This is a genomic window from Corallococcus carmarthensis (assembly GCF_003611695.1).
Classification (GTDB): Bacteria; Myxococcota; Myxococcia; order Myxococcales; family Myxococcaceae; genus Corallococcus; species Corallococcus carmarthensis.
Window position 1 is genome coordinate 1 of record NZ_RAWE01000062.1, and the last position, 46,079, is coordinate 46,079.

Consider the following 46,079-nt stretch of genomic DNA (forward strand, 5'->3'; position numbering starts at 1 on the left):
CTCGAAGCGTCCGCAGCCCCGGCGTCCGTGCGCTTCCAGGGGCTGTGGCTCTTCTCGCCCCGGGCGGACCTGAGCATCCTGGTGCTGCCCACGCTGCTGCTGCTCGCGTCCGTGTGGCTCGCGAGCCTCACCGGCGAGGGCTCCCAGGGGTTCGCCCAGGCCATTGGCCGGTGGACGTCGCAGTACGTCTTCCTCAATGGCACGCACGTCATCCTGACCTTCCTGCTGGTGGGCACCCGGCGCGAGCTGCTGCACACCACGCCCAACCAATCCCGGCTGCTCGTGGGCGGCGCGTCGGCGGTGTTCGCGGTCACCTTCGGGCTGCTCTGGTACGCGGACGCATACGCCCCGCTCCTCGCGCTGCTGTTGGGCGCGGGCATCCACGTGCTCGCCGCGCACCACACGCTGTCGCAGGTGAAGGGGCTCTGGGCGCTGCACGGGCTCCGGGCCCGCGCCGGGGGCGCCCCGCCGCTGTCCGAGTCCGAGCGCACGCTCCAGCGCCAGTTCGTCCCCATCGCGCTGGCGCTGATGATGATCCGCTCACTGGCCCTGCCCGTCACCAACGCCCTGGGCTCCCGGCCGATGATCAACATCGGCCAGGCGGAGTCCGGCTCGCTGCCCTACGGCCTCATCTGGGTGCTGCTCGCCGTCTGGGGCGTCTTCGCCGCGAAGCTGGTGCTCGCGCTGCGCGGGCCTCCGGGCCAGAGCGGCCCCCGGCGCGTGTACGTCCTGGCGCACGTGGCGGTGGTGGCGGTGTACCTCGTGTGGCCGCTGTGGGGCGCCATCCTGAGCGCGGGCATCCATGGCCTGGAGTACTTCTTCCTCACCGGCCGGATGCTCCAGCCCACGCCCTCGGAAGCCACGGCCCGCCTGCGAGGCCCGCGCGTGTGGGCGGCGATGCTGGCCCTCATGGCGCCCATCCTCCTGGTGGGCGTGGCCAACAGCCCCTTCGTGACGCTGGTGGACGGGGCGACGCAGGGCGCGGCCACGGCCTTCTTCCTGAGGCAGCAGCCGCTGTGGTCGCTGGGCGTCCTCGCCACCAACGCGGTGGTGCTGGCCCACTACTTCGCGGACGCGTTCCTCTACCGCTTCCGCATCCCCAAGGTGCGCGAGGTGACGCTCCCCCGCCTGGGCCTGGGCTGAAGGGGCCCGGCCGCCCGCCCTCCAAGCCCGTTCAAGCCACACCTTTCCCTGGAGCGCCCGGGAGGGTAAGCACCAGGGCGTGAAGAACCTGGCCGTCGAGAACCTCCCGCCGTCGTCCCCAGAACCTGACACGGCCCCGCCCCCCGATGTCTCCGTCGAGGACGTGCGCCGCGCCACGGCGCTGCTCAACACGCTCGCCAAACACCGCGTGCTCTTGCACCGCCTCCCAGACGAGGACCACCACGCCCTGCTGGCCTCCGCCAGCCGGCTCGTCTACCCGGACAAGGCCTCGAAGAACCGGCTCCAGAGCGCGCTCAAGAAGGAGCGCAAGGACGCGCAGCGCGCCAACGACCGCGCCGTGCGCTCCAGCACGGAGATCCGCATGCTGCGCAAGGCGCCGGTGCTCAGCCTGCCCGCGCTGCCCGCGCCGCCGCCGGAAGCGACCCCGGAACGCCTGCTGGAGGTGCCGCGCAAGTGCTACGTGTGCAAGGCGGAGTACCGCAAGCTCCACTTCTTCTACGACGCCATGTGCATCCCGTGCGGGGACCTGAACTACGCCCGGCGCACGCAGCGCGCGGACCTCACCGGCCAGGTGGCGCTCATCACCGGCGCGCGGGTGAAGATTGGCTTCCAGGCGTCGCTGATGCTGCTGCGCTCGGGCGCGACCGTCATCGCCACCACGCGCTTCCCCCAGGACGCGGTGCACCGCTACGCGCGCGAGCCGGACTTCGCGGACTGGGCCCACCGGCTCCAGGTGCACGGCCTGGACCTGCGGCACGCGCCCAGCGTGGAGCTGTTCGCGCGCCACATCGAACAGACGCACGAGCGGCTGGACATCCTCATCAACAACGCCGCGCAGACCGTGCGCCGGCCACCGGGCTTCTACCAGCACCTGCTGGAGGGCGAGCTGCGCGACGCCGGCACCCTGGAGCCCAAGCTGCGCGCACTGCTCTCCGGCCATGAGGCCTGCATCGCCGCGCTCCGTCCCGCGCTGGGCCCGGGCGAGATGGGCAACACGTCACTGCCCGTGGCGACCTGGCGCAGCGGCGACCCGGCATTGGGCATCCACTCCTCCGCGGCGCTGTCCCTGATGCCCTACGCCATGGAGCAGGAGGGCGACACGCGCGCCCTCTTCCCGGAAGGCCGGCTGGACGCGGACCTCCAGCAGGTGGACCTGCGGGCCACGAACTCCTGGCGCCTGCGGCTGGGGGAGGTGCGCACCGCGGAGATGCTGGAGGTGCACCTGGTGAACGCCGTGGCGCCCTTCATCCTGTGCGGGAAGTTGAGGCCGCTGATGCGGAAGGACCGCTCGCGGCCGGGCCACATCGTCAACGTGTCCGCGATGGAGGGCAGCTTCTCCCGCGGGACGAAGACGGACAAGCACCCGCACACCAACATGGCCAAGGCCGCGTTGAACATGATGACGCTGACGTCCGCGCCGGACTACGCGCGCGACAACATCTTCATGAACGCGGCGGATACCGGCTGGGTCACCGACGAGGACCCCGCGCATCATGCCGAGCGCAAGGTGCAGGAGCTGGACTTCCAGCCCCCACTGGACATCCTGGACGGGGCCGCGCGCATCGTGGACCCCGTCATCACCGCCGTGAACACCGGCGAGTACGTCTGGGGCAACTTCTTCAAGGACTACCGCCCCACGAACTGGTGAGCCCCGGCCCTCAGCGCAACGCGCCCCAGTTGTAGGTCGCGTTGCTCCCGCCGGTCAGCACGCGCCAGTACGTGCCGTAGTACCCATACGTGTCCTTGATGGCCTTGTAGCTGCTGGACACGTTCCAGTCGTTGGGGCTCGTCGTGCCCAGGTTGTAGACGAGCGAGTCGCCCCAGATGGAGTAGATGGCCCACGGGCGCGAATCCAACTCAGACACCGTGCCGTAGCGGCTGTCGCCCCAGCGCACCGGCAGCTTGTCCGTCTCCGCCACCATGCGCGGTTTGTTGTAGCCCGCGAGCCCCGTGTAGAACTGGGCCGGGAAGTAGGGATTGCCGTGGTAGATGTCCACGGCCACCACGTCCACGCGGTCGTTGCCCGGGTAGTAGTTCCACGGGTCGCCGCCATACGTCCCGTCCCACTCGTACGGCGACCAGACGAAGAGGAGGTTCTTCAGGCCGCGCGTCTTGACCATGTAGTCGTGCGCGATGTTCCAGAGCTGCTTGTACTGGGCGGGGTCCTGGTTCGCCCACCAGAACGGCGACGCGCTCCCCTTCTTGTTCATCTCGTGGAAGGGGCGGAACAGCACCGGCACGCCCTGCTGCTGGAGGTACACCAGCTTGTCCGCCGCGAAGGACAGGTCGCCCAGCAGCGCCTGGTACTCGGCCGTGTTGGCCTGCCAGTTGATGACCCGGCCCATCCACGCGGAATCCATCCAGGACTGCCGGAAGGTGTTGGGCCAGCTCTTCACCGACGCGCCCGGGTAGGACTGGTGGAAGCTGAACCCGACGATGCCTTCGCCGTAGATGAAGCGGTCACGCGCGAAGCCCACCGCGTAGTCCACGTACGGCTCCGCATAGGTGTTGCGGTAGTTGCCCGGCCCGAAGTCGAACTCCACGAAGCCCGGGCGGCGGCCGGAGATGTCCCCTACCTTCACCCAGTACTCACCGGCGTAGGACTCCTTCTGGGCCTCGCAGTGCTGGCCCATGATGGTCTGCTTCGTCCCGCCGTTGCGGCTGTTGTTCTCCAGGTCCGTCAGCAGGTTGTAGACCTTCTGCGCCTGCGCCGTGGGGCCCGGCGTGCTCAGCGTCCGGGACACCTGCGCCTGGGCCGTGCCGGCGCCCAGGCACAGCGCCAGCGCCGTCAGGACAAAGGAAAGGAATGGCTTCGGGGGAACGTGCGTCACGGAAGGGACCTCCAGGGGCTGCCCGGGAAGCGGCCAGGGTGCCACCCATCCAGCTGGAATTACACGAATTTCAGCTTAGGCGAATCTGTCCACCGGCGTGCGGGCGGGTTCGCAAGGGCCTGGATTCACTGCCAAAGGGCCGGGCCGGTGGTATCAAGCACGCCACCATGTCCGAAAAGCCTTCGCCCCTGTTCAACGCGGTCCCCGTGGAGATGGACTTCCCGGCCGAGGAGCGCCGCATCCTGGCCTTCTGGAAGGAGCGCGGCATCTTCGAGAAATCGCTCAAGGCGAACGAAGGCAAGCCCAGCTTCGTCTTCTACGAAGGCCCGCCCACCGCGAACGGCCTGCCCCACAACGGCCACGTCCTCACGCGCGTCATCAAGGACCTGTTCCCGCGCTACCAGACCATGCGGGGCCACTACGTGCCGCGCAAGGCGGGCTGGGACACGCACGGCCTGCCGGTGGAGGTGGAGGTGGAGAAGGAGCTCCGCATCCACGGCAAGGCGGAGATTGAAAAGTACGGCGTGGAGCCCTTCACGGAGCGCTGCATCGAGTCCGTGTTCCGCTACACGGGGGAATGGGAGCGGCTGACCCAGCGCATCGGCTTCTGGGTGGACCTCAACGAGGCCTACGTCACCTATCACCGGGGCTTCGTGCAGAGCGTGTGGTGGGCGCTCTCCGAGCTCTACAAGAAGGGCCTGCTGTACCAGGGCCACAAGGTGGTGTGGTGGTGGCCGCGCGGCGGCACCGCGCTGTCCGCCGCGGAAGTGGGCCTGGGCTACAAGACGGTGGACGACCCCAGCGTCTACGTGGCCTTCCCGCTGCGCGACGCTCCGGACACGTCGCTGCTCATCTGGACGACGACGCCCTGGACGCTGCCGTCCAACATGTACGCGGCCGTCAACCCGGCCGTGGACTACGTCACCGTGGACGCGGGGGACCGCAAGCTCATCCTCGCCGCCGCGCTGCGCGAGGACCTGGCCAAGAAGCTGAAGAAGGACCTGCCCGTGCTGGCCACGCAGAAGGGCAGCGACCTGGTCGGCAAGCGCTACACGCCGCCCTTCGACACGTACTTCGCCAAGGACACGGACGCCACGCTGCCGCTCAAGGATGGCGGACAGGACACGGTGGGCTGGCGCGTGATTCCGGCGGACTTCGTCACGCTGGACAGCGGCACGGGCATCGTCCACACGGCCCCTGCCTTCGGCGAGGACGACTACAAGGCCTACCGCAAGGACGCCACGCGCTTCGCGAACCCGGAAGCGCTGGAGATGCGCTGCGCGGTGAAGCCAGACGGCACGTTCTCCGAAGAGGTGCCGCTCGTCGTGGGCCGCTTCGTGAAGGACGCGGACAAGGACCTGCAGCGCAACCTGAAGGAGCGCGGGCTGCTCATCCACACGGAGCAGTACCGCCACGAGTACCCCTTCTGCTGGCGCGCGGACGAGGACCCCCTCATCCAGTACGCCCGCCCCGCCTGGTACATCCGCACCACCTCCGTCATCGAGCAGGCCAAGGCGAACAACCAGCAGGTCAACTGGGTCCCGGAGAACATCAAGGATGGCCGCTTCGGCGACTTCCTCGACAACAACGTGGACTGGGCCCTGTCGCGCGAGCGCTACTGGGGCACGCCGCTGCCCTTGTGGATCCACTCCGAAACGGGTGAGACGGAGGCCGTGGCCTCCATCGCGGAGCTGCGCCAGAAGCCGGGCAACAACGTGGCCGCCGTGGAGGCGGAGCTGAAGGCGTTCCTCGCCGGCAAGCCGCACGAGTCCAACGCGGAGCACCTGCTGGTCCACAAGCCGTGGATCGACAAGGTCACGTACGAGAAGGCCGGCTCCGGCGGGAAGTTCCAGCGCGTCCCGGAAGTGGTGGACGTGTGGTTCGACTCCGGCTGCATGCCCTTCGCGCAGTGGGGCTTCCCGCACGCGGAAGGCAGCCAGGAGACCTTCAACCGCGCGTTCCCGGCGGACTTCATCTCGGAAGCCATCGACCAGACGCGCGGCTGGTTCTACTCGCTGCTCATGGTCAGCACGCTCCTCTTCGACGAGGAGACGCAGAAGCGCATGGGCCTGACGCCCAAGCGTGAGTGGCCCATGCCGTACAAGAGCTGCATCGTGCTGGGGCACGTCTCCGACAAGGAGGGCAAGAAGGAGTCCAAGTCCAAGGGCAACTACACCCCGCCGGAGATCATCCTGGACGAGGTGCGCATGGACTTCGCGGTGCTCACCGCCACGGAGGCCGGCGTCCCCGCTGAAGCCGGCGTGGCGCTCATCGCGCGCGAGGACCTGGAGGGCCTGGACACGCAGGAGGGCGCGAAGGTGCAGCTCTTCCGCCCGGACCGGCCGGACGCGCCCGTCACCGTGACGGTGAAGGTGCACAAGAAGCTCAAGCGCCGCGTGGTGCTGCTGGCGCCGCAGGAGCTTCAGCAACTGGACGTGAAGCCCTCCGCGCGCGGCGTGGACGTGATGCCGGTGGAGGTGCCCCGGCTGGCGGCCACCGAGCGCGTGGTGCTCAAGGACCCCGCCACCAAGGCGCCGGGCGCGGACGCGTTCCGGTGGTTCTTCTACGCGGCCAGCCCCACCTGGTCCAACACGCGCCACTCGCTGGCGAACGTGCGGCTGTTGCAGAAGGACTTCCAGGTCAAGCTGCGCAACGTCTACTCGTTCTTCACCATCTACGCGAACATCGACGGATTCAACCCGGCGAAGGGCAACGAGGGCGCCACGGAGGCCCCGTGGCTGGCCATCCGCAAGAGCCAGGGCTGGCGCGAGGTGAAGGCGCGCCCGGTGCTGGACCGGTGGATCCTCTCCGAGGTGCAGCTCACCCTGCGCGACGTGGCCAAGGCGCTGGACACGTATCAGGTGTACGACGCGGCCCAGCGGATGGTGGCGCTGGTGGACGCGCTGTCCAACTGGTACCTGCGCCGCAGCCGCGAGCGCTTCTGGGCGCCGGGCTTCGAACAGGACAAGCAGGACGCGTACTTCACGCTCTACGAGGCCCTGACGACCATCACGGCGCTGTCCGCGCCCTTCATCCCGTTCTTCGCGGATGACATGTGGGGCAACCTGGTGGGCAAGCCGTGGGCCCGGACGCAGCCGGAGAGCGTGCACCTGGCGCGCTTCCCGGACGTGGACGCGAGCCTCATCGACGAGGGGCTGGCCGCGGAGATGGGCGCCGTGCGCGAGCTGGTGTCGCTGGGCCTCAAGGTCCGCACGGACAACCGGCTCAAGGTGCGCCAGCCGCTGTCGCGCGCGGACGTCATCCTGTCCCGCCGCGAGCTGTCGGAGCGCGTGGCGGTGTACCAGGCGCTCATCTCCGACGAGCTGAACGTGCACACCGTGAAGCTGGTGGAGCCGGGCAGCCCGGAGGCGGACGTGGTGCGCTACCGCGTGCGTCCCAACCTGCGCGCCATGGGCAGCCGGCTGGGCCCCAAGCTCGCGCCGGTGCGCAAGGCGTTCGACTCGGGGGATGGCCGCGCGCTGCACCAGGAGCTGCTCCAGACGGGCAAGGTGGCCCTGAACGTGGGCGGCGAGGACATGGTCTTCCCCGCCGAGGAGCTGGAGACGCTGGTGGAGGCGCAGCCGGGCTACGCCGCCGCGGGCGGAGGCGTGGGCGTGGTGGTGATGCACACGCAGCTCACCGAGGCCCTGGTGGACGAAGGCCTGGTGCGCGAGCTGCTGGCGCGCGTGCAGGGTGAGCGCAAGGACATGAACCTGGGCTACACCGACCGCATCCGCCTGTGGGTGGACGGCGATGACCGCGTGAAGCGCGTCGTCGAAGCGGCCCGCGACGAGATTGCCCGCGAGACGCTGGCCTCCGAAATCCACGTGGGCCCCCAGGGCCTCACCGGCTCCGAGGAAGAGGCCAGCCTCAACGGCCTGCCCGCGAAGCTCCGCGTCGAGCGCGTCTGAATCCCCGGACCTCCGGAGAGCAGTGAAAGACAGCTCCGGGTAATGCCATACCCGGGGCCGTAAATGCAGACATCCGGTGTGGCGTGAAGTGGACCGGGAGGGCGTGGGCGCCTCCCGGATCACTCCTGGCTTGCCGCGTCAGGGGGTGCGTGTTACGCGACAGGCGCACCCCCTGATTTCGCAAATCATTCTCAACATGCCCATCCTGCTCCGCAGCCGTCCGCGCCACCTCGTTCCGGGGGCGCTGCTTGGCGCCTCGTTCGCCCTCCTCGCCTCCCCTGCCCTGGCGCAAGAGCCCGTCGCGCCCCAGGAGGCCCCGGCTCCGGAGTCCCCGGCCCCCGCGGGAGCCTCGAAGGATGACGAGCTCTACGTCCTGCCGACGGTGACGGTGGACAGCGAGCGCGCCAATGGCCCGGTGAAGGGCTACACCGCGCGCCGCAGCGCCAGCGGCACGAAGACGGACACCGCGCTGGGTGAGACGCCGCAGTCGGTGTCGGTGGTGGGCCGGGCGCAGATGGACGCGCAGCAGGCGCAGTCGGTGACGGAGGCCACGCGCTACACGCCGGGCGTGCGCTCGGACACGTTCGGCGCGGATCCGCGCAACGACTGGTTCCTGATTCGCGGCTTCTCGTCGCAGGAGGGCGGCTACTTCCTGGACGGGCTCCAGCTCTACTCCAGCAGCTTCGCCACCTGGCGCCTGGAGACCTTCGGCCTGGAGCGCGTGGAGGCCATCCGCGGCCCGGCCTCCGTGCTGTACGGCGGCACGTCTCCGGGCGGCCTGCTCAACATGGTGGGCAAGCGCCCGCCCGTCGAAGGCTCGGTGCGGCACGTGGAGGTAGGTGGCAACACGTTCGCCAACGGCTACGTGGGCGTGGACCTGGGCGGCGCCATCGACTCGGGCAACCACTGGCGCTACCGGGTGACGGCGCTGGCGCGCGGCGGCGGCACGCAGGTGGAGGAGACGGACAACAACCGGCTGTTCATCGCGCCGGCCCTCACCTGGGCGCCGTCGGAGAACACGTCGCTGACGTTGCACGGCAGCTTCCTGGCGGACCGCACGCAGGGGCAGAACTTCCTGCCCTACGTGGGCACCGTGGTGGACGCGCCCCATGGCCGCATCCCCACCGGCCTCTTCACCAGCGACAAGAGCCTGGACCACTTCCAGCGCAACCAGTCCTGGGCGGGCTACGAGTTCTCCCACCGCTTCAACGACACCTTCACGCTGCGGCAGAACCTGCGCTACGCGCACCTGGACCTGGACTTCCAGACGCTCTACGGCGTGGGCTACGCGGGTGAGCCGGCGGACGCGCAGCTCTCGCGCGGCAACTTCGTCACCCGCCCCAGCGCGAACCTCTTCACGGTGGACACGCAGGGCGAGGCGCGCTTCAGCACCGGCCCCGTGCGCCACACGGTGCTGGCGGGCGTGGACTTCAAGAACTACGTGCTGGACGACGAACAGGGCTACGAGGCGGGCGCGCCGCTGGACCTGCTCGACCCGGTGCGCGGCGACTACACGCCCACGGAGTCGCGCTACACGCTGAACCAGTCCACGCAGAACCAGCTGGGCGTCTACCTCCAGGACCAGCTGCGCTTCAACGACCGGCTGAGCCTGGTGCTGAGCGGACGCCATGACTGGGTGGGCATGGACGTGGACAACGAGCTGGCGCCCACGTCCAGCTACGACGGCAGCGAGAGCGCCTTCAGCGGCCGCGCGGGCCTGCTCTACCGGTTCGACGTGGGCGTCGCGCCGTACGTGAGCTTCTCGCGGTCGTTCAACCCGGTGGCCGGGACGAAGTCGGACGGCTCGGTGTTCGAGCCAGAGATGGGTCAGCAGCTTGAAGCGGGCGTGAAGTACCAGCCGGATGCGTTCCCCGTGCTGGTGGGCCTGTCGCTGTTCGAGCTGAAGCGCCAGAACTTCGTGACCACGGACGGCGCCTTCAACCAGCTGCAGATTGGCGAGGTCCGCTCGCGCGGCTTCGAGGTGGAGGCCAACGCCACGCTGATGCGCGGGCTGAGCCTGATTGGCTCCGCGTCGCTGTACTCGCTGGAGATCACGGAAGGGGCGGACCTGGAGCTGGGCAAGCGCCCGGTGGGCGTGCCGGAGGTGCTGGCGTCGCTGTGGCTGGACTACACCTTCCAGGACGGCGCGCTGCGCGGCTTCGGCGTGGCGGCGGGAGTGCGCGGCGTGGGCAGTTCCTACGCGGACCGCGAGAACACGCTGGAGGTCCCGGGCTTCACGCTGGTGGACGCGAGCGTGCACTACGAGCGCGGCCCGTGGCGCGCGGCCATCAACGCCTCCAACCTGGCGGACAAGACCTACGTGTCCTCGTGCAGCTCCGCGACGGCCTGCTTCTACGGCGAGCGCCGCCGCGCGTCCGCCACCGTCGGCTACACCTGGTAGCCGTCGCGCGGGGTTGAAGGGCCCTTCCGGAGCAGTACCGCCAGAAGGGCCTGGCACCAATTCACGCTGACGCATCGATGGGGCCCTTGCCTGGCACGTCTCCGCCAGGGAGGGCCCCATGTCGTTCCCGGAGGCCGAGCCTCGGAACCTCCCAGGGCTCCACGGCCATGCGCTGACGGAGACTCCCTCCGGAGCACCAGTCCCTCGGACATGGAGCCTGTCCAAGTGGCTGAGAAGGTGAGAGCCCAGCAGGGTCTCTCCGTCGGCGGCGCACCGCACGAACCTGTCCGACTGTCGGACCAGTTTGGAGGACCGTGCCAGGGAAGGGCCCCCGGTCCAGCCGCGCGCCGCACGAACCTGTCCGACTGTCGGACCAGTTTGGAAAACCGTGTCTGGGAGGGCCTCTGCTCCAGCCGAGCCGTGGAAACCTGTCCGACTGTCGGACCGGATTGGAGGACCGTGTCGGGCGGGAGGTGGACGGAAAGAGCGTCAGGAGTCCAGCGCATCTCACGCGCATGTCAGCCCCCGCCGTTACGCTTTGACCAAGGGCCCTTCGGGCGCATCACCACCGGCCACGGGCTCCGTCGCCTTCCGCCTGCGCAGGCCCCACGCCAGCCCGCCACAACCCAGTGACATCGCGCACAGCAGCGCTTCCGCCAGGAACACGGGCGGCAGGCCACGCGCCAGCGCCGTGAACAGGTTCGCGTCCTGCGTCACCACGTCGCCCACCACCACCGCGCCGAACAGCACCGCGGCCGCCGCGCACAGCACGCTGCCCACGCGCCGCGATGAACCGCTCGGCACCAGCGCGATGACGACCGCGAGCGCCCACGCACCCAGGAACAGGCCGAACTCCCAGTCACCCCGCCGCGCCAGCGCCCACGGCAGCACCCGGTTCGCGGCGCAGTACACGGCCGTCCCGAACGCGAGCCCGGCGGACACGCCCACCGTCAGCCGCTCCAGCACGCGGTTGCCCTGGCGCGTGCGCAGCGGGTCGCGGCGCTCCAGCCAGATGAGGTTGCCGGTGACAATCACCGCGCACATCGCCAGCGCGAGCAGCGCGTAGAGCGGCTTCATCAGCGCCTCCGCGAACCGGCCGGCGTGCAGGTCGAAGAGGAGCCGCTCGAAGCTGAAGTTCGGGGTGCGGGACTCCACGCTCGACCCGAACGTCTCCCCGCTCACGCTGTCCACGTGCGCGAAGTGGTCCGGCCCCAGCGGGGACAACTGGAAGTACACGCCCGCCCAGCCGCGCGCATCGCCGTAGTCGTGAAGCTCCACGTACCGGGGCGTCCCCTCCGCGCCGGGCACCGACGCGCGAGCACGGTCCACCACCGCGTCCAGCGACAGCATGGGCGCATCCTTCCCCGACGCCTCCCGCACCGGCACGCTGTAGCCGCGCAGCCGCGTCACCCGGTCCGCCTGCCCCCGGTACACCGCGCTCCCGAAGCCCTGCGCCGCCAGCCCCGCCAGACACAACACCGCTCCCGTCCACGCCAGCATCGCGGTGAACGGCAAGCCGAAGACGCCCAGCACCTTGTGCGCGTCCGACGCGGAGAACCGCGGCTTCGCCGTGGGCCGGAAGCGCCACCACTGCGCGCGCAGGTCCTTCAGGTGGATCCACAGACCGCTGACCAGCGCCACCAGCAGCGCCACCGACACCACGCCCGTGAACTCCATCCCCCAGGGCACCCGGTAGAAGAAGTGCATCCAGTACAGCTCACTGGCCAGGCGGCTGCGCTCCGGCAGCGTGGTGCCGGTGAGCGGGTCCAGCCACACCACCCGCATCCCCGTGGGCTCGAAGAGGTACGCGGTGATGAACCGCGTCTCCTCGTGCGTGAGCAGTCCCACGTGAGCGCCACGCGGCAGCGGCCCCTGCTCGCGCACCCGCTCCAGCATCACGTCGAAGGACGGCGGCGACTCCGAGGGCGGCGCGACGTGGAGCGCGGGCTCCTGCCACACCTCCAGCTCCTCGCGGAACATCGCGAAGACGCCACAGAAGAAGATGACGAACAGGAACAGGCTGGCGGCGACGCCCGCCCACGCATGCAGGTCGAACTGGATGCGGAACGTCCGGGGCGACAGCTTCATCGCGGCCCCCGGAGGATCAGCGCGACGGCCACCGGCACCACCACCGCCAGGCACACGCCCCACGCCACCCGGCCATCCCGGGCCAGCGGCAGCGTGCACGCGAGCCCCACCCACACAGGCAGCACCCCGTGGAAGCCCAGCGCGAAGGCCCACGGCCCCGACACCGGCAGGAACGCCATCAGCGCCGCGCCCACCGCGAACGCGGCCAGCGGCGCACCCGCCACCGCCGCCAGTGTCCGCGCCACGGAGTGGTTCGCTGACTTGTCACCGCGTCCCGCGCTCATCGCCCCACGCCCATCAGCGCCACTGGCACCAGCCCCATCACGCCACTGACCCACGCGAAGGTGCGCGCACGCGAAGGCCGGGGGGCGAGCACCAGCACCAACACCGAGGCCGCCGTCATCGCCAGCACCGCCAGCACCAGCAGCCCCGCCACCGGCCCGAAGCCACCCACGCAGCACCCCAGCGACGCGAGCCCCGGCACCGCAGCGCCCCAGCGCCACCGGGCACCGCCGCCCAGCCACGACACCGCCGACACGCAGAAGCACAGCGCGGCAAGGCTCAGCATCGCGACCACCGCGTGGCCCCGTCTCTTGGTTCAAAGTTGATAATGATTTGCATCCTCACGAGGGACCCCAGACCTGTCAAGGCAGGCGGAGGCCCCCCGTGCTCCCGGTGCGAGCGTCGGCGCACGAACACCGTGCGTGCACCGCGCTTCCAGGAAATACCGCGCTCCGGATGATGGCGGGATGAACGAAGCCACGCCCCTGAAGGGGAGCTGTCACTGCGGTGCGATGCGGTTCGAGGTATCCGCGCCGCCGAAGGAGCTCACCCGCTGCAACTGCACGTTCTGCTCCAAGCGCGGCGTGCTCTGGGCCTACTACCCGACGGAGCAGGTGAAGTTCACGAGCCGCGAGCAGGCGGGCGTGTACGACCGCAACGCGCCCGTCGTGCACCACCACTGCCAGCGGTGCGGCTGCGGGACGTGGTCGGACATTCCCGTCTGGGAGAACAACGCGCCCGTGCCCGGCCAGTTCAAGGTGGGCCTCAACGCGCGCCTGTTCGACGGCTTCAACCTGGACGCGGTGCGCGTCACGTTCGTGGACGGCCGCAACCTCTGGTAGCCGTCAGAAGCGCGGGACCGGGGCGAGCCCCTCCGGGAAGTCGGTGGACACGGAAAGGTCCTTCCACTTCTGGTCCTCCGCCTTGAGCGCGTCCAGCTTCTCCTGCGACAGCACGAACGCGTCGCTGCCCAGCAACAGGTGCAGCGGCGGCGACGCCATCGCTGCCACCTGGAGCAGCACCTGGGCCGCGCGGTCCGGGTCCCCCGGCTCCTTCCCCGTGCGGGAGCGCAAGGCCTGGGCCACCACGCCCACGGTGGGCGCGTACTCCGGCCGGAAGTCCGGGATGGTCATGGACGCCCCGGCCCAGTCCGTGCGGAAACCGCTCGGCTCCAGCACCGTCACCTTCACGCCGAAGGGCGCCACCTCCTTGGCCAGCACCTCGGACAAGCCCCCCACCGCCCACTTCGCGGCCTGGTACGCGCCCAGCCCCGGCGTGGCCAGGCGCCCGCCCACGGAGGACACCTGGATGATGTGTCCGGAGCGCTGCTCGCGGAGCACCGGCAGCGCCGCGCGCGTCACGTTCATCACTCCGAACAGGTTGGTGTCCAGCTGCGCGCGGAAGTCCTCGTCCGTCATTTGCTCGATGGGCGCGAGGCTGCCGTACCCCGCGTTGTTCACCACGACGTCCAGGCGGCCGAAGGCCTCCACCGCGGTCCGGACCGCGGCCCTGGCCTGCTCCGGGTTCGTCACGTCCAGGGCCACCGCGCGGACGCGGTCCCCGTAGCGCTCCACCAGCGAGGACAGCTGCTCCGGCTTTCGCGCCGTGGCCACCAGCCGGTGCCCGGCCGCCAGCACGGCCTCCGCGAAGCTGCGTCCCAGGCCTCGGGAAGAGCCGGTGATGAGCCAGACGCGGGACTTTTCAGGGGAGCCACTCACGGCGGGAATCCTTTCAACTAACTGGTTGGTTACATGGATATAAAGGGGGTCCTCCCAGGGTGCAACCCGGAATGGGCTGGGGCATGGTGGGCCGGCATGGCTGGAGACGCACAGAAGACCCGGCAGCGCTTGCTGGAAGCGGCCGCGGCGGAGTTCTCGGAGAAGGGCATCGCGGGCGCGCGCGTGGACCGCATCGCGGCGGCGGCGGGCTGCAACAAGGCGCTCATCTATTCGTACTTCGGCAGCAAGGAGCAGCTGTTCGACGCCGTGTTCGAAGCGCACGTGGCGGAGGTGGCGCGCGAGACGCCCATCGACGCGGCTGACCTGCCGGCCTACGCGGGGCGGCTGTTCGACGGCTTCCAGACCCGGCCGCAGGTGCTGCGCCTGGCCACCTGGTACGAATTGGAGCACGGCCCCTCGGTGGACATCCCGGAGGCCGTCGCGCGCAGCAACCAGCACAAGGCCGCCGCCATCGCGAAGGCCCAGAAGGAAGGGCTGGTGTCGAAGCACTTCGCGGCGGACGAGCTGCTGGCGCTGGTGCTGGCGCTGTCCAAGACGTGGGCCTCCCCGCTGTCCTACTGCGCCACGGCCACCCCACCCTCGCCCGCGGAGATCCGCCGGCGGCGCCGCTCCGTAGTGGAGGCCGTCCGGCTCCTGGCGACGCCCGTCAGCCCCACTTCGTGAGAGGCGTCAGGGAGCGGGCTTGACCATGACCTTCCGCCTCCCCTCGAACGCTGGCTACAACATCCTGGAAGGAAAGGTCCGCCGGGCCATGTCCCTGGACGGCGAGCCCTGCCTCCTGCTGGATCTGCGCAGCACCGGGTCCAGCTTCCGCAGGGACAATCACGACTTCATGGAGGTGGTGGAGGACTTCGACCTCCGGCTGCCGCAGGTCGTGGTGCTCCGCGCCCACTTCGACGCCCTGCTGCGGGCGCTCCGGCAATGGCAGGCCACCCAGGAGGCATTCAGCCTGGACCTGGACCAGGGCCGGGACGTCACCTGCACCGTCGAGGTCCGTCCCCGCTCCGATGCGGCCAGCGACCGGTGGAAGCCGGACTTCACCCTCGTCTACGGCAGCGTGAAGGCGCGCATCGAGGTCAACTTCGGGGTGGACGCGTCGTGCCTGCTGGAGTGGACCGAAGGCCTGGAGCAGGCCGTGGCCATTCCCCACTGAGGGCCCACCGGCCGCCGGAGGCCATCCGCCTCCAGCGGCCGGCACGGCGCCGGCGCGTCAGTTCGCGGTGAACGTCGTGTCGTTGCGGTACAGCAACGTCTGGGACCAGTCCGCCGTGAAGACGAGCGTGTCCACGCGGTAGGTGCCCGCGCCCAGCGACGTGGAGAGGGTGAACGCGGACGTGTAGCTGCGCGTCTGGCCCGCGGTGAAGACCTGCGCCGTGTACGGCTTGTCCGTCACCAGCGCGGTGGTGGCTGCGTTGCGGATCTCATACTTCACCACCACCGTGCGCGCCGTGGAGGACGTCACGGTGCCCGTCACGTTGAAGGACTGGCCGCGCGTCACCGTCGCCGGGCTCACCGTCGCCTTCGTGGCGGAGACCTGCGCCGGCTGCGGGTTCAGGCCCGCGTAGAAGCTCTTGAAGGCCGCCGCGGCGTTGGGGAACTCGGTGACGAAGGTGTTGCCGCCGCTGGCGTCCGCGCTGGACAGCTGGTGGTGGCCGTCCGACGCCTGGATGTCGAAGTACGAGTGGTAGCCCACGTTGTTCGCCGGGTTGAAGATGAACGCCAGCATCTGCTGCACGTAGTACGTGTCATCCCCGCCGCCGTTGGTGGCCGCGTCGTTGACGCCCCACTCGGGCACGGACAGCCGCTTGTTGTGGGACTGGGCGAAGCTCTTGAACTTCGTCAGCGCCGGACCGAACTGCGAGTTCCACACCGACTGCCACCGCGTGAGCGCGCACGAACCCGTGCAGCCCGCCGGAATCGGATAGGCGCCGTTCCAGCCCTGGTCGTACATGTCCAAGCCGATGTAGTCGACGTACGCGTCGCCCGGGTACGTGGCGCTCAGGTCCGCGGCGGAGATGTCGTAGTTCGGGTTCCAGTCGAACTCGAAGCCCGCGTTCGGCTGCTGCGTGCGCATGGCCGTCACGATGCGGCGGAAGCACGCGGCGAAGTTCGCCTGCTGGCCGTTGCCGGAATACCAGGGCATCCAGCTGCCGCTGAACTCCCAGCCCAGCCGGATGATGGTGCCCTGGAGCTCGTAGGCCACCAGGTTCGTCGCCAGGTTCTTGAAGCGCGGGTCATACGCACCCGCCGCGCACGACGCGAGGTTGCCCTGCCCGCTGGGGAACATCGCCACCGAGTAGTTGAAGCGCCGGCCCGCCTTGGCCTTCACCCACGTGCGCCACGCGCCCAGCTGCCAGCCCGGGTTCTCGATGTTGCCCCAGGAGTCCTTCGCCTGGTGCCCCTGGCCCATCTTCACGTCGAAGCCCAGCCAGGTGGAGTACGCGTTCACCGCGTTGGGCCGCGAGTACACCTCGCCCCGGTACACGCCCGTCAGCGGATCCGCCGAGGCGGTCAGCCCGGCACACAGCGTGGACGCCATGGCCAGCGAGGAGGTGACGGAGACGAACAAGCGCTTGAGGCGCGGATGCATGAGGGAGGCTCCCGGAGGGGGAAAGAAGCTATTTCCGACTCTCCTGGATTTACCATTTACGTGTCAATGTAGACACCGCCCGGTTCACTGTCCGTGGGAGCGCGCCGATACGCGCCGGGCCCCACGCCCCAGCGGCGCTTGAAGGCCTTGCTGAAGGCGGGCGCGCTTTCGTAGCCGGCGCGCTCGGCGATGGTGTCCAGGCTGTCGGTGGATTCACGCAGCCAGCGCGCGGCGCGGATCATCCGCCAGTGGGCCAGGTAGTGCAGCGGCGTCTCGCCCACCAGCGAATGGAAGCGCGCGGCGAACCCGGAGCGCGACACGCCCACGGAGTGCGCCAGCCGCTCCACCGTCCAGGGCGTGCCGGGCTGTTCGTGCATCAGCGAGAGCGCGTTCCCGATGGCGGGATCCGCCAGCGCCTTCCATCCCGCCTGCTTCGCGCCCCCGAGCACCGTCTGGGCCCGCAGCGCGTGGACGAGCAGCACGTCCGCCAACCGGCCCAGCACCAGCGCGCTCCCTGGTCCCGGCATGGCGGTCTCCGCGGTGATGAGCTGCACGGTGGCGGCGAGCGAGGGCGTCCCCTGCCCCTCCTGCGTGGACAGGCGGATGAGGGAGGGGAAGGCGCGCAGCAACGGATGCGCCGGGTCCACGCCGAACTGGAAGCAGCCGGTGATCAGCGTGGTGAGCGGCCCCGTGCCGCCCAGCCGCGTGCCGGAGGGACGCAGCGCCTGGGACGGGACGAAGTCGCTCGCGACGGGGTTGCGGCGGCTGCCGTCATCCAGCACGTGCGCGGGCGCGCGGGGCAGCAACACCACGTCGCCCGCGGACAGGAACACCGGCTTCGCCGTGCCCTCCACCTGGAGGCGCAGGCTCCCTCGCGCCACCACGTAGAACGACGCGTTGGCCTTGCGGGGCATGCGTACGGCCCAGGGCGCGCCCAGCTCGATGCGGCCGAAGAGCAGCGTCTTGAACCGCAGCGTCTCCAGCACGTCGGAGACCACGTCGGTCTTTTCGTCCGGCGGCATTGGACTGGAAGACAGTTCTTTTGGACGCAGTGACATGGAGCGTCCATAACGGGCGGCCTATTCCTGGTCCATCACCTCTTGCAGGAGGCCACGCATGGACCGCACTTCCCCTGACCTGACCCGGCTGATGGACGCGCACCTCGCGCTCATCGCCACGGACGTCGAACGCTGGCTCGCCCTCTTCACCGAGGATGCCGTCGTCGAGTTCCCCTACGCCTCCTCGCTTGGCGGGCCCGCGCGGATGGAAGGCATCGCGGCCATCCGCGCCTGGTTCGCGCCCATCACCAAGCACTTCCAGGGGCTCACCTTCACGAACGCCCGGCGCTACCCGGGCGTGGATGCGACTACGGGCTGGCTGGAGGTGCACGGCGCCGCGACGCTGCAACCCGGCAACATCCCCTACGAACAGGACTACGTGATGCGGCTCCAGGTGCGCGACGGCCGCATCGTGCACTACCGCGAATACTGGAACCCGCTGGCCGCGCCCCGGGGCACCTTCGAGAGCTTCACCCGGGAGCAGGCATGACGCGCGTCCTCGTCATCGGAGCCGCCGGCAACACGGGACGTCCCATCGCGGAGGGGCTCACGGCGGAGGGCTTCACGGTGCGCACCGCCACGCGCGACACGCGACCGCCCGTCGCCGCCGCCGAACACGTGCGCTTCGACTGGGCGGACCCGTCCACGCATGGGGCCGCGCTGGAAGGCGTGGACCGGATGTACGTCCTCGCGCCCGGGCTGGTGGAGGACCCGTCCACCCTCATGATTCCCGTTCTCGAGCGCGCACTGGCCCGCGGCGTGCGGCGGGTCGTCCTGCTCTCCGCGTCCGCCGTTCCGGAGGGGGGCCCCGGGCTGGGACAGGTGCACCACTTCCTGCGCGCGCACGCGCCGGAGTGGAGCGTGCTCCAGCCCTCGTGGTTCATGCAGAACTTCACCAACCCCGGGCACCATCACGACGCCGGCCTCCGGCGCGACGGCACGCTGGTGACGGCCACCGGCCAGGGACGGGTGGGTTTCGTGGACGCGGGGGACATCGCGGCGGTGGGCGTCCGGGCGCTCGCGGATGACGTGTCCCATGACACCGGTCACGTCATCACCGGGCCCCAGGCGCTGAGCTACGACGACGTCGCGGCCATCCTGTCCCGGGTGTCGGGCCGCGCCATCCGGCACGTGCACGCGACACCAGAGGAGGCCCAGCGGCACCTCCAGGCCTCCGGCATGCCGGAGACCTACGCGCGGTTGCTCACGATGCTCGACGGGCTCATTCGCGACGGGGCCGAGGACCGCGTGACGGACACCGTGCTCCGGGTCACCGGACGCGCGCCTCGCGACTTCGAATCATTCGCCCGGGCGCATACGAACGTCTGGCGTTGAGTCCGTGGCCGAGCGCACGGCGCTCGTGCCCGCGACGGCAACGACGATGAGGGCCGTGAACGCCACGAAGGCACCGACGATCATCATCGGCAGCTTCACCCAGAAGGGCGTGCGGTCCCACGGGCGTCCCGTCAGGAGGCCCGTGAGGCCCGCGATGAGATAGGCGGCGCCCAGGAAGAACGTGGGCATCGCCAGGAGCTGGGGCAATACACCGTTGCCTCCCATGCCCAGCCAGACCAGCACCCCGATGATGACGGCGCCCAGCAGCACCAGGCCCGTGCCCTTCGCCAGGGTCCGCAGCGCTCGGCGCCGCACGGCGCCCGGCGTGAGCGGTTCGCCGGTGCTGCCCGTCTCGGTGGACAGCCGCTGCACCCCGGACAGGAGCTGACCTTCGAGGCCAGACTTGCTCGGGGAGGACTTCGTCTCGGGGCTCATGGCCCGCGAATCTAGCGGTGCGCGGTCTCCGTTCGCCATCGCACGCGCCCCTCCTGGGCCCCGGTGGGGATGTCCGCTGGCGGGCAACCGCCCTTCCCTCCAGGCGGGTTGAGGGCCCGTGCCCCCGGTCGCACGTTGGAGCCCCCACTCCTCCGGGCCTGCCCGGCGGCCCTCCTCATGAGCACGCCCCCACCTTCCGATCCGGACGCCTCGCGCGAGGCGACGTCCCCGCTCCCCCCGGAGGATGACGCGTCCGAGGCGGCGTCCGTGGACACCGGGGACGCGCCGCCCCCCCGCCGCCACATCCGCTGGGGATGGCTCCTGCTGCTCGCGGGCCTGGTCATCGCGGCCATCGTCGCCGCGCGGCTCCACCGTCCCCACCCCTCCGGAGCCACGGCGGCCGGTGGCCATGGCGGCGCGGATGGAGGCACGGGCGCGCGCGGCCCGAAGCCCGTGGTGACGGCCCAGGCGACGACGCGCGACGTGCCCGTGTCGCTCGTGGGTCTGGGCGCGGTGACCCCCACCGCGTCCGTGGCCGTGCACTCCCGGGTGGATGGACAGCTCATGCGCGTGGCCTTCCAGGAGGGCCAGCTCGTCGGCGAAGGCGACCTCCTGGCGGAGCTTGATCCGCGCCCCTACCAGAGCCAGCTGGAGCAGGCCCGTGGCCAGCTCATCCGCGACGAGGCGCTCCTGGAGAACGCCCGGCTGGACCTGCGCCGCTACACCATCCTCGTGGAGCAGGACTCCGTCGCGCGCCAGCAGCTGGACACCCAGCGCGCCCTGGTGCGCCAGTACGAAGGCATCGTGAAGGCAGACAAGGGCGCGGTCTCCGCCGCCGAGGTCAACCTCCTCTACACGCGCATCACCTCGCCCGTCCCCGGCCGCGTCGGTCTGCGGCTCGTCGACCCCGGCAACATCGTCCATGCCGCGGACACGAACGGCATCGTCATCGTCAACACGCTGCAACCCATCACGGTCATCTTCTCCATCCCGGAGGACCGCGTGCCGGACATCCTGGCGAAGCTGGACGCGCACCAGCCCCTCGTCGTCCAGGCCTATGACCGTAGCGCCCAGCGCCTGCTGTCCACCGGCACGTTGCTCACCGTGGACAACCAGATCGACCCCAACACCGGCACCGTGCGGCTCAAGGCGACGTTCCCCAACCGCGACTCGCGGCTGTTCCCCCAGCAGTTCGTCAACGCGCGGCTCATCATCGACACCCTGCGCGCTGCCACGGTCGTGCCCACCGCCGCGCTCCAGCACGGCGTCCAGGGGACGTTCGTCTACGTCGCGCAGCCCAACGACACCGTCAGCCAGCGCGCGGTGATGACCGGTCCGCCGGACGGCGACGACACCGTCATCACCCAGGGCCTGCGGCCGGGGGAGGCCGTGGTGGTGGAGGGCGCGGACAGCCTCACCCACGGAGCCGCCATCCGGCGCCAGCACGCGCTGGGCACGGGCCCCGGAGTGGGTGGCAGCGGAGCCGCGGGGACCGACGGCGGCCCGGGTGCCACGGACGGTGGGCGCTGAATGTCCGAACCCTTCATCCTGCGGCCCATCGCCACGTCCCTGCTGATGCTGGCCCTGCTGCTGGGGGGCGTGCTGTCGTACCGCCTGCTGCCCGTGTCCGCGCTGCCGGAGGTGGACTACCCCACCATCCAGGTCCTCACCTTCCAGCCGGGCGCGAGCCCGGACGTGGTGGCCTCCGGGGTCACCGCGCCCCTGGAGCGGCAGTTCGGGCAGATGCCCGGCCTCAACCAGATGACGTCGTCCAGCTCCAGCGGCGCGTCCGTCATCACGCTCCAGTTCACGCTCGAGATGAGCCTGGACATCGCGGAGCAGCAGGTCCAGGCCGCCATCAACGCCGCCAACAACCTGCTGCCCACGGACCTGCCCAACCCGCCCATCTACAACAAGGTCAACCCCGCGGACACGCCGGTCATCACCCTGGCCCTCACCTCCGACACCGTGCCGCTCACCCAGGTGGAGGACCTGGCGGACACGCGCATCGCGCAGAAGCTCTCCCAGTTGACGGGCGTCGGACTCGTGAGCATCAGCGGCGGCCAGCGCCCCGCCGTCCGCATCCAGGCCAACGGGCTCGCGCTGGCCGCGCATGGCCTGACGCTGGAGGACGTGCGCACCGCCGTCGCCGCCGCCAACGTGAACAGCCCCAAGGGCGGCTTCGACGGTCCCCGCCAGGCCTACACCCTCGACACCAACGACCAGCGCCTGTCGAGCGAGGAGTACGCCCCGCTGATCATCGCCTACCGCGACGGCGCCCCGCTGCGGCTGTCCGACGTGGCGCACGTCTTCGACGGCGCGGAGAACGTGCGGCAGGCCGCCTGGGCCGGCACCACGCCCGCCGTCATCCTCAACGTGCAGCGCCAGCCGGGCGCCAACGTCATCGCCGTCGTGGACAGCGTCCGCAAGCTGCTGCCCCAGTTGCAGTCCACCCTGCCCGCGACGGTGAAGGTGTCCGTGCTCAGCGACCGCACCACCACCATCCGCGCCTCCGTGCGCGACGTGCAGCACGACCTGATGTTCTCCATCGCGCTCGTCGTGCTCGTCATCTTCCTCTTCCTGCGCAACGCCTCCGCCACCTTCATCCCCAGCATCGCCGTGCCGCTGTCCCTGGTGGGCACCTTCGCCGCGATGTCGATGCTGGGCTTCTCCCTCAACAACCTGACCCTGATGGCGCTCACCATCGCCGCGGGCTTCGTCGTCGACGACGCCATCGTGATGATCGAGAACATCAGCCGCTACATCGAAGGCGGCATGCCGCCCATGGAGGCCGCGCTCAAGGGCTCCAAGCAGATCGGCTTCACCATCATCTCCCTCACGGTGTCGCTCATCGCCGTGCTCATCCCCCTGCTCTTCATGGGGGACGTGGTGGGGCGCTTGTTCCGCGAGTTCGCCATCACCCTGGCCGTGACCATCCTGCTGTCCGCGGTCGTGTCCCTGACCCTCACGCCCATGCTCTGCTCGCGGCTCTTGCACCGCCACCGGCCGGAAGAGGCCAACCGCTTCGAGCGCGTCGTGGGCGGCGCGTTCGACCGCGTGGTCGGCCACTACGACGTCGCGCTGACGTGGGTGCTGGGCCACCGCGCGCTGACGATGCTCATCGCCGCGGTGACGCTCGTGCTCACGGGCCTGCTGCTCTACACCATCCCCAAGGGCTTCTTCCCCGTCCAGGACACCGGCGTGCTCCAGGGCATCTCCCTGGCGCCCCAGTCCATCTCCTTCCCCGCCATGTCCGAACGGCAGCAGGCCCTGGCCCGGGTGGTGCTGGAGGACCCGGCCGTGGAGGGGCTGTCGTCGTTCATCGGCGTGGATGGCACCAACACCACGCCCAACAGCGGCCGGATGCTCATCACCCTCAAGCCGCTGGCGGACCGGGACGCCTCCGCCACGGAGGTCATCCGCCGCCTCCAGCCGGCGCTGGACGGCGTGCCCGGCATCTCCCTGTCCCTGTCACCCGTGCAGGACCTCACGCTGGACAGCCGCGTGAGCCGCACCCAGTACCAGTACAGCCTCGGCTCCCCGGACGACGCGGCGTTGGAGGCCTGGACCCAACGGCTCGTCACCCACCTGCGCGAGCAGCCCGAACTGACGGACGTCTCCAGCGACCTGCAGAACGGCGGCCTGCGGCTCAACATCACCCTGGACCGGGACACCGCCGCGCGGCTGGGCATCACGCCCCAGCAGATCGACGACGCCCTCTACGACGCCTTCGGCCAGCGCCAGGTGTCCACCATCTTCACCCAGCTCAACCAGTACCGCGTGGTGCTGGAGGTGCCGCCCTCGCTCCAGCGCGTGGACACCGCCCTGCGGTCCGTCTACCTGCGGTCCGCCACCGGCGGCGCCGTGCCCCTCGCGTCCATCGTCCACGTGACGCCGGGGACGGGGCCGCTCAGCGTCAACCGGCAGGACCAGTTCCCCGTCGCCAACGTCTCCTTCAACCCCGCGCCGGGCGTGTCCCTGTCCCAGGCGGTGAGCGCCTTCGACGGGGTGCGGGAGAAGCTCCAGATTCCCGCCTCCGTGCAGACCGCCTTCGAAGGCACCGCGCGCACGTTCCAGGACTCGCTCAAGCACGAGGGCTTCCTCGTGCTGGCGGCCGTGGTGGCCGTCTACCTGGTGCTGGGCGTGCTGTATGAATCCTACGTCCACCCGCTCACCATCCTGTCCACGCTGCCGTCCGCGGCCATGGGCGCGCTGCTGGCATTGAGGGTGTGCGGGCTGGAGCTGGGGATGATCGCCCTCATCGGCATCATCCTGCTCATCGGCATCGTGATGAAGAACGCCATCATGATGATCGACTTCGCGCTGGAGGCCGAACGCCTGGAGGGCAGGGCCCCCCGGGACGCCATCCACGAGGCGTGCCTCCTGCGCTTCCGCCCCATCCTGATGACCACGATGGCGTCCATGCTGGGCGCGGTGCCCCTGGCGCTCGGCGGGGGCATTGGCGCGGAGCTGCGCCAGCCCCTGGGCATCGCCATCATCGGCGGGTTGATGGTCAGCCAGCTGCTGACGCTCTTCACCACCCCGGTCATCTACCTGGGCTTCGCGAGCCTGTCGCGCAGGGTCCAGCACCTGCGGCGGCACCCCGTCCCCGCGACGCCGCGGAGCCCGGCATGAACCCCTCCGCGCTCTTCATCCGGCGCCCGGTGGCCACGTCGCTCCTGGCGCTGGGCATCGCGCTCGTGGGGGCGCTGGCCTTCAAGCTCCTCCCTGTCGCGCCGCTGCCCCAGGTGGAGTTCCCGACCATCAGCGTGCAGGCGGCCCTGCCGGGCGCGAGCCCGGAGATCATGGCCACGTCGGTCGCCACGCCGCTGGAGCGGCAGCTGGGCCGCATCGCGGGCATCACCCAGATGACGTCGTCCAGCAACCTGGGCGCCACCAGCATCGTCGTGCAGTTCGACCTGTCGCGGAACATCGACGGGGCGGCGCGCGACGTCCAGGCCGCCATCAACGCCGCCCGGGGCAACCTGCCGACGAACCTGCCCAACAACCCCTCCTACCGGAAGGTGAACCCCGCGGACGCGCCCATCATGCTGCTGGCGCTCACGTCGCCCCACCGGGGCCGCGGCGCGCTCTACGACCTGGGGTCCACCCTCCTCCAGCAGCAGGTGTCCCAGGTGACGGGCGTGGGCCAGGTGCTGGTGGGCGGGGGCGCGCTGCCCGCCGTGCGCGCGGAGGTGAACCCCACCGCGCTGGAGAAGTACGGGCTGGGCCTGGACGCGGTCCGCACCGCGCTGGGCGCGCAGAACGCCAACCGCCCCAAGGGCCAGCTGGAGGACGGGCCCCGGGCCTACGTGCTCACCGCGGATGATCAGATCGTCCGCGCGGAGCAGTACCGGCCGCTCGTCATCGCCTACTCCAACACCGGCGCCGTGCGGCTCCAGGACGTGGCCCGCGTCACCGACGACAACGTGGAGGACGTGCACAGCCTGGGGCTCGCCAACGGCAAGGAAGCCATCATCCTCATCATCTTCAAGGAGCCGGGGGCCAACGTCATCGACACGGTGGACGCGCTCCAGGCGCGGCTTCCCGAGTTCAAGGCCATCCTGCCAGCGGACGTGGACCTGACGGTGATGATGGACCGCACCACCACCATCCGCGCGTCGCTGCACGACGTGGAGAGGACGCTGCTGCTCTCCATCGGGCTGGTCATCCTGGTGGTGCTCGCCTTCCTGGGGAACCTGCGCGCCACGCTGATCCCCAGCGTCGCCGTGCCGCTGTCGCTGCTGGGCACCTTCGCGGTGATGAAGCTCCTGGGGTTCAGCCTGGACAACCTGTCCATGATGGCGCTGACCATCTCCACCGGCTTCGTGGTGGATGACGCCATCGTGGTGCTGGAGGACATCGAAAGGCACATCGAGGAGGGCCTGTCCCCCATGGAGGCGGCGCTGCGCGGCGCGCGCGAGGTCGGCTTCACCGTGCTGTCGATGAGCATCTCCCTCATCGCCGTCTTCATCCCCCTGCTGCTCATGCAGGGCATCGTGGGCCGGCTGTTCCGCGAGTTCGCCATCACGCTGTCGGTGGCCATCCTCATGTCGCTGGTGGTGTCGCTCACCGTGACGCCCACGATGTGCGCCCGGCTGCTCTTGCCCAAGAAGCCCCGGCGCCAGCGCTCCTCCTTCCAACCCTTCGCGCGGCTGAGCGCGGGCTATGCCCGCAGCCTGTCGTGGTCCCTGGGGCACCCGGGGGTGCTGCTGCTGCTCACCCTCGCCGCCATCGCGCTCAGCGGCTACCTGTTCGTCGTCATCCCCAAGGGGTTCTTCCCGCAGCAGGACACCGGCCGGCTCACCGCCAGCATCCAGGCGGAGCAGGACATCTCCTTCGCGGCGATGCGCCAGAAGTTCGCCACCTTCGTGCGCCTCATTGGCGAAGACCCGGCCGTCCAGGCCGTGGCGGGCTCCATTGGCGGCTCCGGCCCCAGCGGCTCCTCCAACGCGGGCACGCTGTTCATCACGCTCAAGCCGCTGGAGGAGCGCAAGCTGTCCGCGGACGCCGTCATCGGGCGGCTCCGGGGCAAGCTGCTGGCCGTGCCCGGCGCCACGGTGTACCTCCAGTCCGCGCAGGACCTGGTGATTGGCGGGCGGCAGGGCAATGCGCAGTACCAGTACACCCTGTCCTCGGACACGCTGCCGGTGCTGAACGCGTGGGCGCCGCGGGTGCTGGAGCGGTTGCAGCGGGTGCCCGGGATGCTGGACGTCAACAGCGACCAGCGCGACCACGGGCTCGAAACCAACATCGTCATCGACTACGACACGGCGGCCCGCTTCGGCCTCACGGCCCAGCAGATTGACGGCGTGCTGTACGACGCCTTCGGCCAGCGGCAGGTGTCCACCCTGTACACCAGCCGCAACCAGTACCACGTGGTGATGGTGGTGCAGGCGGACTTCTGGCAGCGGCCGGAGAGCCTGCGCCACATCTACATGACGAGCGCGGCAGGTCAGCAGGTGCCGCTGTCGGCGTTCGCCAGCTTCGCGGACGCGAGCACGCTCTTGTCCGTCAACCACCAGGGCCAGTTCCCGTCCGCGACGGTGTCCTTCAACCTGGGCCCGGGGACGTCACTGGGGCCCGTCGTCACGGAGATAGAGACAGCCGTGCGCGACATGGGCCTTCCGGCGGAGGTGCATGGCAGCTTCAGCGGCACCGCCCAGGCGTTCCAGGCCTCGCTGGCCTCCGAACCCATGCTCATCGCCGCGGCCCTGTTCGCCGTCTACATCGTGCTGGGCATCCTCTACGAAAGCCTCATCCACCCCATCACCATCCTGTCCACCCTGCCGTCCGCGGGCGTGGGCGCGCTGCTGGCCCTGCTGCTGTTCAAGCTGGACCTGTCCATCATCGCCCTCATCGGCATCATCCTGCTCATCGGCATCGTGAAGAAGAACGCCATCATGATGATCGACTTCGCGCTGGTGTCGGAGCGCGAGGGCCAGCTGGGTTCGCGCGACGCCATCTTCCACGCCGCGCGGCTGCGGTTGCGCCCCATCCTGATGACGACGATGGCGGCGCTCCTGGGCGCGCTGCCGCTGGCGCTGGGCACCGGGGTGGGCTCCGAGCTGCGCCGGCCGCTGGGCATCGCCATCGCGGGAGGGCTGTGCGTCAGCCAGCTGCTGACGCTCTACACCACCCCGGTCATCTACATGACCCTGGACCGCATGGGCCGGCGTGTCCGCGAGTGGCGCGCGCGCCGCTTCGCGCCCCGCAGGCCCGGCAGGGCCTGAGGCCAGGACCTGGAGCCGACGATGCGCCTTCGCTTCCATGCCGTTCCCCTGCTCGCCCTGGGTTTCCTGTCCGCGTGCGCGGTGGGCCCGGACTACCGGCGCCCCACGGCCGTGGTGCCCGCGCGTTTCAAGGAGGCCGCGGAGGGCTGGAAGCCCGCCGAGCCCAATGACAGACATGACCGGGGCCCCTGGTGGAAGCGCTTCGGGGACGCGGAGCTGGACGCGCTGGAGGAGAAGGTCGCGCGCGCCAACCAGACGGTGGCCAGCTACGAGGCCGCCTACCGCGGGGCCCGCGCCCTGGTGTCGGAGGCCCGCGCGTCGCTGTTCCCCACCCTGGGCGCCTCCGGGTCGGCGTCGCGGGCGAAGGGCGCCGGCCGCAGCACCAACACCCCGGGCGGCGTCAACGCGGGCACCAGCACGGTGGGCAACATCCTCGACCTGTCGCTGGACGCGTCCTGGGAGCCGGACCTCTGGGGCAGCGTGCGCCGCCAGGTCTCCGGGGCGAAGGCCTCCGCGCAGACCGCGGGCTCCGACCTGGACAACGCGAAGCTGGCCGCCCAGGGACTGCTCGCGCAGAACTACTTCCAGCTGCGCGCGCTGGACGCCGCGCAGCTGCTGCTGAACGACGCGGTCACTGGCTACGAGAAGTCCCTCCAGCTCACCCAGAACCGCTACGCCCAGGGCGTGGCGGCGAGGCCGGACGTGCTCCAGGCCCAGACGCAGCTGGCCCTGGCGAAGGCTTCCGCGACGGAGAATGAAATCGCGCGGGCCACCTACGAGCACGCCATCGCGGTCCTCGTGGGTGAGCCCGCGTCCACCTTCTCCGTGTCGCGCGCGCCGCTGACCGCGACGCCTCCGCCCCTGCCGCTGGAGTTCCCCTCCACGCTCCTGGAGCGCCGGCCGGACATCGCCGCGGCGGAGCGCCGGGCCGCCGCCGCGAACGAGCAGATCGGCGTGGCCATCGCCGCGTGGTTTCCCTCCCTCAACCTGAGCGCGTCCGGAGGCTTCGTCAGCTCCACGCTGGCGCAGTGGCTGACGGCCCCCCACCTGGTCTGGTCGCTGGGCCCGCAGCTGGTGGCGACCCTCTTCGACGGCGGGCTGCGCGCGGCGAGGACGGAGCAGGCCCGCGCCGCCTACGACCAGTCCGTCGCCAACTACCGGGCCACGGTGCTGGCCGCGTTCCAGGACGTGGAGGACAACCTCGTCTCGCTGCGCGTGCTGGAGCAGGAGGTCGGCATCCAGCAGGAGGCGGTCGTCTACGCGCGGCAGACGCTGGAGGTCGTGACGAACCAGTACAAGGCCGGCACGGTGACCTACCTGCAGGTCGTCACCGCACAGGCCACGCTCTACTCCGCCGAGCAGACCCTGGCGAGCATCGCCGGACGGCGGATGGTGGCCGCGGTGGGACTCATCAAGGCGCTGGGAGGAGACTGGAACACGCCCCCGCGCCCGGCCGACTGAACCTCCCAGCAGGCGGATGTCCGCAAGGGCAGGTCCCTCCATCTTCCTCCGAACAAACTCCGGAGGACACGATGAGCAAGGGTCAGCGCAAGAAGGGGAACGGGGCGGGGGTGAAGACGGAGGCGGTGAAGACCTACCGGGAAGGTGAGCGCTTCCCGGGCCGTGTCGGCAGGACGTGGGAGGACTCCGAGCCCGCCTTCCCCATGCCCCCCACCGCGCCCAGGGACGCGCCGAACATCCTCTACGTCATCCTGGATGACGTCGGCTATGGCTGGTGCGAACCCTTCGGCGGGAAGATCCGCACGCCCGCCATGATGAAGCTGGCGCAGCAGGGCTTGCGCTACACGCACTTCACCACCACGGCGCTCTGTTCCCCCACGCGCTCGTGCCTCATCACCGGCCGCAACCACCACTCCGTGGGCATGGCCAACATCACCGAGCTGGCCACCGGCTTCCCCGGGTACAACGGCCGTCAGCCGCAGGACAAGGCCGGCGTGCCCGCCATGCTCCACCAGCACGGCTACACCAGCTACTGCATCGGCAAGTGGCACAACACGCCGTCGGAGGAGACCTCCATCGCCGGACCCTATGACCGGTGGCCCACCGGGCCCGTCTTCGGGTTCGACCGCTTCTACGGCTTCCTCGGCGGGGACTGCGACCAGTGGAACCCGAAGCTCTTCCTGGACCGCGAGGCCGTGGATCCGCCGCGCACGCCGGAAGAGGGCTACCACCTGTCCGAGGACCTGGTGGACCGCGCCATCAGCTGGATCTCCCAGCACCACTCGGCGGACCCGGCGAAGCCGTGGCTGACGTGGTTGGCGCTGGGCTGCGCGCACGCCCCGCACCACGTCGCGCCCGAATGGGTGGACAAGTACAAGGGCCAGTTCGACATGGGCTGGGACGCGTACCGCGAACAGGTGCTGGCGCGGCAGAAGGAGCTGGGCATCTTCCCCCAGGACGCGAAGCTCGCCCCCATGCTGGAAGGCCTCCCGTCGTGGGACTCACTGTCGGCGGATGAGAAGCGCCTGTTCGCGCGCATGGCGGAGATCTACGCGGGCTTCGTCGAACACGCCGACGCACAGCTTGGCCGCTTGATGGAGTTCCTGGAGCGCACGGGGCAGCTCGACAACACGCTCGTCTTCGTCTTCATCGGGGACAACGGCTCCTCCGGCGAAGGCACGCTCACGGGCTTGTTCAACGAACAGTCCGTCGCGAACAACGTCCAGGAGACGGTGGCGCAGAACCTGGCGCGGATTGATCAGTTCGGCCAGCCGGGCTCCTACAACCACTACCCCGTGGGCTGGGCCATGGCGGGCAACGCGCCCTTCCAGCTGTGCAAGCAGTACACGCACTTCGGCGGCGTGCGGAACCCGCTCATCGTCCACTGGCCTCGCGGCATTGAAGCGAAGGGCGAGCTGCGCACGCAGTACCACCACGTCATCGACATCGTGCCCACCATCCTGGAGGCGATTGGCATTGAAGCGCCGCGCTTCATCAACACCGTGCAGCAGGAGCCCGTCGAGGGCTACGGGATGACGTACTCGTTCAACGACGCGCAGGCGCCGTCCAACCACGCCACCCAGTACTTCGAGATGCTGGGCAACCGCGGCCTGTACCACTACGGCTGGAAGGTCGTGACGTACCACGGGCGCAAGCCGTGGGAGAACGCGGCGAAGTGGAGCTTCGACGAGGACCACTGGGAGCTCTACAACCTGAGCGAGGACCCCACCGAGTCCAACGACCTGATGAAGGGACGCGACCGGGCCAACCTGGACGACCCGATGGTGAAGAAGTGCATCGAGCTCGTCAGCCTGTGGTGGGCGGAAGCCGGCCGCTACCAGGTGCTGCCGCTGGATGACCGGTTCCAGATCCGCGCGCTGGGACGACAGGGCCTCTACGCGCACCGCGAGCGGATGACCTTCTACGAGGGCACCGTGCGCATCCAGGAGTTCTCCGGGCCGGACACCAAGAACCGCTCCTGGGAGATGACCGCGGAGGTGGAGGTGCCCGCGGGCGAAGCGCAGGGCCCCATCGTCGCGCTCGGAGGCACGTCCGCGGGGTGGACGCTGTACCTCCAGAAGGGCGTGCCGGTGTTCTGCTACAACTTCCCCGGGCCTGAGTACACGTACCTCCGGGGCAAGGCGGCGCTCACGCCCGGCAAGCACCTGCTGCGCTACGCGTTCGAGAAGACCGGCCCCGAGCCCTACGGCGCGGGCGGCACCGGCCGCCTCTACGTCGACGGGAAGCTCGTGGCGGAGGGCGTGATTCCGAGGACCGTGCCCGTGGGGTACTCCATGGACGAGACCTTCGACCTGGGCTGCGACAAGGGCACGGCGGTGAGCCCCGAGTACGCGTCCAACGCCCGCTTCACCGGCCGTGTGCTGCGCGTGGACTTCGACCTCAAGCCGGACCTCCACCCGGACGCGCAGGACCCGGCGAAGAAGGCCGAGGGGCGCTTCCAGCACGAGATGCTGCGGCAGTAGGCGCACGTCGCATGACACGGCGCGTCCGCTCGGGGACACCGGGCGGACGCCCGCATGCAGGCCCCATCAGCCTCCCATTGCCCCGGGGCGGGCAATGCGCCTATGGGAGGGGCATGGCTGACGTGCCTCTTACCGCAGCGGAGTTCCCGCCCCCTTCCGTCGAGGAGTGGCGCCGGCTGGTGGACAAGGACCTCAAGGGCAAGCCCTTCACGGTGCTCCAGTCGCCCCTGGAAGGCGGCCTGTCCCTCCAGCCCCTCTACACGCCCCAGGACGCCCCGGCGCCCTCCGAACCGCCCGGCGTCGCGCCCTACGTGCGCGGCACCCAACCCCTGGGCCACACCGAGGGCGGCTGGCTCCTGTGCCAGGAGTACGCGGGCCCTGACGTGGCCGTGACCGCGGAGGCGCTCCGCGACGACCTGGAGCGCGGCACGCAGGGCGTGTGGCTGCTCCTGGACGCGCCGCACGGCCTGGAGGTGAAGGACGAGGCCACACTGGAGCGCCTGCTCGCGCATGTGCCCCTGGACCGCACGCCGGTGCACCTGGAGCCGACCGCGGACGTGCTCCGTCCCGCCTCCCTGCTGCTGGAACTGCTGGCGAAGAAGGCCGGCGCCGCGAAGCAGGCCCTGCGCGGCAGCCTGGGCATCGACCCCATCGCCGCGCTCGCGCGCCACGGCGCCTCGAAGGTGGACGTGGCCCGGACGCTGGCGGAGGCCGCGCCCATCGTCACGTCGCTGCTCAAGGACGCGCCGGGCCTGCGCTCGCTGCTCGTGTCGTCGCGCCCCTGGGCGGACGCGGGCGCCACGTCCGTGCATGAGCTGGCGTGGAGCATCGCCACCGGCGTGGAGTACCTGCGCGAGCTGGAGCGCGCGGGCGTGTCCCCCAGCGAGACCGCGCGGTCCATGCAGTTCGCGCTGTCCGTGGGCGGCCAGTTCTTCCCGGAGATTGCAAAGCTGCGCGCGGCGCGGCTGCTCTGGTCCAAGGTCGTCGCCGCTTCGGGCGGCGCGCCGGAGTCGCAGGCCATGGCGCTGCACGCGCGCACCGCCAGCGCCACCAAGACACGGCGCGACCCGTGGGTGAACATCCTGCGCGGCACCGCGGAGTCCTTCGCCGCCGTCGTGGCGGGCGCGGACAGCGTGAGCACCTCTCCCTTCGACGAGCCCCTGGGCACGCCGGACGAGCTGGGGCGGCGCCTCGCGCGCAACACGCAGCTCATCCTGCGCGACGAGTCCAGCCTCAACCGCGTCGCGGATCCCGCGGGCGGCAGCTACTACCTGGAGCAGCTCACCGGCGAGTTCGCCCGCGCGGCCTGGACGGAGCTCCAGCGCATCGAAGCGCTGGGCGGCATCTCCCGCGCCATCGCGCAGGGCGACGTGGCCCGCGTCCTCACGGAGACGCGCACCGCGCGCGACAAGGCCGTGCGCACGCGCAAGCTCCCCATCGTGGGCGTCAGCGAGTTCCCCCACCTCCACGAAGCCCCCGTACAGCGAGAAGCCCGCGCCGCCACACCCGCGCAGGGTGAAGGCATCATCGCGCCGCCTCGGCCCGTCCGCGTGGCGGAGGCCTTCGAGTCCCTGCGCGACGCGAGCGACCGCTACCACGCGGCGCACGGCGCCCGCCCGCGCGCCTTCATGGCGAACCTGGGCACCGTGGCGGAGCACACCGCGCGCTCCATGTGGATCGCCAACGTGCTCGCCGTGGGCGGCATCGAGGCCGACGAGCACCACGGCTTCGCGGACGTGAACGCCGCCGCGGAGCTGTTCGCGAAGGCGGGCACGACGCTCGCCATCCTCTCCGGCCCGGACGCGCTCTATCCGGAGGCCGTGCCCGTCTATGTCGCGGCCCTCAAGGCGAAGGGCGCCCGCACGGTCGCCGTCGCGGGCCGCCCCGGTGAACACGAGGCCGCCTTCCGCGCGGCCGGCGTGGACCTCTTCCTCTACGCGGGAGCGGACCTGTTCCAGCTCCTGAAGACGCTGCACACGCAACTGGGAGTGGCCTGATGCGCCCCACCGTTCCGGACTTCTCCCGCGTCGCCTTCGACGCCCCTGAAACCCAGACGCCCGCCCCCGTGCTGGAGCAGCAGCGCGCGCTCGCGAGCGAGGCCACGGCCTCCGCCGAACGCTGGGACACACCCGAGGGCATCCCGGTGAAGCCGCTCTACACCCGGGATGACCTGGAGGGCGTGGCGCACCTGGGCTCGCTGCCGGGCCTGCCGCCGTTCGTGCGCGGCCCTTACTCCACCATGTACGTGCAGCAGCCGTGGACGGTGCGCCAGTACGCGGGCTTCTCCACGGCGGAGGCGTCCAACGCCTTCTACCGCCGCAACCTCGCGGCCGGGCAGAAGGGCCTGTCCATCGCGTTCGACCTGGCCACGCACCGGGGCTACGACAGCGACCACCCGCGCGTCGCGGGCGACGTGGGCATGGCGGGCGTCGCCATCGACTCCATCAAGGACATGCGCATCCTGTTCGACCGCATCCCGCTCGACCAGATGAGCGTGTCGATGACGATGAACGGCGCCGTCCTCCCCGTGCTCGCGCTCTACGTGGTCGCGGCCGAGGAACAGGGCGTGAAGCCCGAGCAGCTCAGCGGGACCATCCAGAACGACATCCTCAAGGAGTTCATGGTCCGCAACACGTACATCTATCCGCCCGGTCCCTCGATGCGGATCATCGGGGACATCTTCAAGTTCACGGCGGAGCGGATGCCGCGCTTCAACAGCATCAGCATCAGCGGCTACCACATGCAGGAGGCCGGTGCGACGCAGGACCTGGAGCTGGGCTACACGCTCGCGGACGGAGTGGAGTACGTGCGCGCGGGCCTCGCCGCGGGCCTGGGCGTGGACGCGTTCGCCCCGCGCCTGTCGTTCTTCTGGGCCATTGGAATGAACTTCTTCATGGAGGTGGCCAAGATGCGCGCGGCCCGCCTCCTCTGGGCCCGCCTCATCAAGGGCTTCCAGCCCAAGAGCGACAAGAGCCTGGCGCTGCGCACGCATTGCCAGACGTCCGGCTGGAGCCTCACCGCGCAGGACGTCTACAACAACGTCGTGCGCACCTGCGTGGAGGCCATGGCCGCGACGCAGGGCCACACGCAGAGCCTGCACACCAACTCGCTGGACGAAGCCATCGCGCTGCCCACGGACTTCAGCGCGCGCATCGCCCGCAACACCCAGCTCTACCTCCAGCTGGAGAGCGGCACCACGCGCGTCATCGACCCGTGGGGCGGCAGCTACTACGTGGAGCGCCTCACCCACGAGCTGGCGCAGAAGGCCTGGGGCCACATCCAGGAAGTGGAGGCGCTGGGCGGCATGACCAAGGCCATTGAAGCGGGCCTGCCCAAGCTGCGCATCGAAGAGGCCGCCGCGCGCACGCAGGCGCGCATCGACTCCGGACGCCAGGCCATCATCGGCGTGAACAAGTATCCGCCGGAGCGCGCGGACAACATTGAAATCCTCAAGGTGGACAACTCCGCCGTGCGCGAGGCGCAGATTGCCCGCCTGCGCGAGCTGCGCGCGGAGCGCAACGCGGAAGAGGTCCGCCGCCGCCTGGACGCGCTCACCGAAGCGGGCCGGCGCAACGAGGGCAACCTGCTGGCGCTCGCCATCGACGCGGCGCGGGCGAAGGCCACCGTGGGCGAAATCAGCGACGCACTGGAGAAGGTCTTCGGGCGCTACGAGGCCACCGTGCGCGGGGTGACGGGCGTGTACTCAGCGGAAGCGGGACAGGCGCAGGGCATTGCCGAGGCGCGGGCGAAGGCGGATGACTTCCTGGCGCGCTTCGGCCGCCGGCCGCGCATCCTCATCGCGAAGATGGGCCAGGACGGCCACGACCGCGGGCAGAAGGTCATCGCCACCGCGTTCGCGGACCTGGGCTTCGATGTGGACATCGGGCCGCTGTTCCAGACGCCGGAGGAGTCCGCGCGCCAGGCGGTGGAGAACGACGTGCACGTGGTGGGTGCGTCCTCCCTGGCCGCGGGTCACCTCACGCTGGTGCCGCAGCTCAAGCACGCCCTCAAGGCCCTGGGCCGCGAGGACATCATGGTCGTGGTGGGCGGCGTCATCCCGCCGCAGGACTACGACGCGCTGCGCGCCGCGGGCGCCGCCGCCATCTTCGGCCCGGGCACCGTCATCGCGAAGGCCGCCATCGAGCTGCTCGACAAGCTGGCCGCCGAGCAGGAGGCGGCGTGAAGCTGCTGCCCGCGGACACCTACGTGGACGGCGTGCGCGCGGGCGACAGGGCGGTGCTCGCGCGCGCCATCACGCTGGTGGAGAGCGAGCACCCGCGCCACGCCGCGCTCGCGCAGGAGGTCCTCACCCGGCTGTTGCCCTACACCGGCAAGAGCCGCCGCGTGGGCATCAGCGGCGTGCCAGGCGTGGGCAAGAGCACCTTCATCGACGCGCTGGGCATGCACCTGGTGGGCAGCGGCCACAAGGTGGCGGTGCTCGCCATCGACCCGTCCAGCAGCGTGACGGGCGGCAGCATCCTGGGCGACAAGACGCGCATGTACCGGCTGGCGCGCGAGCTGTCCGCGTACATCCGCCCCAGCCCCTCCAGCGGCACGCTGGGCGGCGTCGCGCGCAAGACGCGGGAGACGCTGCTGCTCTGCGAGGCCGCGGGCTTCGACGTGGTGCTGGTGGAGACGGTGGGCGTGGGCCAGTCCGAGACGGTGGTCGCGGACCTGGTGGACTTCTACCTGGTGCTGATGCTCGCGGGCGCCGGTGACGAACTTCAGGGCATCAAGCGCGGCATCCTGGAAGTCGCGGACATGGTCGCCATCAACAAGGCGGACGGCGACAACCTGCCACGCGCCACGCGGGCCCGCGCGGAGTACCGCGCCGCCCTGCACCTGATGCGCCCCGGCGCGGAGCCAGTGGTCACCACGTGCAGCGCCATGGAGGGCACCGGCATCGACACGCTGTGGGCCTCCGTGGAGGAAGCCGTCGCGAAGCGCGAGGCCTCCGGCGAATTGCTGCACCGGCGCACCCAGCAGCAGGTGGGCTGGATGTGGGCCATGGTGCACGACGGCCTGCGAGCAGCCTTGCGGGCGCACCCCGAAGTGGCCGCCCTGGTGCCGGTGTTGGAGCAGGCCGTACGCGAAGGGCGCGCGACGCCCACCTCCGCCGCACTGCGTGTGTTGGGCGCGTTCCTGCCGCAATCGCAGGCCTGACAAGGCGCGTCGTCCAAAGGCCAACGCCTGTCTCAATCGCTTGCCGGGCCTGCACCGCACTCCTAGTGTACGCTCGTGCGACACCCCCAACCGACCACCGCTCCCCAGCCGTACCGGCCCCGCCACCACGTCCGCATCGTCACGGCCGCCAGCCTGTTTGACGGACACGACGCGGCCATCAACGTGATGCGCCGCCTGATGCAGTCCTCCGGCGCGGAGATCATCCACCTGGGCCACAACCGGTCCGTGGCGGAGATTGTCGACTGCGCCATCCAGGAGGACGCCCAGGGCATCGCCCTCACGTCCTACCAGGGCGGCCACGTCGAGTACTTCAAGTACATGATCGACCTGCTGCGCGAGCGCGGCGCGAACATCAAGGTCTTCGGCGGTGGCGGCGGCACCATCCTCCCCACGGAGATTGAAGAGCTGCACCAGTACGGTGTCGCGCGCATCTATTCCCCGGACGACGGCCGCGCCATGGGCCTGCAGGGGATGATCGACGACCTCATCTCCCAGTGTGACTTCGAGAAGCGCCCAGCCGACTACAAGGGCCTCTTGAAGCAGCCGCTGCCGCGCGAGCCGGACCGCATCGCGTCGCTCATCACCATCGCGGAGAACTTCGCGGAGGCCGGCGAGGAGCTGCGCACCGCGCTCCAGGCCGCCAGCGTGCAGGCCCCTCGGGTGCCCGTGCTGGGCATCACCGGCACGGGTGGCGCCGGCAAGTCCAGCCTGGTGGACGAGCTGGTGCGCCGCTTCCTGGCGGACTTCCCGGACAAGACGCTCGCGGTGCTCTCCGTGGATCCGTCCAAGCGCAAGTCCGGCGGCGCGCTCCTGGGCGACCGCATCCGCATGAACGCCATCGACAACCCGCGCGTCTACATGCGCTCGATGGCCACCCGCCAGAGCAACCTGGCCCTGTCCCGGCATGTCGCCCACTCCATCGAGGTCTGCAAGGCGGCGGGCTTCGACCTCATCGTGGTGGAGACCTCCGGCATCGGCCAGTCGGACACGGAAATCACCGAGCACTCGGACGTGGCGCTCTACGTGATGACCGCCGAGTACGGCGCGGCGACGCAGCTCGAGAAGATCGACATGCTCGACTTCGCGGACGTCATCGCCATCAACAAGTTCGACAAGCGCGGCTCGCTGGACGCGCTGCGCGACGTGCGCAAGCAGTGGAAGCGCAACCACAACGCCTTCACCCTGGCCGAGGACGCGGTGCCCGTGTACGGCACCATCGCGTCACAGTTCAACGACCCGGGCATGAACACGCTCTACCGGGCCATCATCGACGCGCTGGTGAAGAAGACGGGCGCGACGCTGGACAGCCGCTTCTCCCTCACGCCCGGCATGAGCGAGAAGAAGTGGATCATCCCCCCGGAGCGCACGCGCTACCTGGCGGAGATCGTCGAAGCCTGCGAGTCCTACGACGGCTTCGTGCGCGCCCAGGCCGCCATCGCCCGGCGCATGTACCAGCTGCACGGCACCATCCAGGCCCTGCGCCAGAACGTGGGCAAGAAGAAGCTGGAGATCGTCGAACCGAAGGACGCCACCGACGTGGTGCAGGTGACCGAGCGCGTGGAGGGCGAGCCCGCGTACCTGGGCGACCTGGTGGCGCTGTACCAGGACCTGGAGAGCCGCCTGCACGCGGACTGCCGGCGCCTGCTGGCCGAGTGGCCGGCGACGAAGAAGCGCTACGCCGCGTCCAAGTACCAGTTCCAGGTGCGCGACAAGGTCATCGAGCTGGACCTCATCAGCGAGACGCTCTCCCACCTGCGCGTGCCGAAGATTGCCCTGCCCAAGTATGAGGACTGGGGCGACATCCTGACGTGGCTGCTGCGGGAGAACGCGCCGGGCGCCTTCCCGTTCACCGCGGGCGTCTTCCCGCTCAAGCGCGAGGGCGAGGACCCCGCCCGCATGTTCGCGGGCGAGGGCGGCCCGGAGCGCACCAACAAGCGCTTCCACTACGTGTCGCGCGGCCTGCCGGCGAAGCGCCTGTCCACGGCGTTCGACTCGGTGACGCTGTACGGCGAGGACCCGGACCACCGGCCGGACATCTACGGCAAGGTGGGCAACTCGGGCGTGTCCATCGCGAACGTGGACGACGCGAAGAAGCTCTACTCCGGCTTCGACCTGGCGGATCCGTCCACGTCCGTGTCCATGACCATCAACGGCCCGGCGCCCATGCTGCTGGGCTTCTTCCTCAACGCCGCGGTGGATCAGCAGTGCGAGAAGTGGATCCGCGCGAACGGCAAGGTGGACGAGGTCGAGAAGCGCATCGACGCGCTCTACAAGGAGCGCGGCCTGCCGCGTCCGCGCTACCAGGGCGAGCTGCCCCAGGGCAACGACGGGCTGGGGCTGCTGCTGCTGGGCGTGTCGGGTGACGAGGTGCTGCCGGCGGACGTCTACGCGAAGATCCGCGCGTCCACGTTGCAGGCGGTGCGCGGCACGGTGCAGGCGGACATCCTCAAGGAGGACCAGGCGCAGAACACCTGCATCTTCTCCACGGAGTTCGCCCTGCGGGTGATGGGCGACATCCAGCAGTACTTCATCGACCAGAAGGTGCGGAACTTCTACTCGGTGTCGATTTCCGGGTACCACATCGCGGAAGCCGGGGCGAACCCCATCTCCCAGCTGGCCTTCACGCTGGCCAACGGCTTCACCTTCGTCGAGTACTACCTGTCGCGCGGGATGCACATCGACGACTTCGCGCCCAACCTGTCGTTCTTCTTCTCCAACGGCATGGACCCCGAATACGCGGTGCTGGGGCGCGTGGCCCGCCGCATCTGGGCCAAGGCCATCCGGGACAAGTACGGCGGCAACGACCGGTCGCAGAAGCTGAAGTATCACATCCAGACGTCCGGCCGTTCCCTGCACGCGCAGGAGATTGCCTTCAACGACATCCGCACCACGCTGCAGGCGTTGCTGGCGCTCAACGACAACTGCAATTCGTTGCACACGAACGCCTACGACGAGGCCATCACCACGCCCACGGAGGAGAGCGTGCGGCGGGCGCTGGCCATCCAGCTGGTCATCAACAAGGAGTTCGGCCTGTCGAAGAACGAGAACCCCAACCAGGGCTCGTTCATCATCGAGGAGCTGACGGACCTGGTGGAGGCGGCGGTGCTCAACGAGTTCCGTGCCATCTCCGAGCGCGGCGGCGTGCTGGGCGCGATGGAGCGCATGTACCAGCGCTCCAAGATCCAGGAGGAGTCGCTCTACTACGAGATGCAGAAGCACGACGGCACGCTGCCCATCATCGGCGTGAACACCTTCCTGGATCCGAAGGGTTCCCCCACCGTGACGCCGCCGGAAGTGATTCGCGCGACGAAGGATGAGAAGGACTACGCCATCACCGCGCGTGACGCCTTCTGGAAGCGCAACGCGAAGACGGCGCCCGAAGCGCTGGAGGCGGTGCGCCGCGCGGCCCTGGACAACGGCAACGTGTTCGGCGCGCTGATGGACGCGTGCAAGGTGTGCACGCTGGGCCAGCTGTCCCGCGCGCTGTACGAGGTAGGCGGGCAGTACCGGCGCAACATGTGAGGCTAACGCCGAGGTCCCGGGCAGGTGTCCCGGGACCGCGGCGCGGGTTCATCAGGGGGCCGTGGCCAGGGTGCCGCCGGGGTCCACTACGCCCAGGTCTTCGAACTGGAGGGTGTAGTGCCCTTCCACCCAAAGCGTCGGGACAATCGGGGCACTGGTCACGCTCACGAAGTGCGTGGCCTGCGATGCCCTGAAGGTTGTCCTCGTGCGGTCACCCGGCGCGCTGGTGAACTCGCCGCCCGGTACGGCGTTCCGGACCTCGCATTGCTTCTTGCCGTCGATGGTGCAGGTCACCCGGTAGTAGTGGCCGGCCAGGACGCCCAGGGAGAAGACATCCGTGTCCCCGAGCATTTCAATCTTCGCCTGCACGGATGCCGTGCCCATCGCGAGCGCGGTGGCGGTCTCCACGGTGTTCCCGTGGTCCTCCGCTCCCATGTCCTTCAAGCCACAGGTGTACGGCTGGGTGGAGCTGTTGTCCTTCTGATCCTTGATGGATGCGTAGAACACGCCCCCCGGAGCCTTGAAGGCCGTGGCTGCATGGGTCTCCTCGAAGGTGGCGTTGTCCGTGATGCCGTAGCGCTGCCCGCGAGCGTTGAGGATGGAGAGCTCCCAGTACGGCGTGGGGAAGACGCAGTCGAGCGCGTAGACGTTGCCCGCCACGGTCTGGAAGGAGAGCAGGTCCCGCTCGCCCCAGTGCTCACCGGACCCCACCAGGACCTGCTCCAAGGGAGTCCAGGGCGTCGCCGTGGCGAACAGGTCGCCGTGGTCATCCGGCCCCATGTCCACGAAGCGGAAGGAGAAGGGCGCCACGGGGACCTCGGAGTACATGGAGAACCACAAGACCTCTACCGTATGGACGGAGCCCCCCGTGAGCCCGGACCAATGCCACGCATGGGGGGTGTAGCTGACGCCCTGGTTCGGGATGCCGTAGTCGAGCGACTTCCCTGCCCCGTCCCGCATCTCCAGGATGTAGCCATCGCTACCGGCCTCGACGATGAGGTCGTAGTGGCGCCCGGCCTGGGCCACGAAGGCGAACCGGAGCGGCGCCTCCACGCCTTCCCACGGGACGCTGTGGACCTCCGTCGCGGACGGCGTCAGCAGCGTATGGCCCTCCGGGATGACGACCGTCGAACCCGCGTCCGTACCGGCATCCGGGTCGGAGCCGGCATCGGTCCCGGCGTCCACGCCGGGTCCCGCGTCAGGCGTGGGGTTGGAGTTGGAATCGCAAGCGCCCAGCGCGAACAGACAGGCGCCGAGCATGAAGGCAGACAGAGGACGTTTCAGGATGGGCTCCCCCTCGAAGAGGAGGCCCACCCTATGCGACGTCTGACATTCCGCCAATCCACTCTCAGTACGGGCTCGACGTGGGGCGGATGATGATTTCACTCACATCCACGTCCGCGGGCTGGCTGATGGCGTAGCTGATGGCGCGGGCGATGGCGTCCGCCGGAATGGCGTCCTTGCGGAACTCGCGCATGTACTCACGCGACGCCGGGTCGCTGATGCTCTCCGCCAGCTCCGACGTGGTGACTCCCGGCGAAATCACCGTCACGCGGATGTCCGCGCCCACCTCCTGGCGCAGCCCTTCGGAGATGGCCATCACCGCGAACTTCGTGGCGCAGTACACCGCCGCCGTCGGGCTCACCGCGTGCCCGCCAATGGAAGACAGGTTGATGAACTGCCCCGCCTTCTGGCGCTTCATCACCGGCAGCCCCGCCGCGATGCCGTGCAGCACGCCCCGGATGTTCACATCGATCATCCGGTTCCACTCGTCCAGCTTCAGCTCCTCCAGCTTGGACAGCGGCATCACGCCCGCGTTGTTGATGAGCACGTCCAGCCGCCCGTACTCCTTCAGCGTGAAGGCCACGAACGCGTCCACGTCCTCGCGCTTCGTCACGTCCAATGCCCGGAAGCGCGCTTCTCCGCCCTTGGCCCGGAGTTCGCCCGTCAGCGTCTCCAGCCGGTCCGTCCGGCGCGCGCCCAGCACCACCTTCGCGCCCTGCCCGGCGAGCAGGCGGGCCGTCGCCTCGCCAATGCCACTGCTCGCTCCGGTGATGGCCACCACCTTGCCCTGGATGTCCGTCGTCATCGTCCTGTCCTCGTTCGAAGGCCCGGCGCGGAAGGGCGCCGGGGATGACTTCACCCTCTCAAGGAGCGTGGGGACGGCGGTATCCGGATGCTCGCGGACTCTTGCCCATTCCTGCACGAGCACCCGTTGCCGGGCAGGGTTAGAACTGGCGTGCATGCCGACCGCCCGCCCCGACTCCGCCCTCAGCCCGCACCTGTCCGAGCTGGCGACCCTCCTGGAGCGCCACACCCCCACGGACGGCATCCACGCCACCGCCATCCCCCGCGTGGTGCTCATCCGCGCCTCCCGGCCCACCACGCCACTGCACGCGCTGCACGAACCGGCGCTGTGCATCGTGGCGCGGGGCCGCAAGCAGGTGCTCCTGGGTGACGAGCTGTATGTCTATGGCCCGGACCAGTGCCTCGTCGCGTCGGTGGACCTGCCCGTCACGGGGCAGGTGGTGGAGGCCTCGCCCGCCGCGCCCTACCTGTGCTTCCGGTTGGATCTGGAGCCCGGGCAGTTGGGCAGCCTGATGATGGAGGCGGAGCTGGAAGCGGCCGGCCCCACGGACATGGTCCGGGGCCTGGCCCTGGGGCCCGTGGGCGCGCCGCTGCTGGACGCGACGGCGCGGCTGGTGCGGCTCCTGGACACGCCTCGCGACATCCCCGTGCTGGCGCCGCTCATCATCCGCGAAATCCTCTACCGCCTGCTGTCCGGCGAGAACTCCGAACGGCTGCGGCGCATCGCCGTGGCGGACAGCCGACGGGACTCCGTCACCCGCGCCATCCACTGGCTCAAGGAACACTACGCCGCGCCGCTGCGCATCGAACGGCTGGCGCGCGCCGTCCACATGAGCCCGTCCGCGCTCCACCACCACTTCAAGTCCGTCACCGCGATGAGCCCGCTGCAGTACCAGAAGCAGCTGCGGCTGCAGGAGGCCCGCCGCCTGATGCTGGCGCAGGCCATGGACGCGGCGATGGCCGGCCACTCCGTGGGCTACGAGAGCCCGTCCCAGTTCAGCCGCGAGTACAGCCGGATGTTCGGTGCCCCACCCTCGCGTGACATCGCGAGGCTGCGCGAGTCCCTCGCTTCCGCCCCGGCGGCGGCGCGCTAGTCCCCCAGGGCCGATGGCGGACCCGGCACATCGTTTCCACGTTGTGCCCCCTTCCGGGCCCTGGCATCCGCCATCGCTCCGGAGGGCATGCCCCAAGGGAGGGTCGCGATGTCTTCTGGTGAAGGTGGTGACTGGGGGCTGAAGCACACGGCGACACGGCTCACTTCCGAGGAGCTGGAGCAGGTGGCCCGCGAGGAGCCGTTCCGGGACTCCGCCCTGCCCCCCACGGGAAGCGCCGTGAGGTTCCTGCGCGTGCACCTCATGCGCATCGCGGGGCACCTGGGCGAGCTGCACCTGCCGGACTTCAAGGAGGTGATGGGCCACGCGCTCCAGGCCGTGGACGGCCCCACGCCCCTGCTCTTCGTCGCCCAGCTGCGGGAGCGGCTCGCCTTCGAGCGGATCAGCTCAAGGCTCTACGCGGGCCTGCTGGTGAAGACGCATGCCCTGGGCAGCTACCCCGGAGGCCCCACGCCGGAGCGGCTGGTGGAGCTGCACAACCAGGAGCTGGACCACCTGAACCTCATCCGCGAGTGCATCTACCGGCTCGGGGTGGACGCGCCCCAGCTGACGGCGCACGGGGACGGCGCGGACTCGCGGACCCATGGGCTGCTCCGGGCCGTGGACGACCCGTGCGCCACGCTCCAGGACGCGCTGCGCGCGGTCCTCATCTCCGAAATCCTCAACAACGCCGGCTGGGCGATGCTCGTGGACCTGGCCCAGGAGCTGGGACCGCCCGACCTGGTGGGCGCCTTCCGCGACGTCATGCGCGAGGAGACGCTCCACCTGGAGGAGGTCACCGACTGGGTCGCCAACCTCCCGGACGATGTCCGCGTCACCGGCACGCGGGTCTCCGCCGGCTGACGTGATGCCGGAGGCGCGGGCCTCAGGCGTGCCGGCGCTGCCGCAGGGGCTCGGCCTCCCGGCGCAGCCGGGCCACGGAGAGGCTCAGGAACACCAGCATCCCCACCAGCAGCCCGCCGCCGAAAGCCATCCCCAGGAGCCACGGCTGGAACGAGCGCACCAGTCCTCCGGCAACCCCCTGGCTGAAGGCGCCGCCCCACCGCGTCAGCGCCGCGTCCCGGCAGGCCACGGCCTCGGCGCCCTGGCGTCCCTCGCACTCGGGAAAGACGGAGCCCAGCTCCTGGCGGGACTGCTCCACCAGGCGGGTCGCCATCCGGCCCGCGGTGGCGGACAGGCTCTGGCCCAGCGGCCCTTCCCCCTCCGGCCCCAGCTGACGCTCCAGCTCCGCGCTCAGCCCCTTCGCGACCTGCGAAGCCAGCGTCGAGGAGTAGGTCCCCATCATCCCCGAGCCCCCGATGCCCGCACCGCCCGAAGCGGTCCCCAAGGCTCCACCCTGCGTCTGGGCCACCGGTCCCCCCGGCGGCACGTCACCCGGCGCGGTGGGCGGCGTCTCCGGACGGGTGACGGCATCGAGCATCCCGCGCCCGACCTGCTCCGCCTCGTGGCGGACCACGGCGTCCTCCCTGGCCTGCTCCTCGGCGGTCATCCGCGTCTTCTGCTCCTGGATGGACTCCAGGGCGCCCTCGGTGCCCTGCTTCGCCATGTCGCGCGCGATGGCACCACAGCCTCCGCCCCCCATGAGCACGAGCATCGCCAGCCCGACGGCCTTCACGTCCCGCATCCCGGATCTCCCCCGGCGGTACTGCTCCGCCATGGGTTCAACCTAGGGACCGGCGGAGCGCCGCGTTGTGGCGGGAGGAGCTGCGCCCCCTGCCTGCCTGCCGACCACATGGGCCTGAGACACAAAGACGGCTGCCCGGACAGCAGGCGAGGCCACTTCAGCGCGACACGGGCCGCCTTCGGGCGACGCGCTCCCGCACGGTGGCGATGAAGCCCGGCTTGTCCGCGCTCCCCTTCACGCCGTCGAAGTCCAGCTCCAGGTTCTCGGCGACGACGCGGAGGTATTCCAGGCAGGGCTCGTCCGCGGGCGTCTTCCCTTCCGCGAACAGCGGATGGCAGTTGGGACAGTAGTTGACCACCCAGACGCGCTCGTCCCCTGGAATCTCCAGCGAGACGGGGCTGCCGTCGCTCAGGTCCTCTTCGTACGGTTCGATGCGCCAGACGCCCGTGGCGTCGTCGTCATCCATGAGCAGCTGCCGGTAGTTGAGGCTGGGGACGAACTCCCAGTCCCCCCAGTCGTAGCCAAAGACCTGCGTCTGCGTGCGCCGGGCGCGGCTCCGGGCAGCCTCGAAGGCGTCGGCATCCTCGGGCGCCTCGCCGGCGGCGAAGAAGAACAGGTCCAGGATGGCCTGGTCATTGCCAATGCCCTCCTCCTCGCACTCCTTGCCGGTCTTCTCACCGCACACGAACGACGAGGGAGGACCGCAGACGCTGCATCGGTAGTCGTGGACGCCCATGGCTTGAGACTATCAGTCCCGGCCGCCCCGCTCAGTCGTCGTCATCATCGTCGTCCCAGCCCCCGCCGCCACCGCCGCCCCAATCACTGTCGTCGGTGTAGGACCGGTCCGTGATGTTGAAGGTGCACGTCAGCTCGCCGCCGTCCTCGTAGCGGTAGACGAAGCGGCCCTAGGCCTAGTACCACTTAGTCGGTTGTTGAAGCTGCCGGTCGATCATGATCTACGGTCGTGATGGACCGGCGGACGCTGAAGCGACTCGATGAGGAGTTGCGCGAGTACCTCGACTCGATGGTGGAAGGAAT

The 46,079-nt window shown here is 70.0% G+C and carries 32 protein-coding genes; 20 read left to right on the forward strand and 12 right to left on the reverse strand.

Annotated features, from left to right (window positions below; all coding sequences use genetic code 11):
- Together D7X32_RS18515 and D7X32_RS18520 are read left to right on the forward strand one after the other, a co-directional pair.
- A partial coding sequence (locus D7X32_RS18515; protein WP_120603886.1) for a hypothetical protein occupies positions 1-1,143 on the forward strand: 1,143 nt, incomplete at its 5' end.
- 79 nt (positions 1,144-1,222) lie between these two features.
- Positions 1,223-2,812 (forward strand): SDR family NAD(P)-dependent oxidoreductase, encoded by a 1,590-nt coding sequence (locus D7X32_RS18520; RefSeq protein WP_120603887.1) that lies wholly within the window; start codon positions 1,223-1,225, stop codon positions 2,810-2,812.
- Positions 2,813-2,822: 10 nt separating this feature from the next.
- On the opposite strand, the gene D7X32_RS18525 is transcribed toward D7X32_RS18520, so the two are convergent.
- Positions 2,823-3,995 carry a glycoside hydrolase family 26 protein gene (locus D7X32_RS18525; RefSeq protein ID WP_120603888.1) on the reverse strand — a complete coding sequence of 391 codons (1,173 nt, stop codon included), beginning with the start codon at positions 3,993-3,995 and terminating at the stop codon, positions 2,823-2,825.
- A 167-nt stretch (positions 3,996-4,162) separates the two neighbouring features.
- On the opposite strand from D7X32_RS18525, the gene ileS reads away from it, so the two are divergent.
- Positions 4,163-7,906 (forward strand): isoleucine--tRNA ligase, encoded by a 3,744-nt coding sequence (ileS, locus tag D7X32_RS18530; RefSeq protein WP_120603889.1) that lies wholly within the window; start codon positions 4,163-4,165, stop codon positions 7,904-7,906.
- 196 nt (positions 7,907-8,102) lie between these two features.
- Complete coding sequence (locus D7X32_RS18535) at positions 8,103-10,307, forward strand: TonB-dependent siderophore receptor (RefSeq protein ID WP_120603890.1); 2,205 nt, start codon at positions 8,103-8,105, stop codon at positions 10,305-10,307.
- 531 nt (positions 10,308-10,838) lie between these two features.
- Here the strand turns inward: D7X32_RS18535 and D7X32_RS18540 are convergent.
- Genes D7X32_RS18540 through D7X32_RS18550 form a run of 3 tightly spaced genes read right to left on the reverse strand, consistent with a single transcriptional unit; the run spans position 10,839 to position 12,963 of the window.
- Positions 10,839-12,395 (reverse strand): PepSY-associated TM helix domain-containing protein, encoded by a 1,557-nt coding sequence (locus D7X32_RS18540; RefSeq protein WP_120603891.1) that lies wholly within the window; start codon positions 12,393-12,395, stop codon positions 10,839-10,841.
- The gene (locus tag D7X32_RS18545; protein WP_120603892.1) at positions 12,392-12,679 is read right to left on the reverse strand and encodes a hypothetical protein; all 288 of its coding nucleotides are present in this window, start codon (positions 12,677-12,679) and stop codon (positions 12,392-12,394) included. The genes D7X32_RS18540 and D7X32_RS18545 overlap by 4 nt, the downstream gene beginning before the upstream one ends.
- On the reverse strand, positions 12,676-12,963 hold the full coding sequence (locus D7X32_RS18550; RefSeq protein ID WP_120603893.1) for a hypothetical protein: 288 nt from the start codon (positions 12,961-12,963) through the stop codon (positions 12,676-12,678). The genes D7X32_RS18545 and D7X32_RS18550 overlap by 4 nt, the downstream gene beginning before the upstream one ends.
- A 181-nt stretch (positions 12,964-13,144) precedes the next feature.
- Between D7X32_RS18550 and D7X32_RS18555 the strand changes: the two genes are divergently transcribed.
- The gene (locus D7X32_RS18555; RefSeq protein ID WP_120603894.1) at positions 13,145-13,519 is read left to right on the forward strand and encodes a GFA family protein; all 375 of its coding nucleotides are present in this window, start codon (positions 13,145-13,147) and stop codon (positions 13,517-13,519) included.
- Between the two features lie 3 nt (positions 13,520-13,522).
- Here D7X32_RS18555 and D7X32_RS18560 read toward each other — a convergent pair whose 3' ends face one another.
- Positions 13,523-14,395, reverse strand: a complete 873-nt coding sequence (locus tag D7X32_RS18560) for an oxidoreductase (protein ID WP_120603895.1) — start codon at positions 14,393-14,395, stop codon at positions 13,523-13,525.
- A 96-nt stretch (positions 14,396-14,491) separates the two neighbouring features.
- Here D7X32_RS18560 and D7X32_RS18565 point away from each other — a divergent pair, with 96 nt between their 5' ends.
- Positions 14,492-15,079, forward strand: coding sequence for a TetR family transcriptional regulator (locus D7X32_RS18565; protein WP_120603896.1), 588 nt, complete (start codon positions 14,492-14,494; stop codon positions 15,077-15,079).
- A 25-nt stretch (positions 15,080-15,104) separates the two neighbouring features.
- Positions 15,105-15,569, forward strand: coding sequence for a hypothetical protein (locus D7X32_RS18570; RefSeq protein ID WP_120603897.1), 465 nt, complete (start codon positions 15,105-15,107; stop codon positions 15,567-15,569).
- A 57-nt stretch (positions 15,570-15,626) separates the two neighbouring features.
- Here D7X32_RS18570 and D7X32_RS18575 read toward each other — a convergent pair whose 3' ends face one another.
- Positions 15,627-17,006 carry a glycoside hydrolase family 26 protein gene (locus D7X32_RS18575; protein WP_120603898.1) on the reverse strand — a complete coding sequence of 460 codons (1,380 nt, stop codon included), beginning with the start codon at positions 17,004-17,006 and terminating at the stop codon, positions 15,627-15,629.
- A gap of 56 nt (positions 17,007-17,062) precedes the next feature.
- Positions 17,063-18,028: an AraC family transcriptional regulator gene (locus D7X32_RS18580; RefSeq protein ID WP_120603899.1), complete on the reverse strand. Its 966-nt coding sequence runs from the start codon at positions 18,026-18,028 to the stop codon at positions 17,063-17,065.
- A 94-nt stretch (positions 18,029-18,122) separates the two neighbouring features.
- Between D7X32_RS18580 and D7X32_RS18585 the strand changes: the two genes are divergently transcribed.
- Both D7X32_RS18585 and D7X32_RS18590 read left to right on the forward strand, forming a co-directional pair.
- A complete protein-coding gene (locus D7X32_RS18585) occupies positions 18,123-18,554 on the forward strand; it encodes a nuclear transport factor 2 family protein (RefSeq protein WP_120603900.1) in 432 nt (143 codons plus the stop codon).
- Positions 18,551-19,399 (forward strand): NmrA family NAD(P)-binding protein, encoded by an 849-nt coding sequence (locus D7X32_RS18590; RefSeq protein WP_120603901.1) that lies wholly within the window; start codon positions 18,551-18,553, stop codon positions 19,397-19,399. Before D7X32_RS18585 ends, D7X32_RS18590 begins: the two co-directional genes overlap by 4 nt.
- Here the strand turns inward: D7X32_RS18590 and D7X32_RS18595 are convergent.
- A complete protein-coding gene (locus D7X32_RS18595; protein ID WP_120603902.1) occupies positions 19,364-19,834 on the reverse strand; it encodes a hypothetical protein in 471 nt (156 codons plus the stop codon). The two genes, D7X32_RS18590 and D7X32_RS18595, sit on opposite strands and share 36 nt — an antisense overlap.
- 177 nt (positions 19,835-20,011) lie before the next feature.
- Between D7X32_RS18595 and D7X32_RS18600 the strand changes: the two genes are divergently transcribed.
- The 9 genes from D7X32_RS18600 (at position 20,012) to D7X32_RS18640 (ending at position 40,217) form a co-directional block, all read left to right on the forward strand.
- A complete protein-coding gene (locus D7X32_RS18600) occupies positions 20,012-21,364 on the forward strand; it encodes an MdtA/MuxA family multidrug efflux RND transporter periplasmic adaptor subunit (protein ID WP_158625708.1) in 1,353 nt (450 codons plus the stop codon).
- Entirely contained in the window at positions 21,365-24,469 is a 3,105-nt protein-coding gene (locus D7X32_RS18605) for a multidrug efflux RND transporter permease subunit (RefSeq protein ID WP_120603904.1), read from the forward strand.
- Complete coding sequence (locus D7X32_RS18610) at positions 24,466-27,567, forward strand: multidrug efflux RND transporter permease subunit (protein WP_120603905.1); 3,102 nt, start codon at positions 24,466-24,468, stop codon at positions 27,565-27,567. The genes D7X32_RS18605 and D7X32_RS18610 overlap by 4 nt, the downstream gene beginning before the upstream one ends.
- 21 nt (positions 27,568-27,588) lie before the next feature.
- On the forward strand, positions 27,589-29,028 hold the full coding sequence (locus tag D7X32_RS18615; RefSeq protein WP_120603906.1) for an efflux transporter outer membrane subunit: 1,440 nt from the start codon (positions 27,589-27,591) through the stop codon (positions 29,026-29,028).
- Between the two features lie 71 nt (positions 29,029-29,099).
- Entirely contained in the window at positions 29,100-31,511 is a 2,412-nt protein-coding gene (locus D7X32_RS18620) for an arylsulfatase (RefSeq protein WP_120603907.1), read from the forward strand.
- Between the two features lie 113 nt (positions 31,512-31,624).
- Positions 31,625-33,508, forward strand: coding sequence for a methylmalonyl-CoA mutase family protein (locus D7X32_RS18625; protein ID WP_120603908.1), 1,884 nt, complete (start codon positions 31,625-31,627; stop codon positions 33,506-33,508).
- Positions 33,508-35,694 (forward strand): methylmalonyl-CoA mutase, encoded by a 2,187-nt coding sequence (gene scpA / locus D7X32_RS18630; RefSeq protein WP_120603909.1) that lies wholly within the window; start codon positions 33,508-33,510, stop codon positions 35,692-35,694. Before D7X32_RS18625 ends, scpA begins: the two co-directional genes overlap by 1 nt.
- The gene (gene meaB, locus D7X32_RS18635) at positions 35,691-36,674 is read left to right on the forward strand and encodes a methylmalonyl Co-A mutase-associated GTPase MeaB (protein WP_120603910.1); all 984 of its coding nucleotides are present in this window, start codon (positions 35,691-35,693) and stop codon (positions 36,672-36,674) included. The genes scpA and meaB overlap by 4 nt, the downstream gene beginning before the upstream one ends.
- Before the next feature lie 75 nt (positions 36,675-36,749).
- Positions 36,750-40,217: a methylmalonyl-CoA mutase family protein gene (locus D7X32_RS18640; protein ID WP_120603911.1), complete on the forward strand. Its 3,468-nt coding sequence runs from the start codon at positions 36,750-36,752 to the stop codon at positions 40,215-40,217.
- 51 nt (positions 40,218-40,268) lie between these two features.
- Here D7X32_RS18640 and D7X32_RS46270 read toward each other — a convergent pair whose 3' ends face one another.
- Both D7X32_RS46270 and D7X32_RS18650 read right to left on the reverse strand, forming a co-directional pair.
- Positions 40,269-41,477: a hypothetical protein gene (locus tag D7X32_RS46270; protein WP_208752465.1), complete on the reverse strand. Its 1,209-nt coding sequence runs from the start codon at positions 41,475-41,477 to the stop codon at positions 40,269-40,271.
- An 88-nt stretch (positions 41,478-41,565) separates the two neighbouring features.
- Positions 41,566-42,306, reverse strand: coding sequence for an SDR family oxidoreductase (locus tag D7X32_RS18650; protein WP_120603912.1), 741 nt, complete (start codon positions 42,304-42,306; stop codon positions 41,566-41,568).
- 154 nt (positions 42,307-42,460) lie between these two features.
- Here D7X32_RS18650 and D7X32_RS18655 point away from each other — a divergent pair, with 154 nt between their 5' ends.
- On the forward strand, positions 42,461-43,399 hold the full coding sequence (locus tag D7X32_RS18655; RefSeq protein WP_120603913.1) for an AraC family transcriptional regulator: 939 nt from the start codon (positions 42,461-42,463) through the stop codon (positions 43,397-43,399).
- Between the two features lie 108 nt (positions 43,400-43,507).
- Positions 43,508-44,260, forward strand: a complete 753-nt coding sequence (locus D7X32_RS18660; RefSeq protein ID WP_120603914.1) for a ferritin-like domain-containing protein — start codon at positions 43,508-43,510, stop codon at positions 44,258-44,260.
- Between the two features lie 22 nt (positions 44,261-44,282).
- Here the strand turns inward: D7X32_RS18660 and D7X32_RS18665 are convergent, their stop codons facing one another.
- Positions 44,283-45,041: a hypothetical protein gene (locus D7X32_RS18665; protein WP_147450187.1), complete on the reverse strand. Its 759-nt coding sequence runs from the start codon at positions 45,039-45,041 to the stop codon at positions 44,283-44,285.
- Positions 45,042-45,198: 157 nt separating this feature from the next.
- Positions 45,199-45,777 (reverse strand): hypothetical protein, encoded by a 579-nt coding sequence (locus tag D7X32_RS18670; protein ID WP_120603916.1) that lies wholly within the window; start codon positions 45,775-45,777, stop codon positions 45,199-45,201.
- Positions 45,778-46,079 lie beyond the last annotated feature (302 nt).

Bases quoted from the DNA above. Each gene is read 5' to 3' on its own strand.
- D7X32_RS18550 (WP_120603893.1), bottom strand. From the start codon at position 12,963: ATGCTGAGCCTTGCCGCGCTGTGCTTCTGCGTGTCGGCGGTGTCGTGG.
- D7X32_RS18605 (WP_120603904.1), top strand. From the start codon at position 21,365: ATGTCCGAACCCTTCATCCTGCGGCCCATCGCCACGTCCCTGCTGATG.
- D7X32_RS18565 (WP_120603896.1), top strand. From the start codon at position 14,492: ATGGCTGGAGACGCACAGAAGACCCGGCAGCGCTTGCTGGAAGCGGCC.
- D7X32_RS18620 (WP_120603907.1), top strand. From the start codon at position 29,100: ATGAGCAAGGGTCAGCGCAAGAAGGGGAACGGGGCGGGGGTGAAGACG.
- D7X32_RS18545 (WP_120603892.1), bottom strand. From the start codon at position 12,679: ATGAGCGCGGGACGCGGTGACAAGTCAGCGAACCACTCCGTGGCGCGG.
- D7X32_RS18535 (WP_120603890.1), top strand. From the start codon at position 8,103: ATGCCCATCCTGCTCCGCAGCCGTCCGCGCCACCTCGTTCCGGGGGCG.
- D7X32_RS18555 (WP_120603894.1), top strand. From the start codon at position 13,145: ATGAACGAAGCCACGCCCCTGAAGGGGAGCTGTCACTGCGGTGCGATG.
- D7X32_RS18575 (WP_120603898.1), bottom strand. From the start codon at position 17,006: ATGCATCCGCGCCTCAAGCGCTTGTTCGTCTCCGTCACCTCCTCGCTG.
- D7X32_RS18665 (WP_147450187.1), bottom strand. From the start codon at position 45,041: ATGCGGGACGTGAAGGCCGTCGGGCTGGCGATGCTCGTGCTCATGGGG.
- D7X32_RS18655 (WP_120603913.1), top strand. From the start codon at position 42,461: ATGCCGACCGCCCGCCCCGACTCCGCCCTCAGCCCGCACCTGTCCGAG.
- D7X32_RS18650 (WP_120603912.1), bottom strand. From the start codon at position 42,306: ATGACGACGGACATCCAGGGCAAGGTGGTGGCCATCACCGGAGCGAGC.
- D7X32_RS18670 (WP_120603916.1), bottom strand. From the start codon at position 45,777: ATGGGCGTCCACGACTACCGATGCAGCGTCTGCGGTCCTCCCTCGTCG.
- D7X32_RS18595 (WP_120603902.1), bottom strand. From the start codon at position 19,834: ATGAGCCCCGAGACGAAGTCCTCCCCGAGCAAGTCTGGCCTCGAAGGT.
- D7X32_RS18660 (WP_120603914.1), top strand. From the start codon at position 43,508: ATGTCTTCTGGTGAAGGTGGTGACTGGGGGCTGAAGCACACGGCGACA.
- D7X32_RS18625 (WP_120603908.1), top strand. From the start codon at position 31,625: ATGGCTGACGTGCCTCTTACCGCAGCGGAGTTCCCGCCCCCTTCCGTC.
- D7X32_RS18590 (WP_120603901.1), top strand. From the start codon at position 18,551: ATGACGCGCGTCCTCGTCATCGGAGCCGCCGGCAACACGGGACGTCCC.
- scpA (WP_120603909.1), top strand. From the start codon at position 33,508: ATGCGCCCCACCGTTCCGGACTTCTCCCGCGTCGCCTTCGACGCCCCT.
- D7X32_RS18615 (WP_120603906.1), top strand. From the start codon at position 27,589: ATGCGCCTTCGCTTCCATGCCGTTCCCCTGCTCGCCCTGGGTTTCCTG.
- D7X32_RS46270 (WP_208752465.1), bottom strand. From the start codon at position 41,477: ATGCTCGGCGCCTGTCTGTTCGCGCTGGGCGCTTGCGATTCCAACTCC.
- ileS (WP_120603889.1), top strand. From the start codon at position 4,163: ATGTCCGAAAAGCCTTCGCCCCTGTTCAACGCGGTCCCCGTGGAGATG.
- D7X32_RS18540 (WP_120603891.1), bottom strand. From the start codon at position 12,395: ATGAAGCTGTCGCCCCGGACGTTCCGCATCCAGTTCGACCTGCATGCG.
- D7X32_RS18570 (WP_120603897.1), top strand. From the start codon at position 15,105: ATGACCTTCCGCCTCCCCTCGAACGCTGGCTACAACATCCTGGAAGGA.
- D7X32_RS18580 (WP_120603899.1), bottom strand. From the start codon at position 18,028: ATGCCGCCGGACGAAAAGACCGACGTGGTCTCCGACGTGCTGGAGACG.
- D7X32_RS18600 (WP_158625708.1), top strand. From the start codon at position 20,012: ATGAGCACGCCCCCACCTTCCGATCCGGACGCCTCGCGCGAGGCGACG.
- D7X32_RS18610 (WP_120603905.1), top strand. From the start codon at position 24,466: ATGAACCCCTCCGCGCTCTTCATCCGGCGCCCGGTGGCCACGTCGCTC.
- D7X32_RS18585 (WP_120603900.1), top strand. From the start codon at position 18,123: ATGGACCGCACTTCCCCTGACCTGACCCGGCTGATGGACGCGCACCTC.